This window comes from Streptomyces sp. CT34, from assembly GCF_000805335.1.
Lineage (GTDB): Bacteria > Actinomycetota > Actinomycetes > Streptomycetales > Streptomycetaceae > Streptomyces.
In genome coordinates, this window is the sequence record NZ_KN708638.1 from 4,007,652 (window position 1) to 4,063,132 (window position 55,481).

Sequence of the window (55,481 nt, forward strand, 5' to 3'; positions counted from 1 at the left end):
ACGGCCGGTACTCCGGTGAGCAGGGGTACTTGAGAGGGGCGGCCGCGGTCGCGATGGCGCCCGCTTCTCCCGGCGCACCGGCGGCGGCCAACCATGTGACGATCGCCGGCTTCGCGTTCTCGCCATCGACCTTGACCGTCAGCAAGGGCACCACGGTGACCTGGACCAACGAGGATCGGGCTCCGCACACGGTGACCGGCTCGGGTGGGCTGAACTCGCCGACGCTCGGCAGTGGCGGTTCCTACACCTTCACGTTCAAGACCGCCGGCACGTTCAGCTACTACTGCGCCATCCACCCGTCCATGCACGGCACGGTCGTAGTGAAGTGAAGTGAAGTGAAGTGGGGTGAGGTGAGACTCAGTTGCCGACTCCCTGCGAACAGGGTGCGTTGGCTGCCGGTGACGATGCTCCCGAGGTGTGACCATGTGGTTGCTACGGCTGCTCACGGCGGCTGGGCTGGTCGTCGACGCCTACGTGCATGCCGAACTGGCGAGTGCCTACGACCCGGTAGGCGCCGGCGTCAGCGAGGGGGCGCTGTTCCGCATCCAGGCAGCGGCGGCGGCGCTGGCCGCTGTCCTGGTGCTGGTGAGCGGCAGGAGCCGTTGGGTCTGGGCGTTTGCCTTTCTGGTGGCGGCATCGGCGGTCGGCGCGGTGCTCCTGTACCGGTACGTGGACGTGGGCTCCCTGGGGCCGCTGCCCAACATGCATGAGCCCGCGTGGTATCCGAAGAAGACGGTGTCCGCCGTGGCAGAGGCAGTGGCGACGCTGGGCGCGGCGGCGGGTTTCGTCACTGTCAGCCGTAACCGCACGCCCAGCCGTCAGGCGTGATCGAACGGGATGGAAGGTGCGTTTCCGGTCCGGCGAGGCATGAGCGGAGCCGGCGCCGTAGGCAACAACGGTCACTGTGCCGCGGAAGACATACGCTCACCTGCGCGGAGCCCGCGGACCTACCCTTCACACCGGCAACCCGCGTGCGTGCGGCTGTCTTCGCACAGCGGAGACAGCCGCACGCACGGCCTACAAGAAGCGGCACCGTTCCCCTCGCGAGCCGTCGTGCCCCTCGCGAGCCAGCCAGAGCGTAAACCGCGGTCAACGAGGGCAAAGTTTCACATCGACGCCCCCCCGAGTCGGGATGTTTTCGCAGGTCAGGCAGGTACCAGGCCCCCAAAGCCCCCCTGATTCCCAAGCCCAGAGCGCGGGTTCGATTACCGTCACCCGCTCCATGGCGAAGGCCCAGGTCAGAGACCGGGGCCTTGTTTGTAGTCCAGACCCATTGCGGGGTGGCGCGCCCCCCCCGCGTGCCCTATCTGCCTGACGGAAGGGCAGGTTTCGCCAACTCCCGTACCGACTCAGGCGCCTTGCGAGCCAAGCGCCTCGAATGGCGAGACGCATCTTCTGCGACTTGGGTCATCTGCGCCCGAGTTGTCGCGGGATTGCGGATGCAAAACGGGCCTGCGACAAGGGCACGCCCGCTGCCCTATGCCGACTTCCGCGCCGTGCGGGAGTTCGCCTCCGCAGCAACCCGCGACGGTCGGACCGTCACCGAAGAAGCGGTCTACGACGGCCTTGTCCGCGAGTACGGCATGGGGCGCATGTCCCAGAGCTCAAACCGCAGGGGCCGGACCCTGCTGCGCGGCTTCTGCAACAGCGGCTCCCTCGTCATCTTCGTCACTCTCAGCGAACCGCCGCTGCCTCCCTCAACGTGCCTACAGCCAAGGGCGATCGCCACCGTCGTCCGCGCCAAATGACCTTCCCCCGCGTCAGGACCAGGGTCAAGTGGTCCGAGCCGCCGACCGGCGGCGCAGTGCAGTGCAGTGCACGAACATCGAAAAGCACAGATGTTCGCTTCCTGATTTTTAGAGCTTGTCTCACGTGGCGTCAGGTCGGTGCGGCATGATGGTTCGTCATGCGTGTTGGTCTGTCACAGCGATTGGTTCCTGATGAGCTCTGGGCCATTGTGGCTCCGTTGCTTCCTCGTTCACGTCGCGTCCGCAAGGTGGAGGGACGGCCCCTTGTGATGAGCGGGCCGTGTTCACCGCCGTCGTGTACGTGCTGACCAGCGGCTGCGCGTGGCGACACCTTCCTGAGACGTTTGGTGTGTCTCCCGCAACCGCCCACCGCCGGTTCTCGGCGTGGACACGGGCAGGGCTGTGGAGGCGGCTGCACCAGGCCGTCCTGGACGAACTCGGTGCCCGTGGCGAGTTGGACTGGACTTCCGCGATCGTCGATGCGGCCTCGGTCCGTGCGAAAAAAGGGGATCGCTGACCGGACGCAATCCGGTCGACCGGGGCAAGAAGGGCAGCAAACTGCACGTCCTTTCCGATGCCCAGGGTCTACCTCTGGCGCTGGGGGTATCCGGCGCGAACGTGCACGACAGCCAGGCCCTGCTTCCGCTGATCCTGGGCATACCCGCCATCCGGTCACGGCGCGGTCCCCGCCGGCGCCGTCCCGGCAAGCTTCGCGCTGACAAGGCGTATTACTCCGCCGACCACCTGAGGTGGCTGCGCGAACGCGGCATCGTCCCGCGCATCGCACGTCCCGGCATCGAGACCAGCGAGCGCCTGGGCAAGCACCGCTGGAAGATCGAACGGTCGATCTCCTGGCTCTTCGGATACCGCCGCCTTACCGTCCGATACGAGCGGAAAGGCAGACACTTCCTGGCTTTCCTCGGACTTGCAGCGGCGCTCACCTGCTACAAGAGACTGTCCAAGATCGCCACGTGAGACAAGCTCTTAGTCAGCAAGGAAGGGGATTTCCAGAAGTCACCGCCCAGCAAAGTGTTTTGGAGCGCGTCCGAGCAACCAGAGCCGCCTAAGCCGCGTCTTCCACGGAAAGTCACGTGCCCCGATGATCGAAATCTTCCGGGCGCCACAGAACCGGCATAGGGGCACGCGATCTGAGTAGCATGCTGGGCTTTAGGAAATGAGAGCCATTCAGTAATCGCACACACGAACGGCGAACGGGGGCCAATTCATGATCACCAGGTGCGGCAGGCCAAGGATGAGGATCATCCTTGCGGTCGCCACGGCTTTGACAGCGGCAAGCGGGGTGGTGGGCACCATCGGAGCCGGAACGGCCGGCGCGCAGCCGTCGCCCGCATTCGGCTATACGTGCTCGGCGGGCATGATCGGCGATCAGCCTTTCACAGCGGAGATCCACTCGGACATCCCGAATTCGATCGCGGTCGGCGCGCCCAGCAAGCCCATCGCCGTCAACGCGGTGGCTACGGTGGGCCCGAGTTTCACCCAGTGGCTCAACAGGGCGGGCATGAAGACCCTCGGGGGCACGGTGGACGCGAGGGCCCATGTGGCCGCGCCACAGGATGACTTCGACGTCACGGTCCCCTTCCACATGGCCACGACCAGCGTCCCGGCATCCGGTCCCTTCAACGTCACGGCAACCGCCGGCGCGACCACGCGCACCTTCAGCCATCCAGGCCACGGGACGGTCACCGCCGGCAACCTCACCCTCCACCTCCTCGCGAAGAACGCGACCGGCACCATCACACTCGCGGGCGACGCACCGTGCACCCTGAACACCGGACAGAGCAATGTCGTGACGTCCTTCGACATCACGAAGCCGAGTTCGGCGCCCTCCGCCCCTCCGAGCCATTCGACCGGACCGGTGGCCACCGCCACTCCGCGGCCGACGACCGGATCGGTGGGCGCTGCCGTTCCCAAACCGACGATGTCGGCGGGCAACGGGCCCGCGAAGGACAGCGCGACCACGCCCGGCAATCCGAGCCCCAGGGCTTCCAGCCCCACACCGGTGACGAACTCCCCCCATCCGACTCCGAGGTCGACCACACCCACGATCGTCTCCAAGCCCTCGGCCGCCGGCCAGGACACTGGGGATCTCATCCTGCTGGCCGTGGGTGCGCTCGTCGCATGCGCCGCCGCCTTCCTCCTCGGCGCGCGGCTGAAGAACCACCGCCGTACCGGTGATGACGGAGGGGATCAGCGGTACATCAACCCGAAGCCTGACGGGCCTACCGCAGGCGTCAAGGCCGGGACGGACGACGTCAGTTGCCACCGGAAGGTCTTGATTGCTGCTGCCCCCCAGCGTCGAGGGTGTGACGGTGGGGCAACGTCGCACGGCAGCACGGGCCGGAAGGTTACGGACGGCCGGAATCGCCTGATGGCACGTCATCTTCCACACCAGGCCGGTCATCAGGGCATCAGCGCGCGGGCCAGCGGCGGCGCCGATCTGGACAGCCAACTCGCGGGCTTGCTCCAGGGTGGAGACGTCGATGTCGTGGCCGACGAGAAGCCCGGCAGCGAATACGTTCGACAGGCGTAGTGAACGACCACCGCGTGTGCAGCGGAGGCTCAAGGAGGGCGGCAGGCAGGCACGGGGCCTGCCTGCCGGGGCGAGGACGGCCACGGAAAGTTGACTATCCGCGTGAAGAGGGAGGTACCTCTGTTGACTGAGATCGACACTTTGCTTGGCGAGATCGTGCTGCAGTCGAAGCGGGGGCGGGTGCGTACGGCGTCGGCGTGCTGACCAGGGCCGAGGGCAAGGCGGCCGGAGCGACCGTGCGGCTGGGACAGCCGCACGGTCGCCCGGATCCCGCACCGTGGACCCGACTCCGCGTCGGTTGAGGCCACCGTCACCGGCCTGGCGGACGCGGGTGCGGACCAGGACATGCTCAAACACCGTGCGTTCGCGGCAAGTTGAGATCACCCACCGGTGCTGGCACCACTCATTTCCGAACCTCACAGTCGATGGGGAGTAGCCATGGCGACGATCGGGTTGGCCGCAGCCATCGAGGAACTGCGGCAAGAGCTCTACCAGGCCCAGGCTCAGGGCGCCCAGCAGCAGTTCGCCTTTCAGATCGAGGAAGCCGAGCTGGAGCTGCTGCTGGAACTACGCAATGACGTCAAGGGCGAAGGGAAGCTGCGGTTCGGGGTGGCGAGCGTAGGCGGGGGCGGATCACACTCCTCGGCCCGCGGGCACAAGCTGACACTGAAGCTGCAGGTCAAGGACCGGGCCACGGGCGGAGCCAGCCCTGAAATCGGCCGCCGGCAGCCCGGCTCCTGGGACGACGAGGGCTGAGGTGGACCATCGAAGACTGGCCCTTGTCCGTGGTGGTGACGCCGCGGGATTCCGCCGCCTCGGTACCGGCTATCTGATCGGGCCTCGCCTGGTACTGACGGCCCGGCACGTCGTCGAGGAGAGCAAGGGCATGCCATGGGCCCAGATCGACGTGCGTGTGGGGCACCCCCGGGACGCCGACGTGCATCGCTGCATGGCATCGGTGCGCTGGACTGCCCCGGAAGGGCGCGATGTTGCTCTGCTGCTGTTGGACGACGAGGTCGACGTGCCCGGGATGGTGCGCTGGGGCCGTCCTGTCGGCAACGCCCCGCTGCCCTATGAAGGTCTTGGGTACCCCTCGGCGGCCTTCAGGGGTGGGCAGCACAAGGTGGAGCACCTGAGAGGGAAGCTGCCTCCTCAGGCCGGCGGTGTCGGCACCCAGGATCTGTACGTCCTGGACCAGGAGTCTGCGCCGGACATGCGTACGGACGGCGAGCAGGCGTGGTCCGGGGCTTCCGGCAGCGCGGTCTTCTGCGAAGAACGTCTCGTTGGCGTCGTCATCCACGATGACCACGCCTTCGCGAACCGCCGCCTGCATGCCTGTCCGGCCCGTACCTTCACCCACGACCCCGCGTTCGCCATACTCCTGCAACGTTACGGTGATGGCCTCCCTGAGCTGGTCGACGTCCCAACCGCACCGATCAGCACCCAACGGGGCAGCGACGGGTCAGGCCGCCACCTGGACACGCTGGCCGAGAACCTCCATACCCTCAGACGAAGGGTCCTCTCCGAGCTGGGGAAGGACCAGGTCCAGGAGCAATTACGGAGCGGGCATCCACTGCCCGTGCGTTGTCGAGCGGCCCCCGAGAGGTTGACCGGTCAGAGGAACGGTGCCCGGGAGACCTCGGCGGCACTGGCGGACGCTTCCCCGCTGGACCTGGCAGGTCCGCTGGATAACATCGCAGCTGTCTACCTGAAGAAAAGGGACAGCCAACTGCTGGTGCTGGGCCGGCCCGGTTCGGGGAAGTCCGTCCTGATCCGGCGCTTCGCGCACGCTCGGTTGAAGGACGATGACTGGACCGGCAAGGGACCAGTGCCGGTGATCTTCAGTCTGGGATCATGGGACCCCACCGTCACGTTCCTGCAGGACTGGCTGATCGACCGCCTGGAGCGGGATCACGCCTTCCTGGCCAGGCGAAACCTCGACAAAGAGCCATGGGCCACTGAACTGATCGTGGGGGGCCACGTGCTGGCGGTCCTGGACGGGTTCGACGAGATGGCGGAGGAATTTTACGAACCCGCGCTGCGGCAGCTGGGGGCCTTGAACCTGCCGTTGCTGCTGACGAGCCGGCCCGAAGCGCTCAGCGGCGTCAGGCCAAGCGAAGGGCTCTTTCCGGGGATCGAACTGACGGACCTCACCCTCGCCGACTGCTCCGCCCGGCTCGCCGGCTCGACCACATGGGCGCGCGTCCTGGACCGGTTGGGCAGCCAATCCGGCGACCCGGCCGCCGCCCTGCTCGCCACCGTACTGAGCACTCCCCTGATGCTCACCATGGCGGAGGCCTTCCACAAGTCCGGCGGCGAGCCTGAATCCTTGCTGGAACTCGCAGAGTCCGGCTCCCGGGACGCGCTGGAGGCGCGTCTCCTGAACGCCTTCGTCCCCACGGCGTACAGCCGCAGGCTCAACCCGTCCGTTCCGAAACGCCGACGCTGGAGCGCCGAGCGTGCAGGACGCTGGCTCGGCTACCTCGCCACGCACCTGAAGAAACAGAAGACAGACGCACAGGACATCGAGTGGTGGCAGCTGGGCACGTCCATGAGCCTGCCCGCGCGCATGGTCGTCTCCGGGGCCCTGTGCGGGCTCATATCGGGGATGGCGGTCACACTCGTCAACGTCTTCATGAACGACCCCCCGGCCGTGCTCATGGACATGTTCCTGGACATGCTGGGAATCGGGCTGGCCTTCGGGCTCGTGCACGGATTCGTGTCGGAAAAAATCGAGGCCAGCGGCGCGTTCAAGCCGTCCCGCATGCAGATCGGGGTAGGCGGCGAGTCGATGGGGGTGAGGTCGAGGAGAGTGCTGGAGCGTTTCCTCCCCAGAGTCGGCGGCGGGCTGGCCGGCGGACTGGTCTTCGGGATCGTCTACGGCGGCGGAGCCGCGGCCTACGCGATGTTCCTGTCCTATCCCTGGCTGTCGGTCGCCCTGTTCTTCGGGAACTGGCTCGTGGCCGGGCCACTGCTCGGACTGGGGATCGGGATCGTCCTCGCGCTGGCGGCCTGGCTCGAGACAGACGCCAAGCCGAAGGAATCAGTCAGCGCGACGGACCTGTTGCGCAAGAACCGCACCATCGTGCTCGTTCAGGCAGCCGCGGTGGGGCTGGTCCTCGGGCTCGGATACGGAACCGCCATCACGTATTTCAACGGCTTCACCCTCGGCCTCCCGTCCGGGATCGGGGCCGGACTCGCGTCCGCGACCGGGGTCGGCACTCTGTCCGCGTGGGGCCGGTGGGTGGTGCTGGTCCGCTTCTGGCTGCCCCTGTCAGGACGCCTCCCCTGGAGTGTGAACGCCTTCCTGGACGACGCCCGCACTCGAGGCGTACTACGCCAGGCCGGCGCGGTCTACCAGTTCCGCCACGCGCGGCTCCGAGATCGCCTGGCCGAGGTCTACGAGCAACACGAACAGTCGCCAGAAGGAGGCACAGCGCGGTGAAGGCAGGACCGGTGTTGCTGACCGGTCCTGCCTTCACCACGCATGAAGCCGTCGCCTCAGCCGAAGTGCTTCCGCTTCCCCGCCTGGAACTGCCCGGCCGCGTCCCGGCGTTGCCGGCGCACCTCGGCGTCAATGCGCTTCGCGAGCTTGCGCTGGTGCTTCTCTTTGGAGTGCTGGTAGATCAGCTGAGCCTTCGGGCTGGACTGCCCCGCACGGCCGAAGCGCGCATGTAGTTTCGATTCGCCGACACGACCACGGCACGCTGTAAAAAGGGGGAATTTTGAAGCGCACAACAGGAATCTGTGTACTCGCTGGCGCCGTGTTGCTGAGCACCGTCGCAAGTGGCACCGCCAGCGCAGCTCCTCGGGAAGGGACCGGGAGCCAGCGAGCCGGGACCAACACTGCAATTGCTCCCGGCTTCGTCAAGCCCGGCGCTAACACAGTCGTCAAGCGCAATGTTCCACAGCAGGCTCCGACGGCTTTGAAGGCACAGCTGAAAGCTGCCGACGATGTCGATATCTCCCAACCTAAAGAGGTCTGCGGCACCGAAAGACTTCAGAAGGCTCCGTCACCGTGCAGAAGTGCCCGCGGGTAAGACCGGATCTATCGAGGCATACGCGCAATACGACCAGTACACCGTTACCGACGGAGATGAAACTGGATGGGTCCTGAAGCCCGTCGGGGTATGCTTTAACCAGTGGGCAAAGTGACCTGACGACCAGAGCGATAGGGGTTCACCGATGAGGCGTCTGACTCAACATACGGCCATCGGCTCTGCCCTGTTGCTTGCATGCGTGGCATGCGCATCCGGGGAGGGTGGAAGCAGTTCTTCCGCCCTCCCTTCGCCATCCTCCGCCGAGCCGTCACATCTACTTCAACTTCCAGTGGTCAACCTGGCGGACGACCCGCTTTCCGATCAGGATGGAATACACAGGGTAATTGGGGAAGTTCGCAACGGGCCCGACCGAATCATCATCTACACAACAGGGCAGAAATGCGGCCTAGCGACGACGCGCGAGGGCGATGAAAGAAACCTTTCCATCCACGTGCTCACAGCATGGCCGAAAGTCAGCCCCCAAGGGGGCACACGCCTCCCCTATGGCCCTTACTCGAATTCTTCCGCCAAGGGTTCACACGGCACTTGGGCATCTCTTTCCTGCGGAAAGGATGCAATGATCGTAAAATTCTTCTCCGCGAATGCGCCCAAGACCTCGAAATATCGGGGCTCGCTTGACGTGATCAAATCGTCGGGCCCTGGAGATCCCGTCTCCATTGTCGTAGGAACAAGAGCGGTCAGGGAAAAGGTCTCCGCTGCTCTTGAGGCTCACTCGTAAGTCGTAGGTTTCCTCGGCCGTGCGTACGGCAATGTGTGGGGTGACAGGTGATCCCTTGTGGCGGCAGGTTCGCCACCGTGCCGGGTGGTCATGGGATCGAGTGACAACACAGTGTGGGCCACCAAAGCAGCATGCGCGTCCGCTAGCCTCGATCTTTCATGACGGTCCGCCGACTCTGTCGGTAGACCGTTTCGCGTTCTGTGTCTGATGCTGGGCCGGCTGACCGCCCGTCTGTCGCGTCGGGTTGGCGCCGGGTTCCACCCTCCGGTCGGGGTGTTGCTGCTCGACCCGGCGTCGGCCGGTGGTGACGAGCTGGCCGGCTGGGGAGAACAGGCGGAGCCTGAGCCCAACCGGTGGAAAACGGGCGACGAAGCAGCAGCCATCGGGTTCGATTCCCGTCACCGCTCCATGACGAAGGCCCAGGTCGGCGACCTGGGCCTTGTTTGTTGTCCAGACCTCTCCTAGCTCCGCATGCCCGCCACGTGCCCCAACTCGCCTGAAACAACTGCACGGAGAACCCATCCGGGCGCCCACTGAACCCACCCCAGGCGAAGCATCTCGGATAGCGAGACGCAATTCACGTGATCCACATCGCCATTTGTAGCGGGTTAGGTGCAGTAGCATGAACAGCGTGAAGTAGCGCCTGTAAAAGGCCAGTTGGAGATGTGTTGCCGACTGCCGCGGCAGGACTTCCCGTAGTCCGTCCGCCCCTCTTCTCCTTTGAACTGCTCCTCGCCAGGGGCCATACGGGCAATTTCGGGGGCAGGTGTCTGCCCATGGCGCGCTTCGCGAACCGCCCTCGGTGGGCAGGCTTCTGGGCACGGAAGCCGCGCTATCGGGCGCCGTGAGCAGGCCCCGCTCCCCCGTCTCCGGAGGTCCGGGTGATCGTTATCTGTGGGAAGGCGATCGGTGCGAGGGGCCGGTGTGCCTGGACTTCCCAGGCCTGGCCGGTGGTGCCGGTGGCCAGAACGGCAGCGATCGCGTCGGCGACCAGGGCCGGTTGGGCCAGTGCGATTCCGTGCTCCGCCAGGTGGGCGTGGTAGGGGGCGAGCAGCGGGGTGTCGATGAAGCCGGGGCAGACGGCGTTGATCGTGACGTGGTCGGGTTGCAGGGCCGGGGCCAGTGAGCGGACCAGGCCGATCACCGCGTGTTTGGCCGCCGCGTAGCACACGTCGGCCGAGGGCGCGACGCCCGCGAGGCTTGCGGTGACGACGATCGCTCCGCCGCCTCGTCGGAGCCAGGGCAGTGCGGCCTGGGTGCCGAGGACCACGCCGTCGAGGTTGACCCGCATGCTGTGCCGGTAGCGTTCCAGGTCGAAGCCGGAGCCGATGGCGGTACCTCCGGGGATCCCCGCGTTCAGGCACAGCACGTCCAGCCGCCCGAAGCGCTCGGTGACCGCCGCGATCAGGGCCTGGTTGTCGGCCGGGGAGGCGACGTCGGTGTGGATGAACCGGCCGCCGACCTGGTCGGCGGCGGCCCGGCCGGCCTCGCTGTTCAGGTCGGCGATCACCACGCGGTGCCCGCCCGCTGCCAGCCGGTGGGCGATGGCCGAGCCGATCCCACCGGCGCCACCGGTGATCACCGCCACCGGGCGGTCCGCTCCTGCGGCACGAGGTTCAGCCATCGGTACGAACTCCGGCGCCATCGGTCCGGACCCCGGCGAAAGCGGCGGCCCGCCGGACATAGTGCACGCTGCCTCGCTGCACCAGGATCAAGAGTGCGACCAGCAGTACCGTGCCGGCGATCGGCACACTGTCCACGGGCATGGTGAACGCCATCACCACTCGGGCGACGGCGTCCACCAGGAACGCCCCGCCCCACACCGCGGTGACCATCCGCAGCCCGCGGCGGAACCGTACATCGTGGCGCCAGCCGTCCTCCCAGCGTCGAGCGGCGTGGGCCGGCATGAACTTCGCGGTGGCGTCCAGCAGGAACGGCCGACGCCCCAGCAGCGATCCGAGGATCCACAGCCCGAAAGCGCCGGTGCCCCAGCTCTCCCTGGCCAGCAGCACGCGGGGGCTTCCGGTGACGAGCGACATCGCGGTGGACAGCACCATCGCCACCAGTACGAAGGCGCTGATCGGGTCGACACGGCGGCTTCGCACGATGCTGTGGCCGGCGCGCAGCAGCGGGACGGTCCCGCCGACCGCCAGGGCCCACCACTGGTTCAGGCCGGCAGCCCGCAGCCCGTAGTAGGCCGCCAGCGGAATGCCCGCATCGACCACAACGGACACCACCAGCGCGGCCGTTGGCCGCCGTTCCTCAGAGATGTCTGTCTGCATGGCCACGACGCTAGGAATCGGCTGCCGGGCCCGGAATGCGGTTCTGTACCGGATGGGGGTGGAGTTTCCTCCACCCCGTTCCTGCGCCGAGCTGCCGTATCGCGCCGGTGCCGTGTCGTGCACCTGGGCCGTTCGGCAGACTGGCCGGCGTGTTGCGAAGCTGCGGAGACTCCCTGGGCCGTTGGCGGGCCGTGATGCGGGCAGGCGCCCGGGCCCAGCGGATCGGTTTCGAGTGGCTGGGCCTGTCCGTGGTGATGGGGTTGGGGTTGGGGCTGACCGCGGTCGCCCTGGCGGGCCTGCTGGTCGGCTTCACCAGTGCGCTGTCCGCGGTCGTCGAGGCCAACCGGCATGTGCTGAACCGTTATCGGGCCGCGCTCGGCGAACTGACCGGCACGCCGGTCGAAGTCCGCTACGCTCCCATGCCGCAGCCATCCGCCCAGCCGCCGGGCCGCGAGCGGCCTCGCCGTTTCACCACACCGGAGACGATCCGGCTGCGGGCACTGCTCAGGGATCCGGCCACCGCCCGGGATCACCTGTGGATGCTGCTCAACCCGCTCGTCGGCCTGGCACTGTCCGCCGCGCCGCTGGCGATCGCCTGCTACGGACTGGTCTACCTCACCATCGCCGGATTGCGGGACCTGGTCACCGGCAGCACCGGCCCGCAGCCCCGGAACTTCTGGCAGCTGGCCATGAACCCGACCGCAGCGCTGGGCTCCTGGGCCGGGCTGGCCGTCCCCGCCGGCCTGTTGCTGTGCGGTGCGGTCCTCGCCCTGGGCCCCGGCACGCTGCGCGCCTGGGCCGCCTTCAGCAGCCGGCTGCTCGGGCCGACCCAGGCCGCCCGCCTGGCCCAGCGGGTGCGCCGACTCGCCGAGACCCGCGCCGACGCCACCGACGCCCAGGCCGCCGAACTGCGCAGGATCGAACGGGATCTGCACGATGGCGCGCAGAGCCGGCTCGTCGCGACCGGCATGGCACTGCGGACCGTGGAACACCTGCTGGACAGCGACCCCGAAGCCGCCCGCGAACTCGTCCTGGAGGCCCGGCGCAGCTGCACGGCCGCCCTGTCCGACCTGCGCGGCCTGGTACGCGGTATCCACCCCCCGGTGCTGGCCGAACGGGGACTCGCCGACGCCCTGCGCGCGCTCGCCCTGGACACCGCGCTCCCCGTCACCACGCAGATCACACTGCCCGGCCGACCACCGGAACCGATCGAGGCAGCCGTCTACTTCGCCGTCTGCGAACTGCTCACCAATGCCGCCAAACACAGCCGTGCAGGCCGGCTTCGGCTGACCGTCAGCTCGATCGGCGACTTGCTGTCGGTGACCGTGACCGATGACGGCATCGGCGGCGCCGACCCGGCGCAGGGCGGCGGACTGCACGGGGTGCTGCGCCGACTGGCCGCCTTCGACGGCACCATGGAAATCCACAGCCCGCCCGGCGGACCGACCACGATCACGATGGAGATTCCGTGCGCATCGTCCTCGCCGAGGACCAGTACCTGCTCCGAACCGGCCTGACCCGGCTGCTCACCGCCTACGGCTTCGAGGTGGTCGCCGCCGTCTCCACCGGGCACGAACTGCTGCGGGCGATGACCGAACTCCGCCCCGAGGTATCCGTCGTGGACGTGCGCCTGCCGCCGACCTTCACCGACGAGGGACTGCGCGCCGCACTCGCCGCACGCTGCCGGATCCCCGGGCTGCCGGTCCTGGTGCTGTCCCAGCACGTCGAAACGCTCTACGCCAGGGAACTGCTGGCCGACGGCACCGGCGGCATCGGCTACCTGCTCAAGGACCGGGTCTTCAGCGACGACGAGTTCGTGGACGCGCTGCGCCGGATCGCCGGCGGCGGAACCGCCATGGACCCCGAGGTGATCTCCCGCCTGGTCACCGGCGGCTCCCGGGACCAGCCACTGGACCGTCTCACCCCGCGCGAAAGGGAGGTGTTGACGCTCATGGCCGAGGGCCGGTCCAACGCGGCGATCGGAACGGCACTGTTCCTGTCCACCAGCGCGGTCACCAAGCACATCGCCGGCATCTTCGACAAGCTCGGCCTGACCGCGGCGCAGGAGAACAACAGGCGTGTCCTGGCCGTGCTGACCCATCTCGCGGCCTGCGCGGGCGATACGAGTCGGTAGGGGAACCCGTCTGTTCGACGGTCCCGGTGTGCGCTCTCGACGAACTCGGTCGACTGTGGCCGAGGCGGCTGTCACTGGTACCCACCTCACCTGCCAACCGGCCAGTCGCTCGCCGGTCCCGTTCCTCGCCTTCCACACCCCGTACGAGCTGCGGAAGGCGTGGTCGAAGGTGACCGCCACCTCACCGAGACGTTCGCGACGGCCCGGGACCGTAGCCCGTAGGACCGCGGTTCTCACCCGCGTCAACAACCGCAGACCACACCGCGGATGGACTCGGGCTTCCCGTGCCCACTGTCGCCGGTCAGCCGTCTTGCGGCGCGCCGCGCGTACCGTGGCGTCGATACCCTCTGCGACCTCCTGCTGCCGCCCGTCGAGGTGGCCGAGGGAGCGACGAGCCGACCGTGCCGCCACCGGGCGCGAGGGCGCACGAGCGGGGACGAGGGGATGGGGGGATGGGGGGATGCGGGCTTCCGTGAGGGTCTCCACCCCTCGCCGTTTCGCCTGGCCAAGTGTCGGTTCAAGGGGAATGGCTCCGGTGGCGCACCTGACGGCGGCCGAATAACACCAGCTGATCCCGTCGACACCGGAGTTCACTCAAAGGTGCACCTGAGCCCCCAACGAACTCGACATATGCCACAGGCTTGTACATAATCACCCATGTTTGATGATCAAGCCTGGGCTCACGCGGGCTTCGAGCTTGCCCATCACACGCTTCGGCCGATTCGTCCCTCCGACGGAGTGATGAATGCAGCCAGCCAATGCCCAATTCCGTCGACGACTTACGGCCGCTCCGTTGAGCCACCGTTATGCGCCGCGTCCATGATGTGGATTCAGGCACACCCGCAAAGAGGCGACGGCGCTGCACCAGGAATTCCGATACCGCACCAGGTAATTCGAACCACAGGATGGTCGGCGATGCCGGAAACACCCACAGCCCCGGAAAACCGTCGCAGCGTGTTCCGCTTCACCATCGACGTCCCCGACACCATGCCGATCACCCTCGGTGACATCCGCACATGGTCTGCGGCCGGATAGCAACGAAATGCGTCCCGACCGCACCCCTCGTACGATGAACCATGGAGGCTGAAGCACATGGAGGACGGTCCATGATGGCGACATCTACCGACCGCTACCCTTACGCCTTCCACATCGCCCTCGACGGCAACGGTTTGAACGGTCTGGAGGGTGCGGCGGGTGTCTGCGTCTTCCGCTACAACCCGGACAGCGGCGAGTACGCCTACCGCGTGGAGTACTACGACGGTGTGGCCGGTGGCCATGCCCTCAGCATTACGCCCGACCGGAAATCCGGGTTTCTCGGCAATTCCGGGCAACAGCTCTTGTTCTATGACGTCCATTCGCTGGAGGAGCGCGAGCGGGTCTCCGCCCTGCGGTTCGAAACTCCCGATGCGTCCATCAAGAGCAGCACGCACATGGTGTGGCTGGACAACACCCAGGGCGTCACGGCCATCGGCGACGGCTTCTGGCTGGTGGACCTCGACCACCCGACCAAGGCCGAGCGCATCGGCGACCACCTGCTCAAACTTCCGCACGCCATGAAACGCACCGCCTCCGGCCGCTATCTCGTCTATGGAGGGATGGATCATCCGAGCCAGGGAGAAGCCGCCGAGGTCGGCATCTTCGATCTCGAAAAACGCCTCGCCCGGCGGATCCCGCTGCCGACGACCTGCTGGCACGTCGCCTGCCATCCACATGACGACGTCTTCTACGCACTGTCCTTCCGGGTCCATCCTCAGGACGGCCGGGACTGGCACGAATGGGCCATGGCCTACTTCAAGGAATATGTGTACGAGATCGACGCCGGCAGCGGGCAGATCCTGCGGCACTGGGCCTGCGGTCAGAACGTGCCCGCGCACATCAACTCGGACGTGTGCATCTCCGACCGCGAGCTGATCTACTGCAACGGCGGCAGCGGCACCATCGTCATGATCGACCTCGCCGACTTCACCTCGTACCGAGTCATCGACGAACGACCGAGACTGTCTACGCAGATGCGCTCCGCCCGGCAGGCCGCCCGGCAGGTGACCGACGCGTTCACCCGGGGGTCCCTCATCCCGAGCAGCAGGCATTTCGTCGGCGCGCTGCGCGTCACGCGCGGCACGCTGATCGACTCGGTCTACGCCTGCCAGCTCTCCGCCGACCAGAAGCTGCTGTTCACCGCCAACCGCGGGCTCAACACGATCACCGTCTACGACTATCCGGCCAATGCCGTGCGGCTCCGGGTCGAGATGCCGGAGCTGCGCGCGTACCTTCCCGATCTGCCTGTCTGGACCGATCCCCGGCTGGGGTTCCACCACAGCACCCTGCTGAGCCCGGTCCCGGCCCCTGCCGGGGCCCCACTTGAGGAGTGTTCATGAGCACCGAGACGACCGAAGAGCTGACCGCCGAACTCCGGCGAAGCTGGGAGCACTTCCGGACCGCAGCCGTCCGGATCGCCGAACTCCAGACCGCGATGTGGGGTGACTATGCGGAGTTGATGACCGGGCTGCTCAACGGCAAACCCACCTGGGGCGACGTCAACAGGGCGTACTGGCAGTTCGTCGGCGACGAGGGCGTGAAGTTCGCCTCGGCGCTGGGCGGACTCGGCATCGACTATGCCCGGAATGTTGCGGAGCTGACCCGGGAGCACGAACGGCGCCTCTGCGAGCAGTTGCGCGCGTCCGCACCGGAAGCGGTGCCGGACGACAGGGCCGGCGGAGGCGGGGGCGCCAAGGCCGGTCCCCCGCCCCGCTCCAGGGGTACGAAGCGCTGACGGCGATTTCCGGGGCAGCCTGCGTACGGTGACGGGCACCGGCGCCCCACCGCGCCGCCGCCCCCCTCACCGGGCACTTCGGTCAGCTCAGCGCTCCGGCATCCTCGTCCAGCTGCCGGGGAACCAGTTCCCGCGTACCCACCACCTCCGGATGCGGCCGCAGCCCGGACCTGATCCGGTCCGGCACATGCGGGCTGGTCACCAGCCAGCCGAGCGCCTCGGCCAGCGCCTGGCGCGCGGGCCTCGGCGTGTACCCCAGAGCAGCGGCCTTGCCATGCCGGTACCAGTAGTACCGGCCCATCGTCCGGGCCTCGGAGCGGGTGGTCGCAGGGGTCCGGGCGCTGAGCACCGCCCGGATCTCCGCCAGCGTCGCCGACACATACGCGCCGGTGTGCGTGGCGGTGGCCCACGGCCCGTGAGTCCCGCACAGCTCCGAGACGGTCTGGTGGATGGTCCGCCACGCCCAGTTCTCACCGCCCAGCAGATAGCGTTCCCCGGCGGTTCCGCGCTCCGCGAGCAGTACGTGGCCTTCGGCGACGTCCCGGACGGAGACGATGTTGCAGCCGCCCGGGTAGGTGGTGCGCAGTGGATCGGCCAGATACCGGGTGAGCAGTGCGTTGCTGGGGACCAGCCGCCGGTCGGGCCCGCCCACCACGATGGTCGGGCAGGCGGCCACCACCTCCAGCCCCAGTTCGGTGCCCAGCGCGAGCGCCGTCCGCTCCTGCTCCAGCTTGGTGAGGAAGTAGTCCGGCAGATACTCCTCGCCGGGCATCCCGTTCTCGTCGAGCGAGGCCGGACCATCGGACGAGCCGCAGGTGACCGACGACGACGTCACCACCACCCGCCGGACCCCCGCCGCCGCTGCCGCCTGCAGCACCTCACGGGTGCCCGCCACGTTGGCCCGGGTCAGTTCCTCCCGCGTGACGTCCCAGTACGCGAAGACGGCGGCGCAGTGGAACACCGTGTCGCAGCCCTCGAACGCGGACCGCAAGGTGGCGGGGGCACGGAGGTCCGCGTGGACCACGGGGACGCCCAGCGCGTGCAGTTGCCGCGTGTCGCCGCTTTGACGGACCAGCGCCCGCACCTCATGTCCGGCGCCCGACAGGGCACGCACCACCTGGCCACCGACAAGTCCGGAAGCTCCGGTCACACTCGCTTTCACAGTGGCTACCTCAATCGCCTGTCCCGGGCCACGGCTTCGCGCAGCCCCTGCCAGAAACCGGTGACCGCGGGCCGCAGCTCTTCCCGGAGTTCCTCCAGCAGCCCGAAACGGGACGGGACGTCACCGGGCGCAACATGCCAGAAGCCGTCCGGCCCCAGCCGTCCCGGCAGTCTCGACACGGCCAAGGCCTGCGAGGCGACGTTGCGTACAAACCGGGCGGCCTCGGTCAGGCGCTGGGTCGGCAACTCGGCGGCCAGCATGTCGTCAACCTCCTCCCAGGCGCGGCCGATCCGGAAAGGCCGCCCCTCGTACTCCGCCTCGAAGTTGTCGAGCGTGCGGGTGAAGAACCGCCGGTAGGAGTCCTGCACCAGCGGATCCCTGAGCTTCGGCCGGGTTTCGGGACGGAACACCTGCCAGGTCAGCGGCAGCGTGAACCGCTGGCGCACCCGGACCACGATCCGGGTCCGGTTTCCGCCGTCGGCGGGGAGGAAACCCACCGAACCGTCGTCGTACTCGGCGGAGCCGTTCGGACTGTGCACCGTGCGCCAGGCGATCCGCTGCGATCGCTCCGCGTAGCTGATCGACTCAAGCTTGCAGACATCGATGGGCGGGCCGCCGTAGAACGCCACGTAGTTCGGCTGTGCCAGATACAGGTTGCGTTCGATCTGGCGGGTGGGCCGCCCCTGCGTATCGCGGGACACCACATGGAGCCGTCCGCCCAGGTAGTCGGTCATGTAGCTGATGGACTGGCTGATATCCACCCGGCGCACGAACTCCACGTACGGCGCGTTGATGGTGCGTTCGCATCCGAAGAGGACCGAGTTGCCCAGGTGATGCCACCGCATCAGCCAGGCGTCCGCGGGCAGCGCGTCGATCACTTCCTCCAACGGCTGGAGGAGACCGTTGATCCGGTCGAAGTCACCGTGGCTGTAGGCCTCCGGGTCGATGGCGAGGGAGACGTCCCGGCGCCGGATCTTCTCCTTGCCGTACCCGGTACGCCACGCGCGTACGGTGGAGGACGCGGATGCGGCTGCCCCGATCACCGTGCAGAGGGCGGCGGACGCCGCCGGGTTCTCGTCCGCGACGCGGATCAGCGCGGTGAGCAGGCGCGACAGCCGTGCCAGCGCTGGATCGGTGACCTCCGCGGTGCCCGGGGTCACCTGCCAGGAGGCAATGCTGAACAGCCGGTGCACCCGGCCGTCCGGGGCGAGTCGGCGCACCGCCTCGACCAGGGCTCTCGGCGGGTTGCGCCACCCTTGGTACGGCGTCAGGTCTCCGTCGAGGTGATAGCCGTCCGGCAGCCCGCGGTCGCGGAGTACCCGCGCGTTGAGCGGCGACGAGATGGGGTCGACGTGCATCAGCAGTGCGCCGACCATGTCCGCCAGCGCCCCGTCCGGTGCGGCGATGACCGTCCCCGTTCCCAGCGGCTTGCCCACGTACGATCCGGCACACCCGTGACTGCTCACCACCGCGTCGATGATGTGGAAGTCCGGTGCGTAGGTACGCAGCAGATCCACGATGACCTCGCCGCCGTCGCGCCGTGCCCGGTAGTGGTGGTGCTTGTCGACGTGCGGCAGCACGCCCAACAGATTGGCCAGGCAGAGGGCGTACCCGAACTCCGGGTGGGTGCTGTTCTTCGCGATGTTGATGCGGAAGTCCGCCGCCAGCCAGGTACGCGCCATTCCGCTGCCGTGCAGCACACTGGAAGCGGGAAACCCGGCCGGCTCGATGTCCTCGGACAGGTCCACGATCCGGTAGGCGTTGCCCCGTTGGGTACGTCCGCGGTAGCCGAGCCGGCGACAGGTCTGAAGGAGCCCGGGGCCCTCAAGCCACACGTCCGGACCGCAGCGGGAAGCGCCGACGGTGATGTTCCGGTAGCCCCTGTCACACAGCAGGTCGATCAGCTGCTCCACGAGCACGGCACTGACTGCGGTCGTCGGATCGCCGTACGCGGATGCCCCCGGCGTCAGCATCACCGCCAACCCGCCCGGATCACCGGCCGCGCGCTCGGCGAGCCGCTGCCAGAGCCCGGCCCGGGTGACCGCGTCTGCCAGCAAGCGCGCAGGCGCAAGCGGCCGGGTCCGGGTGGACCGCACCACGGCGGCGACGGGGGTCACGTCATCCTTGGCGCTGGTGGAGGAGACCGCATGCGACAGTCCTGCTGCGGCCTCGTCGTGGGAGATCATCTTCATGGCCTCCGCCCAGGGGCACGTCGTTCAATGGTGCGCCCGGTCGGCCCAGCGCCACTTTCACAAAACGACCAAATAGGTACAAACGCGATGTTACTGCGCGAAAGGCGGATGCACGGCAGGACGCGCTCGCGCCAAACCCAAGTCATCGTCAGGCGCACTCAATGCTCCCGTCCTTATGCTCCCGTCCTTGGCAGGAGCGGCGCTGGTCGGAGGCACTGGAAGCGTGGGCGGACGGTCCGGCACCGGGTGTCACGAGCCGGATCGAGCACGAAGCCGCCCGGCGCTGGTCAGGCAGAACGGCACCACGCGGCAGCGTCGGGCACCGCCCGGCAAGGATTCGATCCCACCCCTGAAGCGGGGGCTACGGCCCTACATGTCATGCCTACGCCCGGTAGGGAGAGTCCTTCACGCAGGCAGTCCGCATCCCGTCGGCCGCGGTGTCCATGGCGGGAAACGCTCCTTCGTCTGCGGAAATGCTCCAGCCCAGGGGCCCCTCGCCCGCCGTGCCCGGTGTCGTGGTCGTGCCAGAGGGACCGGCAGGCAACGGTCACCAAGGGGCAGGGATTCCGGTGGGTGCCGCTACGCCAGACGCGGCGTCTTCGCGGTTCAGGGCGGCGCCAGGCATCCGGAAGCCCCCTGACCTCCAAGCTCGGAGCGCGGGTTCGATTCCCGTCACCCGCTCCATGGCGAAGGCCCAGGTCGGCGACCTGGGCCCTGGTTGTCGTCCAGGCCGTTCTCGGGCCACCGGGCCCTCCACCAGCCCCAGCTGCCGGCCGAGGCGTAATTCTCGCGAACCCCCGTACCGAGCCAGGCAGTTTGGGAGTCAGTCCTCTCGAACAGCGAGACGTAATTTCTGCGACGTGGGTCACCTGCGCCTGAGGTGTCGTGAGATTACGGATGCAAAACGGGCTCCTGGCAAGGGAGTTCATCTGGTCGCGGTCCGCGCTGCGGACCGCGAACGCACTCCGTCGCAGACACCGCGCATCGTTGGCCGGGTAATAATCGACGTGCTCCCCGAACGTCCGTCGGCAGGACCCGCGCTCGCCGACCGCTTGCGAGGGGAACCTACGTCACCCCTTGCTCTTCTTCACTTTGTACAGTTCGAGATCTCTGTTCACGAACAGGTGCACATAGCCGCAGCTCCAGCAGATCAGCCCGGTCGCCGACTCGTTCGCCCAGCCGAAGTTCATGAACTCCATGCCGGAGCTGTTGAGTTTCACCTCACGGTCCCGAAACAGATCGCCCTGACAGAACGTGCATGTGACCCACACATTCCCAACAGCCGCACGTACAGGCTTGGCCACGCCCTCACCCTCTCCCATGAACAACCGGAGTGGCGCAACTGTCTCGCACACACCGCGCGGTGGCCAGCATAGTCAGGGCACCGAACCGGGCCGGGAAGTCGGTGGGACCGCGGACCGCCCCTGTCCGGCCCACTCCTCGGTCTCCCGCACAACGACGTCCCAGCGCGGCGGCGATCGCACCGCAGCGGCGCGCGCCGAAGCGGTCACCGAGCGAACCCCAACTCGCGCCCAGCAGCAGGCCGGTCAGGCCGAAGCCCAGCAGCGCGACCCCGGTGAGGTCGGGGCGGATGCCGAGGTGCTCCTCGGCGTGCAGGGAGACGAGGAACGGCAGCCCGGCCGCGCCGAAGTAGCTGACGAACGCGGCCACCGACAGCAGGCCCATGCGCATGTTCACCAGCGGGCGCAGGCGCGGGGCCTGCGCCCGGCCGGGCACCGCCGGGTGGGGGTGCCAGCACGAGCAGCTCGGCCGCTGCGGCGACACCGACGAACGCCCAGCGCCAGTTCGCCGCCGCGGCCGCCCCACCGAGCAGCGGCGAGAGCGACTGCCCGGCGGCCTGGCAACTGGCCAGCAGCCCCAGGGACCGGCTCAGCCGCTGCGGGGGAACCATGTCGGCCAGCCCGGACAGCAGGAGCGGCGAGATGAACGCGTTGGCGGTGCCCATCACCGCTCGTATCACCAGCAGCAGCGCGATGTCGGGTGCTGACCTGTTCGCCCAACGCGTTCATCGCCCGGTCCAGCTCGTTGAGCACCCGTTCCACCTGCGCGAGAAAGGAGTGGCCCACGTTGGTCAGTTCCACGTGCCGGGAGCTCCGGTTGAACAACCGCACCCGCAGCGCGGTCTCCAACTGCTTGATGGCGCGGGTCAACGCCGGCTGGGTGATGGTCAGTTTCTCGGCGGCACGGGTGAACGACTGCTGTCGAGCCACCTCGACGAACGCGCGCAGATGACGCAGCTCGACATCGATGACTCAGGAGCATGGCCAGGGCACACCAGGCATTTCTCAAATTCGAACGGTCTGACTACGTTCGTCTTGCCGCGAGGGGGAGGCACACCGATGAACGCAGCACCGCACACCCGGTCGCCGTCGAACAGCACACTCGGCATCGGGCGCGGTGCCTGTGCGCCGGCGGTGAGTCCGGGGGTGGGCCGGTTCGTCCACACCCCCATTCTGCCGACGATGCAGGCCCGGGCCGAACTCTCCGCGCGTGCCGGTGCGTTGGTGGCCACGGCGAACTACGTCGGCTACTTCCTCGGCGCACTGCTGACCGCGCTCGCTCCGGTGGCCTTCCGGTCCCGGACGATGCCGCGTGCCTGCCTGGTCGCGCTGGTGGTCACCTGGGCGGGTATGCCGCTCACCACGGATCTCGGTGGGTGGTTCCTGCTGCGCGCGCTGTCCGGGGTGGCCGGCGCGGTGGTGTTCGTCATCGCGGTCAACTCGCTGCTGACGATGCCGGGTGCGACCGCCGAGGGATGGACGTTCGCGGGCGCGGGCGCCGGCATCGCGCTGTCCGGTCTGCTGGTCGCCCGGTCGCCGTTCGGCCATTCCGGGACGGCGGCGTGGTGGAGTACCGCGGCGCCGACCGCGGTGCTCGCGGGGTCATCATGGATCACCCGGCGGTCCGCGAGGCCGCCGTGATCGCGATCCCGGACGAGCGAGGGGGCGAGACCCCGGCGGCATACGGCACCTGCACAAGGGGGCGATCGCCACGGGGGAGGACATCATCGAGCACGTTCGCGGGCGGCTCGCCCACTTCAAGGCACCGAAGACGGTGTTTTTCGGGGAACCGCGTTTTTCGGGGAACTGCCGAAAAACACCACCGACAAGGTGCGGAAACAGCTGTTGCGGGAGCGGGTTCGGGGTCTGGCGGCCCCTTCCTGACCGCGACGAAAGGTGTCCGGCTCGGGGGGAATTCCCTGAGGGACAAAGAGATCGAGAAAGAGATCGAGGAGAAATCGGAATGGCAAAGGGATATCTGGTCGGGACGTACCGGTCGGTGAGCGACCCGGACAAGCTCGCCGCGTACGGGAAGCTGGCGAAGCCCGCGCTGGAGGCGGCCGGCGGCCGGATTCTGGCCCGGGGCGGCCGGGTGACCGCGTTCGAGGCGGGGGTGCCCGAACGCACGGTCCTGGTCGAGTTCCCCAGCTACGACGCCGCGATCGCGGCCTACGAGAGCGAGGACTACCAGCGGGCCGTCGCAGTGCTGGGCGGCGGCGCCGTGCGGGACGTCCGGGTCGTGGAGGGGCTCGACTGAGCACCCGGACACCCGCGTGGTCCCCGCCGGCAACGGCGGGGACACCTGCGCGGGGCCGGCGTGGACGGCAACTCACCTGCCGGGTATGCCCGATGGGTGGCCGACGGGTGAACGCCGTTGCGGTCGGGCCGACTTGTCAGCCCGAGACCGAACTCCAGCCCCCGATAGGGCCGTTGTTGTGCTCGGCGTCGAGGAGGGCCTGGATCTTCTCGTCGATGGCGTGGGCCTGGGCGCGGTCCCGGTCGGCACCCGCGTGGTCACCCGCGCCGTCGAGGCGGTCGGCCTCGGCCTTCAGCCGCTCGGACTGCTGGCGCAGCCGGCCGATGGCCACCTGGGTGCTGCCGGAGTCCATGGCGTGCACGCCGGTGACGGGGACCGCCTGGGCGGGCAGTGCGGTGAGCAGGACGCCACCGGCCATGGCGGCGGTGAGGGCGAGTGCGGATATGCGTCGGCGCATGGGTTCCCCCTGATGGAGCGCGGTCATGACGAATTACGGCCAAGTGATCCTACGTGAACCGATCTTGTGCGGCGGGCCGTTGGGCGGCCGGGGGGCGTGGCGGGGGCCTGGCGGTCTGCGCGGTGCTGCGGGTGCGGTACGGGCACCGGCCGGGTACTGCGTCCGCGGCAGACGAAGTGTCTGCGGGTGGGCGACGACGGCGGACCGGGCGGACGGCACGGTGGAAAGGGCCGGGGGCCGGAGCGGACGGCGTCCGCCGGGAAAGGGCCCCGAGCGCCGAGATCTTCCGTATCTCCCGTGTCTTCCGTATCTCCCATGTCTTTCGTATCTCCTGTGTCTTCCGTATCTCCCGTGTCTTCAGTCGTTCGTCGCGAAAGGACCGCTGCGTGAGCCAGATGCCCCACGTCACCGAGAGGCAGCCGGTGACACGGACCTGCCCGTTCGACCCGCCGGCGGAGTACCGCACGCTGCGGGACGAGGCCCCGGTCGCCGAGGTGACCCTGCCCGACGGCGCGACCGGCTGGCTGGGCAGCCGGTACGCGGACGTACGGGCGGTGCTCGCCGACCCGCGGTTCAGCGCCCGCCGGCGGCAGTTGCGGACCGGCGGGCCCCCGGCGGACGCGCCGGCGCCGCCGCCCGCGCCGGGCATGTTCATCATGATGGACGCGCCGGAGCACACCCGGTTCCGCCGGCTGCTGACCGGGCAGTTCACGGTGCGCCGGATGCGGCAGCTGGCCCCCGCCGTGGAGCGGATCGTGGCCGAGCACCTGGACGCGATGGCCGCAGCCGGAGGCCCGGTCGACCTGGTACAGACCTTTGCGCTGCCGATCCCGTCCCTGGTGATCTGCGAGCTGCTCGGGGTGCCGTACGCCGACCGGGAGGAGTTCCAGCGGAACTCGGCCACGCTGGTCCGGCTCGACGCGGGCCCCGAGGAGGTGCGGCAGGCGCAGGCGGCGATGAACGCGTACTTCCATCGGCTGGCGGCCGACAAGCGGGCCGAGCCCGGTGACGACATCCTCAGCGGGCTGGTGCGGTCGGGCGAGCTGACGGATGACGAACTGGCCGGTGTCGGCGGGCTGTTGCTGATCGCCGGACACGAGACGACCGCCAACATGATCGCGCTGGGCACCCTGTGCCTGCTGCGCAACCCCGGGCAGCTGGCCGCGCTGCGCGCCGACCCGTCGCTGATGGACGGCGCCGTCGAGGAGCTGCTGCGCTACCTCACCGTCGTGCAGTACGGCGTGCGGCGCACGGCGCTGGAGGATGTGGAGCTGGGCGGCCGGCGGATCCCGGCGGGCAGCCTGGTGGTCGCCGTGCTGTCGTCCGGCAACCGCGATGCGGACCAATTCCCGGACGAGCCCGAGCAGTTGGACGTCGGCCGGACGAGCCGTTCGCACCTCGCCTTCGGGCACGGCGTCCACCAGTGCCTGGGGCAGCAGCTGGCGCGGGTGGAGATGAAGGCCGCGCTGTCCGCCCTGTTCGCACGGTTCCCGGACCTGCGGCCGGCGGTGCCGGTGGAGGACGTGCCGATGCGCGACGACATGCTCGTCTACGGCGTCCACGAGCTGCCGGTGACCTGGTGAGCGCGACAACGGCGCGGCAGCACACCACACCCCCGGAACATCCCACCATCCCGTACGGAGGATCCCTGTGAAGGTCACCATCGACGAGGACCGGTGCGTCGGCGCCGGGCAGTGCGTGCTGGCGGCGGACGATGTCTTCGACCAGCGCGACGAGGACGGCGTCGTCGTCCTGCTCGACCCCGACCCGTCCGACGCGCGGCTGGTCGAGGTCGAGGAGGCCGCCGCCAGCTGCCCGGCGCTCGCGATCACCGTGGAGAGGTAGCCGGCCGCAACGGCTGCGCCGCAGGTCCACAGCGGGATGCGTACGGTGAGGGAGTGCGGTGAGGAGTGCGGTTGAGCGATCGGACCGGGCGGGCGGGGGCCCGGCCCTGGATGACGGACTTGGTGGGCGCGGGGCTCTGCTTCGGCCTGTCCAGTCCGGTGGCGGTGGTCACCGCGTACTACCACCGGTCGCCGGCCGCCTGGTACCTCGGCGGCCTGGCGCTGGCCTGCCTGCCGCTGCTCGTCCGCAGCCGGTGGCCGTTCCCCGTGGTCGCGGCGACCCTGGCCGCCGACGTCGCCCAGCTCGCCCTCCTCGCCTTCCCGGGGCCGTCGCCCGCCGCCACCGGGGTCGCGCTCTACACGGTGGCGGTGCGCACCGAGCGGCGTACGGCGTGGCGCATCGGCGCCGGCGCCACCGCGGTGCTGCTCGCCGTATCGGTGATCCGGCGCCCGGGCCCGGACAACCTCTGGCAGTACCTGGCGGTGCTCGCCGGCATGGGCCTGGCGGTGGCCAGCGGCGACGCGGTGCGCTCCGGCCGCCGGCTGCTCGCCGCCGCCGTGGAGCGCGCCGACCGCGCCGAGCGCACGCGGGAGGCGGAGGCCTGCCGCCGGGTCACCGAGGAGCGGCTGCGCATCGCCCGGGAGCTGCACGACGTCGTCGCCCACCACATCACCCTGGTCAACGCCCAGGCGGGCGTGGCCCACCACCTGATGCGGTCCGACCCCGACCACGCCTACCAGGCACTGGAACGGATCCGGGACACCAGCCGGACGGCCCTGGACGAACTGCGCACCACCGTGGGGCTGCTGCGGCACGGCGAGTCCCCGGACGCGCCCCGCGAGCCGGCACCCGGCCTCGCCGGTCTCGACGCGCTGCTGGCCTCGTTCCGGCACAGCGGGCTCGACGTCACCCTGGAGCGCACCGGCGACCCCGCCGAGCCGGCGTCGATCACCGGCCTGGCGGCCTACCGGATCGTCCAGGAGGCCCTCACCAACACCCGCAAGCACGCCGGCCCGGTGGCGGCGCGGGTCCGCCTGGACTACCGCACCGGCGTCCTGCATCTCACCGTCGAGGACGACGGCCGTGCCGGTGGCGGTGCGCAGCCCGGTCCCGGCGCCGGGACCGGGCACGGGATGATCGGCATGGCCGAGCGCGCCAAGGCCGCCGGCGGCACCCTCACCGCGGGGCCGCGCCCCGGCGGGGGCTTCCGCCTGCACGCCGAACTGCCGCTGCACACCGGCCGAAAGGGCTGACCATGACGATCCGCGTGCTGCTCGCCGACGACCAGGCGCTGCTGCGCGGCACCTTCCGGATGCTGATCGACTCCACCCCCGGCATGGAGGTCGTCGCCGAGGCGGCCACCGGGCGCGAGGCCGTCGCGCTCGCCCGCAGCCGGCGCGCCGACCTCGTGCTGATGGACATCCGGATGCCCGACCTCGACGGGATCGCCGCGACCGGGCTGATCACCGCGGACGAGGACCTCGCGGGCGTGAAGGTCCTGATCCTGACCACCTTCGAGAACGAGGAGTACGTCGCCGAGGCGCTCCGCGCCGGTGCCAGCGGCTTCCTCGGCAAGGGCATCGATCCCGAGGAACTCCTGGACGCCATCCGGGTCGTCGCGGCCGGCGACGCCCTGCTGTCGCCGCACGCCACCAAGGCCCTGATCGCCCGCTTCCTCGCCCAGCCGGCGCCGCGCGGCCGTACCGCGCCGCCGGGGCTCGCCGCGCTCACACCGCGGGAGGAAGAGGTCGTCGCCCTGGTCGCCGCGGGCCTGTCCAACGACGAGATCGCCGAGCTGCTCTTCGTCACGCCGCTCACCGCCAAGACCCATGTCAACCGTGCCATGGCCAAGCTCGGCGCCCGCGACCGGGCGCAGCTCGTGGTCCTCGCCTACCGGACCGGGCTGGCCCACCCGGACGACCCGGACCCGCGGACGGGGCGGCCCGGACTTCGTCGGCCTAGCTCGGGTTGAGGACGACGCTGGCGAAGCGCTTGCCGGAGGGGGCCGACGCGCCCGGGGCGAGACGGGTCGCCGCTCCCTTGCAGTGCTTGCCGGCGTAGACGCTCAGCGGCTGCTTCGTCCCGTTGCGGGCGCCGCGGGACACCTGGCGCATGTCGAGGCACTTCTTGTCCGGCAGGTTCCGGACGTAGTACGGCTTGCCTCCGGGCCCCACCCAGCCGAACTCCCCGCCGGCGGCGTGCGCCGCGCTCGCGGGGAGGGTCACGGCAAGTGCGAACCCGGTGAGACCGAGGGTGATCGGGCGGAACAGACGCATCATGGTCCCTTCGTGAGGAGAGCGAACATTTCGTACCGGGGCCAACGGCCGAGTCCGGGGAAGGAAACGGGCCCGTGGGCCGATGGATGGAGGGCACCCGCAACCGGGGCCGGAACGGGGAGAGATGAGCGATCCGGAGATCAGGGCCGCCCGGCCCGACGAGCGCGCGGCGGTGGAGGAGTTGTTCACGGAGGCCGCAACGTGGCTTGCCGCACGGGGAATCGACCAGTGGCGGTATCCGCCGCGCCGCGACCTGATCACCGCGGCGGTGCGGCGCGGCGAGGTGTTCCTCGCGCTGCGGCGGCAGCGCCCCGTGGGGACGTTCCAGCTCGACGGTTTCGCCGATCCGGAGTTCTGGGGCGCCGCCGACCGGCCGGACGCGGCGCTCTACGTCCACCGGATGACGGTGAGCCGGCGGGCCGCGGGCGAAGGGCTCGGGGCCGCGCTGCTGGACTGGGCCGCGGACCGGGCGGCGGCGGCCGGGAAGGGGTATCTGCGGCTGGACGCCTGGAAGGACAACCCCGGGCTGCACCGCTACTACCGCTCGGTGGGCTTCGAGCCGGTGCGCATCGTGGACCTGCCGCACCGGCGGTCCGGGGCGCTGTTCCAGCGGCCGGTGTGCGCGGGGCGGCGCCGCGGCGACCGGGGCTCTCGCACTGCGTGATCAAGGGCACACGTACTGCCCGGTAATATCGGGCGGTCGCGGACCTAGAGTGACCCCGGCGGTCGCCGTCGCGGATGGCGGGTGGGGGCGGCCGGGATGCCGATCCGAGTTGGGAGATGTGGATGCGCTCTCCGAAGGACTTCTTTCGCCCGTTGGCGGTCGGGGCACCGGAACCGGTGCGGGATGTGCCGTTCCGGCCGTCGCGGATGATCCATTTCTTTGATCCGGGGAACCCGAAGATGGCGGCCAAGGTGCCGGCCATCGCACCGACGGTCGATGTGCTGCTGGGCAATCTGGAGGACGCGGTCGCCGCGGACCGCAAGGAGGCGGCACGGGCGGGGCTGGTGGAGGTCGCCCGGAGTGTCGACTTCGGCGAGACGCAGCTGTGGACGCGGATCAACAGCCTTGATTCGCCATGGGCGTTGGACGATCTGCTGACGCTGGTCACCGAGATCGGGGACCGGCTCGACGTGATCATGGTGCCGAAGGTGGAGAGCGCCGCGGACATCCACTACGTGGACCGGCTGGTCGCCCAGCTGGAGGCGCGGGCCGGGATCCGGCGGCCGATCCTGGTGCACGCCATTCTGGAGACGTCCGCCGGTGTCGCCAACGTCGAGGAGATCGCCGGGGCCAGCCCCCGGATGCAGGGGATGTCGCTGGGGCCGGCCGATCTGGCGGCGAGCCGGCGGATGAAGACCACCCGGGTCGGCGGCGGGCATCCGGGATACCTGGTGCGCCAGGACCCGGACCGGGAGCGCCCGGACGCGCCGCGCGCCGTGTTCCAGCAGGACCTCTGGCACTACACGATCGCGCGGATGGTGGACGCCTGCGCGGCGCACGGGATCCTGCCGTATTACGGGCCGTTCGGGGACATCAAGGACACCGTCGGGTGCGAGGACCAGTTCCGCAACGCGTTCCTGCTCGGGTGCGTCGGGGCGTGGAGCCTGCATCCGGTGCAGATCGGGATCGCGAAGCAGGTGTTCTCGCCGGCCCCGGACGAGGTCGCCTGGGCGCGCAGGGTGATCGCGGCGATGGGCGACGGCACCGGTGCGGTGATGATCGACGGCAAGATGCAGGACGACGCCACGTTCAAGCAGTGCCAGGTGGTGGCGGAGCTGGCGCAGGCGCTCGCGGCGCGGGACCCGGAGCTGCGGGCAGCGTACGACGCGGCAGGCACGGCGAGTACAGCAGGTGAGGAGCGGTGAGCGACGTGACGCGGAGCGCGGTGGCGCACGGTGGTGTGCGGGCCCGGCGGTCGGTGCTGTACATGCCGGGGGCCAACGAGCGGGCGCTGGAGAAGGCCCGGTCGCTGCCGGCCGACGCGCTGATCCTCGACCTGGAGGACGCGGTCGCCCCGGACGCCAAGGCCGAGGCCCGGCAGCGGGTCGCGGCGGCCGCCGCCTCGGGCGCGTACGGGCACCGGGAGGTGACGATCCGGGTCAACGGGCCCGGGACCGAGTGGCACGCCGATGATCTGCGGGCGGCGGCCGAGGCCGGTCCGGACGCGGTGGTGGTGCCGAAGGTGGAGTCCGCACGGACCGTACTGGAGGTCGAGCGGGCGCTGGAGGCGGCCGGTGCGCCGGACCGCACGGCGATCTGGGCGATGGTGGAGACGCCGCGGGCGATGCTGGACGCCCGCGCGGTGGCCGCGGCGAGCGAGCGGCTCACGGTGCTGGTGATGGGCACCAACGACCTGGCGAAGGAGCTGCACGCGGAACACGTGCCGGGCCGGGCGCCGCTGCTGACCGGGCTGTCGCTGGCGCTGCTGGCGGCCCGCGAGTCCGGGAAGGCGATCCTGGACGGGGTCTACAACGACGTGCGGGACCCCGAGGGGTTCGAGGCGGAGTGCGTCCAGGGACGGCAGTTCGGCTTCGACGGGAAGACGCTGATCCATCCGTCCCAAGTCGAGCCGTGCAACCGGGTGTTCGCGCCGACAGAGGAGGACATCGCCCACGCGCGCAAGGTCATCGAGGCGTTCGAGCTCGCCGGGCGGGAGGGGCGGGGCGTGGTCACCGTCGACGGGCGGATGATCGAGAACCTGCATGTGGAGGACGCCCGGCGGGTGCTGGCGCTGGCCGCCGCGGTGGCCGGACGGTAGCGGCGTACGGCAGGGGGCCGGTGGCCGGAGGCCGGAGGCCGTGGACCGGCGGCCGTCACAGCGCCTCCGGTGCCGGACGGAGGGTCAGGGCGGCCTCCGCGGTACGGACGGCGCAGGGCCGGAAGCCGTTGCCGATCCGGTCGAGGAGGGCCGCCAGCCACCGGCAGTCGTCCGGCCCGGCGTACCGCAGGCGCATCCGGTGGGCCTGGAAGAGAACGATCCGCAGCTCGTGGAGGCGGCCGGTGTCGGGCTCCAGGGAGACGAGGTAGAGCGGGCGCAGGTCGTCGCGGTAGCGCTCGAAGCCGGTGATGCCCTCGTAGTCGTCGACGAAGTCGCCGCACCCGTGGAGGACGAGCTTTCCCCGGTAGACCTCCAGGGGGCGGGGGTGGTGCGCGGAGTGGCCGTGGACGATGTCCACACCGCCGTCGACGAGCGTGTGGGCGAAGGCGATCTGCTCGCGGGAGACCTCGTAGCCCCAGTTGGAACCCCAGTGGACCGAGGCCACCGCCAGGTCGCCGGGGCGCCGCTCCGCGCCCAGCCGGGCCACCAGCTCGGTGGCGGCGGCGGGCGTCGGGCGGGCGACGAAGTGCACCCCGCCGTGCCGCGCGGTCGCGGCCCAGGTGCGGGGGATGCCGCTGGACGGCATCCCGAAGGAGAGGGTCAGCAGCCGGCGGCGGCCGTCGAGGGGGACCGCGGCCGGGTGCCGCGCCGCCGCCGCGTTCGCCCCCGCGCCCGCGGCGCGCAGGCCCGCGCCGGCCAGGCTCTCCAGGGTCTCCGCCAGCCCGGCACGGCCGAAGTCCAGGACGTGGTTGTTGGCCAGCACACAGACGTCGGGGCGGGCGGCGGCCAGACAGGGGAGGTTGGCGGGGTTCATCCGGTAGTGGATCTGCCGGCCGGGGGCGAAGGTGTCGCTCCGGGTGACGCTGGTCTCCAGGTTGATCACGCGGGCGGCGGGGGCGGCCCCGTCGAGGACCGCCAGCGCGTCGCCCCAGGGCCAGGGGAAGGCGACCGGGCGGGGGATCGGGCCGTTCGCCGCCTCGGCCAGCCCGATGTAGGAGCGGGCGTCCGCCACGTACGGCTCCCGGAGCTCGGGATCGCCGGGATGCGGCAGGATCTGGTCGACGCCGCGGCCGAGCATCACATCGCCGCAGAGACTGACTGTGACCAGATCACCGGCCATTTTCCCAGGTTAAGGCGGGTGGCGGGGGTTGTCATGCGGCGGGCCCCGGCACCGCGGGCGGACCGAAGCGGCGCCGGTACGCGGACGGTGTCAGTCCGGTCTCGCGGCGCATCAGGGCGCGCAGATGGGCCGCCGTGCCCAGGCCGCACTTCCGGGCGACGACGTCGAGGCGGGACTCGCCGCGTTCGATCAACCGGCAGGCGAGGGCGAGCCGTTCACCGGTCAGCCAGGCCAGCGGGGTGGTGCCCAGCTGGGCACGGAAGCGGCGGTGGAGGGTGGCCGGGCTGACGGTGGCGCGGGCGGCCAGGCCAGGGACGGTGAGCGGGGCGTCCAGGTGTTCCCGGGCCCAGGCCAGGAGCGGGGCCAGGGAGGCGTCGGCGACGCGCGGCACCGGGCGCTCCACGAACTGCCGCTGGCCGCCGTCCCGGTGGCCGGCGAAGACCAGCCGGCGGCCGACCGCGTTGGCGATCTCCGCGCCGTGATCGCGGCGGACCACGTACAGCCCCAGGTCGAGCGCCGCGGCGCTGCCCGCCGCGGTGAGGATGTCGCCGTCGTCCACGAAGAGCACATCGGACTCCAGCCGGACGGCGGGGAAGCGGGCCCGGAAGACGTCCGCCCACTGCCAGTGGGCGGTGGCCCGGCGGCCGTCCAGCACGCCCGCCTCGGCGAGGGTGAACGCGCCGCTGCAGAAGCCGACCAGGCGCGCACCGCGATCCCGCGCCCGGCGGACGGCAGCGAGCACGGCGGGGCGGCGGGGCACCTCGACGTCCGGCCGGTTCGGGACGATCAGGGTGTCCGCGTCGTCGGCCGCGGCCAGGTCCGCGACGCCGGTGAGGGTGAAGAACCCGTCGCGCATCAGGGTCCGCGGCTCGGGGGAGCAGAGCCGGAAATCGTAGAGCTCCCGGCCGATTTCGGGCCGACGCAGGCCGAACACCTCGGTGGCGCAGCCGAGTTCGAAGGGGTTGGAGTTGTCGTCGACGATCACCACGACGCGGTGCGGGCGGGCGGCGGCCGGTTGCGAGGATCCTTGCGGCATATGCGATTCCTAGCACTCGCGGCGGCTGCGCGGCCGGGACAGGATCGGGCCATGAACGATCACGCAGATGACCGGGCGACCGAGCCGCTCGCCCTCGCCGCCGCACTGGCCTCCTTCGACGCCCTGTGGAGCCCCCGGATCGTCGCCCGGGTCAACGACTACGACGTACGGGTCGCCAAGGTGCGGGGCGAGCACCTCTGGCATGTGCACACCGACACCGACGAGTTCTTCCTGGTGGTGGCGGGGGAGCTGTTCATCTCGCTGCGCGAGGCCGCCGGGGAGCGGACGGTCCGCCTCCCCCAGGGCTCGGTCTTCACCGTCCCCCGGGGCATCGAGCACAAGCCGCACTCCCCGTCCGGCGCCTCGATCCTGGTCTTCGAGCCCACCGGCACGATGACGGTCGGCGACCGGCACGAGGAGATCCCGGACCATGTGGACGCGACCACCGGGCATGCGCTCGGAACGGCGGCCCGCTGAGCCGACGACCGGGCCGGACAGCGCGACCGCGGCCATACCGGACAGCAGCGCCCGCCGGTCGTGGATCCCCGTGTAAGTCGTCATGGTCCAAGGGTCGTTGGCCCCACCGGAGTCGACCCTGAGGACGGCCGCAGACTTCGGGTGGGGTCAGCCCCCGCGCTCCGCGCCCTCCGGGGCGGTTGGGCCACCCGACTGATTTATGGCCCGCGAGCGTTTGGCTCCCTGCGGGTTATCGGCGACACGGGCCGACAACGGCAGCACGATACGTCCGGACAGCAGGCTGACGAGGCAAGGAGCGTCGTGAAAAGACTAGTGCAGGCGGGAACGGTCGCCGGGGTGTGCGGTCTGGTGCTGTTCGGCACCGGAGTCGCGAGCGCGCAGAACCCTCCGAACGGATCGCTGCTGTCCGCGGTGACGGGTTCGAACGGATCGCTGCTGTCCGCGGTGGCCGGCGCCGATCTCGCCTCGGTGACCGGAATGATGTCCGGAGTGCTCTGCGACAACCACCTCGTCGACTTCAACTACCGATCCCCCAAGGTGAAATCGCCGCACCCGTGCGTCAACGGGCCGGTGCACAGCGGAAACAGCAAGAACAGCAACAACTACCTCAACCGCGGGAACCCGGTGAACAGCGGCAACATCGAGACCGCGGCCGGCTCCACCAACAGCCTCAACTCGGCCACCGGTTCCGAGCGGAACAGCCGCAACGACATCTCCAAGATCCTCAAGGTCCTTCCCCGAGGTCACTGACCGACCGGGCTCCGGCCCACCGAAAGCCGGCCCCGGATCGCTCCGGGGCCGGCTTTCGGTCAGGTCTGCGGCCCGGCGCCGCCCTCACCTATGTGCTGCTCTTGTTGCCGCTGCCCGCCTGGGAGCCCGTGGCGCTGGAACCGCTGTTGTTGGAACCGCTGTTGGACACCGGGCTGCCGGTGCTGCCGGGATTGCCGGTGGTGCTGACATTCTGCGCGTTCCTCACGTTCCCACTGTTCACCGGGCCGTTGATACAGATCTTGCTGGTGCGGCCCTCGCAGCTGAATCCGGCGTCGAAACTGATGTAGGTGTCGCCGTCGGCGTCGCCCGGTCCGTCCCCCCAGGCCATGGCGGGTGACGCCGCGCTCCCGGCCAGCAGCAGGCCGACGACCCCTGCGAGCAGAATGTTGATGCGTGCCATTTTCTTCACGGTGCGGTCCTGCCCCTCGCGGTTGGTAAACCCCTTGGTAAACCCCGCAGTCTTGCTACCGGCCGACCTCATGCCCGCCAAGCCTGGCCGGCGGCCGGTCTTCCGCGTTCACCCTGTCCGACCACCGAATTCACCGTGACGGCCCTTTGAGCGCGCCGGCCGGGTCGCGGTGGCGCATGCCCGCCCGGTCAGAGACGCAGCCGCAGCGGCCGTCCTAGAAGGCCACGGTCCGCCGCGTCGCGGTCGCGGGTGAGGGACTGCGGGGCGCAGTTGGGCCAGGCGCCCAGGCCGCGGTCCTGGACGATGCGCTCGGCTACGGCGATCTGCTCCTCGCGGCTGGCCAGGTCGGCGCGCGGCGCGAACCGTTCGCCGCCGTAGGCCCGCCAGGTCGACCGGGAGATCTGCAGGCCGCCGTGGTAGCCGTTGCCGGTGTTGATGTGCCAGTCGCCGCTGCTCTCGCAGGCGGCGACCTTCTCCCAGTCGGTACCGGACGTGGGGGGCGGGTCCGCCGCTGCCGCGCTGCCGGCGGTGGCTAACAGGGCGAGCAGGGTCAGCAGGGCGGACGGGAGTGCGACGGCGGTGCGTACGGCGAGAGGCGACGGCATGGCGGTACTTCCTCCTGCGTGCTCCGGCGGCGTCGCGGCATCCTGCCGGCCACGACTTGGGGGCAGGCACCAGGTAACCCGTCAATATGCTTTTCGGCAGGATTGCGTAGGCCGGACGGAGGAATTTTCACCCGGGTGGGCCTCCTGTCGGGCGGGTTACGGCAATTCGGCCGCGGCGACGGAAGTCGCCCGCGGATCGGCCCGTTTCCCATTCCCCGGACCGCCGGGGTGGAAACGGGCGGTCTCCGCGGGAATTTACCTGACGGAATAGGCGAACGCCGGGGTGACACAGTGCGGTTCCGGAGTGGCCACCGCGAACTCGTACGCCGGGCAGAAGGTGAAGTTGCGTACGCTGACCGGGATTTCGCTGCCGCACGGACCCGGGACGGTGACCGTTCCGGAATCGGCGGGGAAACCGGCTTCGATGCGCTCGGGGGCGAGGGAGAGGCCGCGGCCGACGGCCTGGAGGGCGGCGTCCTTGCGCACCCAGAAGCGGGTGATGAGGCGTTCGCGTTCCGCGGCCGGGCGGCCGGCGGCGGCGCGCGACTCCCGCGCGGTGAGGATCTCGTACGGGGTGTGCAGCGGGGAGGTCTCCTGGCGTACGCGGCGCACGGATTCGACGGAGAAGCCCATCTGGCGGGCGCCGTCGCCGCAGGCCACGACCAGCAGGCCGCGGGTGCCGTACAGCTCCCAGTGGCCGGCGGCGGTCATCGTGGCGCGGACCCGGGCGGGGAGCCGGGCGAGCAGCCAGCCGCGGGACGCGGCGTCGAGGGTGGCCCGGGTGTGGCCGTTGAGGGCCGGACAGCAGTCGGCGGTCAACTCGCTGCCGGACCCGGTGGGCGGGTCGGTTCCTTCGGGGTCGTCGCCCACGGGGACCACGAAGACGGGGACTTGATCGGGGACGTCCTGGCCGGGGAGTTCCTCGTCGACGAGTTCCTGGTCAAGATCGAGAAGAGCGGCGTTCGTTTCCACGTACTTTCCGTCCTCCACAGTTGAGCGGTGGCTCGGCCGCACCGGTGAGTGGCAGCCTGCAATCGGTGGGCGACTCCTGCTCCCCCTTTTTCGCCTACATCGATCGGTACAGTCAGCCCAAGGTTTGCATGCCCTCCGGAGCCTTCGACTCATCCCTCTTGCTGATGTCCGGCTACATACTTCGATGTACGGAGCAGCGATCCAATTCGGCAGCCAGGCCAAGGGAACGGGCCGTACGCGGAAGTAGTGTCCTGGTGTGTGGTTACGCCATTTCGCAAGCAAGCAACCGATCCGCGCACCCATACCGCTCCGTGATCTCAGAATGGCGGTGGGTTTCTTCGCCGGCTGCCTGATTCTGTACGTCCTGGGCGGGCCGCGGGTGATGGGGGGCGAGATTCCCGTATGGCAGGCCGTCCTCCCGGTGCTGGTGCTGTGCGCGGCGACCGCCTTCCGCAGTGTGCTGCCGGTGGTCGCGGTGCTCGTGGGCACCGTCACCGTCAGCCTCGAAGCGGCGGCCAGCGGCGGGCTGGGGCCGGTGCTGATCTACACCGATCTGCTGTACGCGGCGGCGCTGTACGGGGCGCCCTGGCTGTGCCGGGCGCTCCAGTTCGGCACCGTCGCGGCGACCATGGCCGCCACCGTCGTCTTCCTCTTCATCGGCGACCGGTCCGAGGGCGTGACCACCGGGCTGATCGTGGCGCTGCTGCTCATCTCCCCGGTGTGGACCGGGGTGTTGATACGGAACCACAAGGAGCAGGCGGACGCCGAGCGGCAGCGGGCGGCGCAGATCAACCGGCTGGCGGAGCTGGACCGCAAGACCGTACTGCAGACCGAACGCACGCGAATGGCACGGGAGTTGCACGATCTGGTCGCCAACCACCTCAGCGCCATCGCCATCCACTCCAGCGCGGTGCTGTCCCTCCAGGAGGCCCGCAGCGGCCGGCCGGACCAAGGCGGCGGGGCGGAGCCCGGGGCGGACGAGGCGGATCCGGTGCTGCGGGCGCTGGCGGTGATCCGCGAGAACAGCGTGCAGGGGCTGGCCGAAATGCGGCGCATGGTGGTGCTGCTGCGCTCCGACCGGGCGGTGGACGACGACTGGGACCGGCCGCAGCTGAACGCGCTGGGTGCGCTGGTCGAACAGGCCCGGCCGGCCGCCGCGGCGGCCGAGCTGACGCTGCACACCGAATTCCCCGAGAGCTTCCCCGAGGTGTCGTCGGTGATCGAGGTGACCGCGTACCGCATCGTGCAGGAGGCGCTGACCAACTGCCTCAAGCACGCCGCGGCCGGGCGGGTGCGGATCCGCTGCGAGGCCGGGACCGAGCAGCTGACCATCTCCGTCGAGAGCCCGCTGGCCCGCCCGGACGTGCCCGCCCGGCAGCGGCGCCCCGGGGATCCGGCGACCGCCGGGGCGGGCGCCGGGCTCGCCGGGATGTCCGAGCGCGCCACGCTCGTCGGCGGCGTCTTCGACGCGGGCCCCGACCGGTCGGCCCCCGGGCGCTGGCGGGTCCGCGCGGTGCTGCCGCTGGGCCAGAACTCCTGATGGGCGGGCGGGAGTCGGGCGGGCGGCGGGGGCCGCTGTATGCCGACGGGGGGCGGGGCTCGCGTCCTGGGCGGGGCCGGCGTCCTGGGCGGGCATGTCCTGCGGGCATGTCCTGCGGGAGCGCGCCTGCGGGAGCGCGACCCGAAGCCCTGTGTGCCCGAGTCGTGTGTGCCCGAGTCGTGTGTATCCGAGCCCTGTGTGTCCGAGTCGCGTGTGCCCGAGCCCTGTGTGTCCGAGTTCCGAGTTCCGAGTTTCCTGGACGGTGAGCAGAAGTGGAGTATGCGGTGGAGAAGCCGGTGGCGGAGCGTGCGGTGGCCCCTGAGGAGAGCCGCCCGGACATCCGGGTGCTGGTCGCCGACGACCAGGCGGCGGTGCGCTCCGGTCTGGTCCTCGTCCTCCAGACCGACCCGGGCATCACGGTCGTCGGAGAGGCCGGCGACGGTGAGGCGGCGGTGCGGATGGCCGCCGAACTGCGGCCCGACGTCGTGCTGATGGACGTGCAGATGCCGCTGCTCAACGGTGTCGCCGCCACCCGCAGGATCGTCGAGCGCGGGCTGGCGGAGGTCCTGGTGCTGACCACCTTCGACCTCAACGAGTACATCTTCGGGGCGCTGCGGGCCGGGGCCGGCGGCTTCATCCTCAAGAACGCGGAACCGGCCGTCCTGGTCGGCGCCGTACGGGAGGTGGCACACGGGGAGGGCTTCCTCACCCCGGCGATCGCCCGGCGGCTGATCTCCGAGTTCGCGCTCCAGGCGCCGTCGTCGGGGCCCTCGGTGCCGGACGGTGCCGCGCAGTCCCTGGACACCCTCACCAAGCGGGAGTTGGAGGTGCTGGCCTGCATCGGGCGGGGGCTGGCCAACAGCGCCATCGCCCAGACGCTGAATCTGGCCGAGGGCACCGTCAAGACGCATACCAGCCGGATCCTGTCCAAGCTGAATCTGCGCAGCCGGGTGCAGGCGGCGATCCTGGCGCAGCAGCACGGGATCACCCTGCGGGGGTGACGGCCGGGGCCCGGGGCCCGTCCGGCGGGTCAGGGCCGGACGCGCCCCAGCAGCCGCCGGGCGATGGCGTCGTTCTGGCGGAAGGCCACGGCGTTGGCCCGCGGGCGGGGGAACTGGGCCGGGCCGGCCACGATCCGGTCGCGGTGCACGGTGCCGTCCGCGGCGACCGGGTGCAGCTCCGCACCGGACAGCCGTGGCTGCCCGCCGCCCTCCCCGGCGGGGTCCGGTGCCAGCTCGCCGCGGGCCGCCAGGGCGCGCAGCAGCGGGTCGGCGACCCGGTCCACAGCGGCGGGCGCCAGCCGGGCGTCCAGGAGGACGGCCGCCTCGTGGACGGCGCCGGGGACGGCGGGGCTCAGCGCCCGGAAGCCGGCCGGCCCGGTCTCCACGCGCATGCCGGGGCCCACGAACGTCACCACGCCCGCCTCGGCCAGCGCCAGCAGTTGCCGGGCGCGCAGCGGCGGCGGGCCCGAGCTCAGGTATGTACCGAGGGCGAAGCGGCGCAGTGCGTCGGTGACCGAGGCGTCGTCCAGGTCGCCGGACCGCCAGAGCTCCTCGACGACCTCGCCGGTCCGGCGGAGGCCGTCCACCAGGGCGAGTTCGGGGCCGGCCGCAGGTCCCGTGCGGCGGCGCAGGGTCTCGGCCAGGTGGGCGCGCAGCTGCCGCTGGAGGTCGTCGCCGCCGGTGAAGCGGCGACCGGCCAGCGGGTCGGCCAGCCGGTCGAGGTCGAGGCGGTCGGCGGGGTCGGGGACCGCCGCACGGGCCAGTTTGGCCAGCCGGCCGGCGTCGGTGCACAGCAGGGCGTACTGGGCGTCGAAGTCCTGCCAGGTCATGCGGGTGCGGTCGGGCGCGGCGGCGAACAGGGCGCGGTAGTGACGCCAGGCCAGTTCGGCCAGCACCAGCGGCCACACGTCGCGGCCGAAGGAGGCGCCGGGGCGGGCCAGCGCGGCGCGGCAGGCGCCGGGGGTGGCGAAGCGGAGGCCGCCGTCCGGCGCCGCGGGCGCGGTGGCCGACGGCTTCGGGGGCAGCGGTACGCCGCGCCGGGAGCCCGCGTACAGGCGGGGCTCGCGGCCGGACGGCAGATAGCGCAGCGAGCCGCCGGGCGGCCCGGAGAAGCGCCCGCCGCGGCCCTCCGTCAGCAGCGCCAGGCAGTCGATGAAGACCAGGCCGAGGCCCCGGACGACGACGGGCGCGCCGGCGGGTATGCGGTCCAGCGCCTCCGGGTCGGCGGGGCCGGGGCCGATCCGGGTCAGGCCGGGCGGGGCGGGGGCGGCGTGGGTATCCGGATGGCCCTGGGCGAGGACCACCCGGTCGGCGAGGACGGTCCGGCCGGAGTCGAGGACCACCCGCTGGCGCCCCGGGCGGCCGTACGGGGCGGTCCGCAGCAGGTCGACGGCGCGCGCCCGGTGGACGTGCAGCCGTACCGACGCGGGCCGCGCGCCGGTCACCTCGGCGAAGAACCGGCGCAGATAGCGGCCCTGGTCGCGGCGGGCGGCATAGGCGCCGTCGTGCAGCGGGGCGTCGAGCCAGCCGGCGGTGGTGGGGCCGGGCCGCGGCGGTCCGGCGCAGGCGACGCTCTCGTCGGGGTACATGGTGACCTGGTCGGCGGCGGAGTTCATCCACAGCAGTCCGGGCTGGTCGGTGCGCCAGGTGCGGCCGGCGCCCGGCGGGTACGGGTCGACGACGTGCAGGTCCAGCGGCCGGTCGCCGTACAGGGCGGGCACGTTGGCGAGGATGCGCTCGACGATCGAGGCGCCGCGCGGGCCGCAGCCGATGACGCAGAGGGAGAGCGGTGCGCCGGTGTTCCCGCCGTGGTGCGGGTCCTTGCCCATCGCCGTCCTCCCCGTCGTGCCGTGCCTCTCGTGAACGCGCCCCGGGAGCCGCCCGGAAACCGCAGGAGCCCGGTGGTCCCGCACCGTGGCGCGGGACCACCGGGCGCCGTGTCAGCAGCCCGTGCTGACGGTGGAGCCGAGAGCCTGGGCCGCACGCTCGGCCGGCACCTCGATGCCCTGAAGGTCCATGATGGTCATTTACGACACCTCCCTTCCGCGATGCGGTGGTGCTGTGTACGGTGAGGGGTCCGGTGCTCTGCGGGCACCGGACGGGGCGTCAGCAGCCGGTGCTGACGGTGGAGCCCAGCGCCTGGGCCGCACGCTCGGCCGGCACCTCGATGCCCTGAAGGTCCATGATCGACATATCGGAAACCTCCCTTCGATGTGTCGCAGTGGTGGTTGGCCACGGTGGTGACGTGCCGTATCAGGTACCGATGCGGGGTACCTGGCGGCGCGTCAGCAGCCGGTGCTGACGGTGGAGCCGAGAGCCTGAGCCGCACGCTCGGCCGGCACCTCGATGCCCTGAAGGTCCATGATGGTCATTTACGACACCTCCCTTCCGTTGTCCGCAGTGCCCTCCGGCCCGGACGGGACGGTGGGGGTCGCGGCGCCGTGGGCGCCGCGGGCGCGCTCCGGGACGGCCGGGTGAACGGCCGCGGCGGACCGCGAGTCGGTGAGGAACGGGAGCAGCCGGCTGCCCCGTTCGGCAGCGGCGAGGGCGAGCATGACGCCGGCCCCGCCGGTGGCCACGTCCATGGAGATCCGGGCCCGGCCGTCGCAGGGGAAGACCGTGGCGCCGTTCAGCCGCATGGCGTGCTGCTGGAGATTGGCCAGATGGCGGTGCAGCTGGCGCTCGGCGTCATCCGCGGGCAGCGGGAACCGCTCGCGCAGGGTGGCGAGGGTGCCGATCAGTCCGGCGCGTCCGCCCCACAGCCCCGATTCGATGACGAAGTCGGAGCAGCAGGCCCGCAGCAGACCGGGCAGGGCCGCACGGATCCGGTGGTCGTCGCGGTGGCGGAGGAGTTCGGCCGCCACCAGGGCGATGCCGGCGCTGCCGTTGTCCAGGTAGGGCAGGAGCCGGAACCCCTCGTCGACCTGGAGCGTGTCCTGCGGTCCTGACGCACAGCGGTCGAGGTCGCGGTGGACGGCCCGGACCGCCTGGTCCAGCAGGCCGGGGTCGCCGGTGGCCTGGTGGGCGCGGAGCAGGAACAGCGCCGGTCCCGACCAGCCGTACATCAGTCCGCCGGCGTGCCGGGAACCGCTCCGCCGCCGGCGTTCGACCGGCTCCCGGAGGGCGGCGGCCAGCCGGTCGGTGACCCGGTCGGCCAGCCGCAGGGCCGTCGCGCGTGCCGTGGTGTCCGCCCAACGGTCCGCGAAGTGCAGCAGGTTGAGGCCGGCACCGGACAGGCCGCGGTAGAGGCTGGGGCAGTGCCGTACGGCGAGCTGCCCGCCGGCCCGGTCCAGGGCGTGCCGTGCCCCTTCCTCGTCGCCGAGCTCCGCGAGGACGTACGCGATGCCGTGCAGCCCGTCGTAGAAGCCGATCCGCTCGGCCGGTACCCGGTCGGCGGCGGCCCGCAGCCAGGCGACGTGGTGCGCGTCGCGTTCCCCGAGCACGGTGTGCCGGGCCCACAGAACGCCGGCCGCGCCGTGCGCGAACCCCGCGCCGCCCTCGGCGAATTGGGCGAAGTCCCCGGGGTGCAGCCGGTCCGTGCGGTGCGGGGTGGCGCTGTCGCGCAGCCCGCGCCCGATGGAGGCGATCAGGTCCGGGCCGGGGAACGGGCCGGGGACGCTGACCAGGGCGCACGGCGGGGCGGCTGGGGACGGAGATGCCGGGGTGGCCGGGGCGAGTCGCCCGGCCAGCCGGGCCACCAGGTCCTCCGGGAGGCCGAACCGGCGGGCCGCGGTGTCGAGCAGCGCGGGCGCCTTGTCGGGGGACAGGCCGCCGAGCGCGGCGAGCGGCAGGAACAGCCACAGGGCGATGGCGGCGAGTGCGTAGCGGTCGCCGTCCGCGCCGGTGGCGTCGGCCCGGTGGAAGCCCGGCGCACCGAGGCTGCTGGGGGTGGCCCGGTCGATCGCGTCGGCCACCTCGAAGTCCAGGAGGACCGGGATGTCGCCGGGTTGGATGATGAAGTTGCCCGGGTGCAGGTCGCCGATGCGGATGCCGCGCCCGTGCACCGAGGCGACCAGCGCCTCGATCCGGGCGAACAGGGCCAGTGCGCGGTCCCGGTGGACGGCCACCGCCGCCTCGTCGGGCTCGGGCACGGTCAGCGGGTAGACGCCGGCCAGCCAGGACTGGAAGTCCTGCCCCTCGATGTCCTCCAGGACCAGGAACAGGTGGTCACGGACCTCGAAGGTGCCGAAGGTGCGGGGGATGCCGGGCAGCCCGGCGAGCCTGGTCAGCATCCGGTGCTCGTGGGCGAGCCGGGCGACCGCGTCCCGGCCGACCCCGTCCGTACCGGAGTACGGCCGGCCCTCCTTGAGGACGAGGCTGCGCGCCCCCGCGCCGAGGGCGTGCTCCCCGGCCGGCTCGGCGCGGTAGACGCCGCCACCGTGCGAGAAGTGCAGCGCTCCGGTGATCCGGTAGGGGAAGTCGTCCACGGCCTGGCGGGCGGCCAGCGAGTCCTTGAGGACGTCCGGGAGCGGGACCCAGTCGGGGGTGTGGAAGACCGGGGTGCGGCGGTCGGGTTCCAGGGTGCCGTCGGGGCGCCGGACGGCGGTGACGAGATCACCGCCATCCTCGACGTCTTCCATGTAGCGGGCGCGGAAGCCGCCGTAGCGGACGTACAGCGGGCCCTCGCGAAAGCGCAGGTCGGTCAGGACGTACGGGCCGGGACGGCCGCCGACGACGGCGTCCAGCCCTTCGAGGGTGCGGGCCAGGTCCGCCTCGTCCACGGGGTAGACGGTCAGCAGCTTGCCGGCGGAGGAGCGCTGGGCGTACTTGCGGCTCAGCGCGCGCAGGACGTTGGCGCTCTTGAGGTACTTGAAGAGCAGGCCGTGCCGGACGCAGTAGGCGGCGACGTCGGCGAGGGTGCGCTCGGCGTCCTCGGGGGCCGCGCTGACGTGGATCTTCCAGCCCTGGTCGGGGAGTTGGCGCTCCTCGTCCACGGGCGGGCGGCAGACGGACCAGGTTTCGTTCTCGTCGTACGTCCAGCCTTCGGGCAGCGGCGGGGCCGGGAAGCGGGTGGCCTCCAGGTCCCAGTTGCCGGGCCAGTCGAAGAAGGTGCGGTCGGCCAGGGCGAAGCTCTCGGCGCCGTCTCTCATGCGGCACCCCGCGCGTTCCCGGCGGGCGCGGCCGTGTCGAGGAAGGCCGCGACCGCGCTGCGGCCGGTCGCCGCCAGGTGCCCGGCGAGGATCTCGCGGGCCTGGACCTTGTCGTCCTCGGGCACGAAGTCCGCCAGCCCGACGGCCAGTACGCGGTTGGTGGCGCTGGGCTTGAGCGAGGCGTAGTGCTCGTCGCGCAGGATCCCCCACACGATCGCGTCGTGGTAGGCGCCGTCGAGGTAGCAGTGGTCCCGCAGGATGCCCTCGACCACGAACTGGGTCCTGGTCATCAGCCGGATGATGCTCTTGTTGTAGGCGGCGGTGGTGACCTGGACGCGGTGCGCGTCGAGCTGGTGGAAGAGGTAGTCGACGAGGAGGACCACCGCCTCCGCGCCGTAGCCGCGGCGCCAGAGTTCCGGGGTGCCGATCGCGCCGCCCACGGAGTAGCCGCCGATCCGGCCGGTGCGCTGGTAGCTGACGGTGCCGATGCGTTCGCCGTCGTGCGTACGGATCACCATGTGGCTGACCCGCCCGGAGCGGTTGGCCTGCTCCACGTCGGCGGCGCCCAGCAGCTCCCAGTCGCCGCTCATCACGGCCGCCGGCGAGCCGGGCCGCAGCCAGGAGGCGATCGCCGCCCAGTCGTCGTCGCCGGGCCATTCCAGGGTCACCAGTCGTCCCTGCACGGTGTGTTCCCTCCTCAGCCGGTGTAGCGGGCCAGTACGAGTACGGCGTTGTGGCCGCCGAAGCCGAACGAATTGCTGAGCACCACGTCTCCGTCCCAGTCGCGGGCACCCTTGGTGACCAGGTCGAGATCCGGTTCCCCGGGGTGGTCGCAGTTGCGGATCGGGGGGATCACCCGGTCCCGCAGCGAGAGCACCGCGGCGGCGGCCTCGGCCGCCCCGGAGGCGCCGAGCATGTGCCCGGTCATGCTCTTGACCGCGGTGACCGGGGTGCGCCGCAGGGTGTCGGGGCCCAGCACCTCGCGCAGCGCGGCGGCCTCGATGCGGTCGTTGAGGACGGTGCCGGTGCCGTGTGCGCTGATCTGCCCGACGTCCTCGGGGTCCCGGCCGGCATCGGCGAGCGCGGCCCGCATCGCGCGGACGGCGCCGGCGCCGGTGGGGTCGGGCGCGGTGGCGTGGTGGGCGTCGGTGGTCGCGGCGTAGCCGGCCACCTCGGCGAGGATCGGGGCGCCGCGCCGCTCGGCGTGCCCGGCCTCCTCCAGCGTCAGTACGGTGGCGCCGACCGCCATCACGAAGCCGTCCCGGTCCCGGTCGAAGGGCCGGCTGGCGCCTTCGGGGTCGTCGTTGCGGCGGGAGAGCGCCTTGGCGTTGGCGGTGCCGGCCAGGTCGACGGCGGTCAGCGAGTCGTCCGTGCCGCCGGCCAGCGCGATGTCGGCGCGGCCGTGCCGGATCAGCTCGGCCGCCTCCCCGATGGCCACCGCGCCGGTGGCGCAGGCCGCGGAGACCGCGTTGCTGGGGCCGGCGATGCCGTACTTGATGGACAGCAGGCTCGCCGGGTGGTCGATCGCGGTGAGCACCGAGTGGTACGGGGAGACCCGGCGCGGACCCTGCTCCTTGAGGACGTCGTACTGCTGCTGGATCGCGGGGGCGGCCCCGTAGCCGGAGCCGATCACCGCGGCGAAGCGGTACGGGTCGATGCCGTCCGGGGGTGTGAGGCCGGCGGCGCGCAGCGCCTGGGCGGCGGCGGCCACCGCGTACTGGGTGAAGCGGTCGCTGCGGCGGGCCTCTTGGGGCGTGAGGGATCCGTCCGCGGCCGGGTCGAAGTCCTTGACGTCACCCGCGATGCGCACCGGCAGACCGGAGGCGTCGAAGCGGGTCACGGCGCCGACGCCGCTGCGGCCGGCGAGGAGAGCGGCCCAGAAGTCCGCGGTGGTGTTGCCCACGGGGGACACCACGCCGCAGCCGGTGACGACGACCCGCCGCCGATCCGCTGCCGGTAACTCCATGAAACCCGCCTCCTACTTTTCTGCCCCGTTGTCACGCCTGGGGGCGTCCTCATGACCAGAAAGATGACAGCTGAGTCAGAGAGTTGTCAACACCTACGCCATGACGGAGTCAGTCGACTGGGCAGGTCAACGGGTGCGAGAACCTCGCCCATCAGCGGAAACACTGGAGTCCGCATGACCATCAGAGTCATGAAATTTGACTGATGGGGCGCCAGGCGAGGACGGTGCGCCGGCCGCCGACACCGTCGCGCCCCGTGTACGCACCCGTGCGCCGGGCGGTGGTAGGGCCCGGCGTACATAGAAGCGGTGGTAGGGCCCGGCGTACATAGAAAGTGACAGGAGGTGCCGGGGAAAGTGCCTACCTGCGGATGATCCGGATCGCCCGGGCCGGGCGGGACGCTGGAGCGGTCAACCAGCTCCGGCACCACCAACGAGGGACGAGGGAACTCATGAAGGGTATCGCCGTAGGCATTTTCCTGGCGATCGTCGGCGTCATCCTGTGGCTCACCACAAAGGAAGTCGAGACGCCGGTCATCTCACTTCACAAGGCGGGGCTCGTCCTGGCCATCGTCGGCGGCGCGGAGGCGCTGTTCGCACTCCTGGGGCTGGGAAAGAAGTCGAATAAATAGCGCCGAAATTACGGCATTTGTGGCGCAGCCGGCGCTTTTGGCAGTTTCTGCTCCGGCGCCCGCACGGGGGGACCGCGCGTCTCCCCGGCGGGCGTCAGTTCCGCTTTTCGAGGAGTTCGGTGAGCCGTTCCCGGGCCCGGTCGGCGTGCCGGTACGCCTGGGCGCGCCGGAACAGCTCGGCGGAATACCGGAAGTATCCGGCGGCCCTTTCCCGGTCCCCCAGCCGCTCATGTGCCGCCGCGATCTCCAGGAGCGCGGCGGCTTTCTCGTGGCTGCGGCCGGTATCGGGCAGCGCGGCCAGCTGCTCGCCGAGCGCCCGCACCCGCGCCGGGTCGCCGGCGGCCTCCGCGCAGACCGCCTCCGCGGTCGTCAGCCAGAGCGGGAAGTCCGGTTCCTGCGCCACGGAGGCGACCACCAGCCCGCGCTCCACGATGCTGCGCGCGGCGCTCCGCTCGCCGCGGCCGAGCAGCAGCAGCGCATAGCGGCCGTTGATCTTCTCCCAGAGCCGGAATCCGGCGGCCGGGGTGACCCGGCGCACGGTGTCGGCCAGCAGCTCCGTCGCCCGGTCCGCCTCGCCGCGGTCCCACAGGTCCAGCGCCCGGTGCAGTTCGATGCCGGCACGCGGCCCGGGCAGCACCCCGTCCGCCGGCGGCCGGCCGCGGTCGGTGGCCGGCGCCCAGTGGGCGCAGCCGCTCCAGTAGGCGCAGCGGGTCAGCACGTCGAGGACCAGCAGCGTGTGGAAGCCGGTGCCGGGGGCCAGGTCGGACTCCAGCCAGCCGGTCAGCGCGTGGCGCAGCCCGTCCTGGACGCGGCCCGCCGACTCCAGCAGGTCGGCGAGCGCGATCAGCGCGCGCAGCCGGGCCTCGGCGTACGGGGCGGCGGCCAGCGCGTCCAGCATCCGCAGCAGCACGGCCGCGCCTTCGTCGGCGCGGCCCAGTGACCCCAGTATTTCGGCAATGGCGAGCTGCGCCTCGGTATATACGTCGTCCTGCCGGCCGGCCGATTCGGTTTCGGCCAGCGCCCGGAATTCCCGGAGCGCGCCCTCGGCATCGCCGCCCTCCCATTGGCGGCGGGCCGCGACCAATCGGCCGACCAGGTCCAGCCGGCGGACCCGGCCGGTGGATTCAGCCGGGTCGGTGCCGCCGGATATTTCCGTCACGCCGACCCCGAGGCGTTCGGCCAGGATCTTGAGGGCCCGGCCGCTGGGAATGCGCTTCCCACGTTCGACAAGGGAGATGTAGCTGGAGGACATGTCGGCCCCGGCGAGATCGTGCTGGGTCATTCCCGCGCCGACCCGGAGCTCTTTGATTCGCCTCCCGGTGTCCGCCAGCTCAGGCATTCGACAAATCCTCCGGATTCGAACGGTTTGATGACTGTGGCCGGCTAGACAAACCCCGAGTCACAATGAGCGCGGGCTACTTTACCAAGCAGTCAACAAGAAGTCGACAGGCTTTTTATTTTCTTCACCCGGCTTCACGCAGGGCTTCACCAAGCCATGACGAGATCATTTCGAAGGGTCCGGATCGGGGGGCCGGATCATTCGTGCCCGGATCAATACGGGGAGCCACGGGAAGCGGCGGGGAGCCACGGGAAGCGGCCGGCGGACCCGGCGAAGCGCCCACCGCTCCCCGCACGGAACGGGACGGAGGCCAGGCCGAACCGGGCACCCGCAACCACCGCCTGCACCTTTCGATGTAGTACCGCACGCCGATGCCCGCACCCCCTGTGACGTGGTCGGATAAGACCGCGCGGGGGCATTGCGGCGCCCGCACCACTACCGCCCGACCAGCGGAGGCCCCTCCCATGACGCAGCCCCAACGACCCGATCTGCACAAGGAATCGGCACCGGTGCCGACCGCGCCCCGGCAGTCCTCGGTGCTCGCCTCGGACGCCGAGCGCGAGGAGATGATCGAGCGGCTGCGGGAGGCCACCGCGGAAGGCCGGCTGACGCTGGAGGAGCTGGCCGAGCGCTACGAGGCGGCCTATCTGGCCCGTACCCGCGAGGAGTTGGCGTCGGTCGGCGAGGATCTGCCCGCCACCGCACCGCAGCCCTCGCCGGGTTCCGCCGGACAGCGGGTGTTCAAGGCGGTGTTCGGCGATCTGACGCTGAGCAGCCCCGCTCTGGAGAACGGCATCGAGGCCACCGCCGTCTTCGGCGATCTGACCCTCGACCTGTGCTCCTCCCCGGCCCCGCCGACCGGCGAACTGACCATCTCGGCCCGCGCGGTGCTCGGCGATGTGCACCTGCTCCTCCCCGAGGGCGTCCGGGTCGAGCTGAACTGCAGCAAGCTCTTCGGCGATCTGCGCGATCTGACCCGGGCGCACTCCGGCCCGGAGTCCGTCACCCCGCTGGTGCGCATCACCGGCTCCGCGGTCTTCGGCGACATCGTCGTCGCCCACCCCGGCAGCGACCGGCGCACGTACTGGCAGAAGTGGCTCGACGAGCGCCGGCGCGGGGCCTGAGCCACCGGCCGCCGGATCCGAGGGAGGAGCAGCGATGACGTCGTACGAGGCCCCGCCGCACCCCGCACCCGCCGCCCCGCGGCGCGACGAGGGGCGGATCACGGTGCGGTCCCATCTGCGGCACACCGGCGCGCTGGTCCGCCGCGGCCTCCTGCAGATCCGGCGGAACCCGGAGTCGATGACCGACGCGCTGCTGATGCCGGTCGTGCTGACGCTGCTGTTCGTCTTCGTCTTCGGCGGCGTGCTCGGCGCCGGCGGCGACCGCACCCGGTACCTGGGGTTCCTGGTGCCGGGCCTGATGGTGATCCTCGGGATGACCGTCGCGATGGCGGTCGGCACGGGCGTCAACGACGACTTCCGCACCGGCCTGATGGATCGTTTCCGCACCCTGCCCATCGCCCGCTCCTCGGTGCTGGTCGCCAAGGTCGTGGTGGAGACCGGCCGGATGCTGGTCGCCATCACGGTCCTGCTGGCCGTCGCCGCGCTGCTCGGCTTCGACTTCACCGGGCGCTGGCCCGGCCTGCTGGCCGCGATCGGGCTGACCGCCCTGTTCGGCACGTCCCTGGTGTGGGTCTTCATGCTCCTGGGGCTGACGCTGCGCAGCGCCCAGGCCGTCCAGGGGCTGTCGGTGGTGTTCCTGACGCCGCTTCAGTTCGGTTCGTCGATCTTCGTGTCGCCGGCCACGATGCCGCACTGGCTGGAAAGCCTCACCCGCCTCAACCCGCTGACGCACATGGCCGACGCGGCCCGCGGACTGGCCCTGGGCGAGGGCCCGGTGGCCGGTCCGGTGACCTGGACGGTGCTGTGGTCGGTGGGCCTCACGGCGGTCACCGCCCCGATCGCCCTCGCCAAGTTCACCAGGAAGACCTGACCCGGACCCGTACGGAGCGGCGGCACCCGCCCCTGGCACGCCGCGGCGTGGCCCCCTCCGTACGAAGAAGACGTGCCCCGCCCCCACCCGGCTTCCCCCGTGGCCGGCAAGGGCGGGGCACGCACAGGGCCCGGCGGTGTACGACGTGGACGACGTACACCGCCGGGCCGCAGCACGGCGTTCGCGGCGGGCGCGCGCTTCCGGCGCCGCCCGCCGCCGCGCTCAACCGCTGTGCGGTTCCTCCTCGGCGCCCTCCCGCTCCGGGAAGTCGCCCGCCGAACCGGCCATCCCCGGCGGGGTGTCGGCCAGCGAGACCGCCACCTCCACCACCGAGGAGGTGCCGCCGGCGACGTCCTGCCAGGCGGCGGCCAGCGCCGCGTCCAGCGCACCGGCCTCGGTCACCCGCCGGTGGCCCAGCCCGTACGCGGCGGCCAGGCCCTCGGTACCCGTGGAGCGCGCCGCGGTGAACGCGAACCGCGAGCCCGCGCCGGAGACCCGGTCCAGGTTGGACTGGAGCCAGCCGTAGCCCCCGTTGTCGAGCACGACGTAGAGGACCGCGGCCCGCGCGTCGGCGACGGAGGGCAGCTCGGCCCGGAAGAGGTGGAACGCGCCGTCGCCGACCAGCGCCACCACGGGGCGGCCGGCGGGCCCGGCCAGCCGGACGCCGACCGCGGCGGCGGCGCCGAAGCCCAGCGGCGTCTGCTCGCTGGGCACCACCGACCCACCGCCCGCACCGAGCGTCCAGTGGGGGAAGTAGTAGGACCACATGTCCTGGAGGCCGTTCTCCTGGACGAGCACCCGGTCCGCGGGGACCGCGCGGTCCAGGGAGGACAGCACCCGCGCCACCGGCACGGTGCCCTCGGGCGCCGCCCGCTCCGCCTCGGCGGCGCGGTCCGCGGCCCGCCGGGCCAGTCCGGCCCGTACTTCCCGGACCCGGTCCGGCCACCCGGTGCCCGCCCGGTGGCCGGCGAGCAGCCCCGTCCAGCCGTCGACGATCCGCCCGGCGTCCCCGAGGACATACGCCCCGGGCCGCTCCATGGACAGCCCGTCCTCGCCCAACATGGCCTGGACGACGGGGAGTTCGCCCTCCTCCGGGCCCGGCCAGCCGAACGTCGCGGTCTCCTCCAGCCGGCTGCCCAGCGCGACGACCAGATCCGCCTCGCGCCACAGCGCGTCCGCGGGCGCGACCGTGTACAGGCCGCTGACGCCGCAGTACAGCGGATGGTCCTCGGCGACCGCGCCGCGGCCCGAGGCGGTGCAGAAGACGCCCGCGCCCAGCCGCTCGGCCAGGCGCTCGATCCGGCGGCCGGTGTTGCGGTGCCGGGCGCCGCCGCCGACCAGCAGCAGCGGGCGCCGGGCCGCGGCGATCCGGCGCGCGGTGGCGGCCAGCGCGTCCGGGTCGGGCGCCGGCCGCTGCGGCGCGGCGTCGCGCCAGGGCCCGGTACGGGTCACCGGCCGGTCCGCCAGCTGTTCGGCGAGCTCGATGTAGACCGGGCCGGGGGTGCCGTTGACGGCGAGCGCGACCGCCTTCTCCAGGGTGCCGGGCAGCCGGTCGGGCTCGTCGACGCGGGCCGCCCACTTGACGTACGGGCGGACCGCGGTGAGCTGGTCCAGTTCCTGGAACGCGCCGGTGCCGAGCCGGTCGAGCCGGGTGCCGTCGGCGATCAGGAGCAGTGGTGCGGCGGCCGAGCGCGCCTCCAGGACGCCGGTGAGCGCATTGGTCAGCGCCGGGCCCTTGCCGATCACGCACACCCCGGGGCGGCCGGCGGCGAGCGCGTAACCGGTCGCCATGAAGACGGCGTTGCGTTGATCCCGGCAGAGGACGACCGAGGTGTCGGCGCGCTCCAGTTCGGCCAGCGGCGCCATGTCGTCCCCGGGCAGCCCGAACACCGCGCCGGTGCCCAGGTGGCGCAGGTGGTCGGCGACGGCCGCCCAGGGGCCGGGGTAGGTCCGCGGGGTCACCGGGCGGCTCCCGGGCGGTGCGCGGCGACGGCGCGCGAGACCAGCACCGGCTCGGCACGCACCTCCTGGCCGTCGGAGATGTAGTTGGCCATCCGGCCGTAGCCGCCGAAGGGCGCGTTGCCGTTGTCGATGGACAGCAGCGTGGTGTCGACGGTGACGGTGGTGCGCCGGCGCAGCGCCGCGACCAGTTCGGGGGCGTCGCCGTAGACGCTGGAGCCCAGGGCGCGTTCGGTGAACATGCCGGTGGTCAGGGTCGTGGCCAGGGCGTCCTGGTCGCGGTAGCCGGCGACGTTGAAGATCGGCGCGAAGAACTCCGGTACGTGCGTGCGCGGGCCGACCTCCTCGCCGACGACGACCGTGGGGTCCAGCCGCCGGGTGCGGAAGTCGACATGCCCGCCGTGCACGATGCCGGCCCGGTTGCGGGCGAGGAACTGGGCCGCCTCCGCCAGCGCGTCCTCGTAGAAGATCGGCCCGAAGTCGGCCTCCGGGTCGGAGTACGGACCGTAGCGCAGCCGCTTCAACTCGCCGACGAGGGCGTCGACGAACGGGCCGAGCAGCGACTCGTGGACCGTGAACAGGTCGGGGCCCAGGCAGTCCTGACCGGAGTTCAGCACCCGGATGGCGATGGCGTCCCGGGCGGCCTGCACGACATCGGCCCCGGGGGCGACGACGAACGGGTTGACGCCCGACCCGAGGAAGAGGAAGAGCTGCCCGGGGGAGAGCCGGCCGCGGATCTGCTCGGCGTTGCGGTAGGCACCGGTGAACACCACGACGTCGGCGGGCAGCACCTCCTCTTGGAGGAACTCCCGCTGGCTGGCGGCGCTGAGGGCGATCGGCAGCCGGTGCCGCTCGGCGAGCAGCGCGTGCAGCCGCCGCATCTGGTCCTTGACCCGGCTGGAGGGGCGGAAGACCAGCTCGTCGGTGTAGAGCGCGGGGACGAGGAGGTAGAGGGCGTAGGAGTAGAGGATGACGTTCGACGGCATGAACGCGGCGAGCCGCGGCACCCGGCCGGGCCGGTGGGCGGCCACCTCGTCCAGGGCCCCGTCGAGGGTGGCGATGGTCGACTCGATCTCGTAGCGCGCGGCGCGGTGGGTGGAGATCTCGCACAGCAGCTCGTGCACGGTGCCGCCGTCCGCCACCAGGAAGTCCCGGACCCGGCGTAACGCCGCCGCCCGCGGGCGCCCGTCGCTGCCTTCGACACCGCCCTCCCCACGGCCTTCGGTGCGGTCGGCCTCCTCCGGCGCGGCGGCCACGGTCGGCCATGCGGGAGCGGAGCTCATGTGTCCCTCCTCGGGGCGTAGTCCATGGAGGGTCAGCGTCAGCCAATTGTCATTTCTTGTCAAGTAGAGTCATTGCGGGCACCCGGAGAACATGACAAGAGGTGCTGCGACAGAACTCCCATGACAGGGGCCGCGTTCCGCCACTCGCGCGCCGAACAGGGAGACCGCCGCCAGCACACCTCCGTGACAAAAAATGACTCACCGGTGGCCAGGGATGCCACGGCCGGGCGCACCACCCGTCCACGCCCGGCGGTCCACGGGCCGCACCGCGCCGCGGCCCGGTGAGTAGACTCACCGTCACCACACTGCGTGACGCCGTCCACCGACCGTCACCGTCCGTCCCCCCAACTCAACTGCGAGCGATTTTCTTGACGATTGAGCAGCCTGCTTTCGGGAAGCGTGTGCGGGAGGCCCGGCGCGCTCAGGGTCTGTCCCAGGGGGATCTCGCCGGCGACGACCTCTCCCCCAGCTATGTCTCACTGGTCGAGAACGGCCGCAGGATCCCCGGCGCCAAGATCGCGCGGTCCATCGCGGAACGGCTCGGCACCACTGTCGAGGCGCTGAGCGCCACCGAGCAGCCCGCCGACCGGCTCGCCCAACGCCTGGGCCTGGTGGGACAGTTGGTCGCCGCCCGGGCCAGCCAGCTGGCCGGCGACTGGTCCGCGGCGCTGCGCCAGCTGGAGTCCGTGGTGGAGCAGGCCGACGGCGCCGACCAGGACGAGGTCCGCTGGGAGGCCCGCTGGGAACTGGCCACGGTCCTCGGCCGGCTCGACGACCCCGCGCGCCACGAGGCGGCGCTGCGTCGGCTGCTCGACGACCCGCTCACCCGCTCCGCGCCCGTCCTGCACGCCCGGGTCGCCATCGAGCTGGCCCAGCTGCTGCGCGCCGCCGGCCGGCTCTCCGACGGCGTCCGCTTCGCCGAGGAGGCCGTACGGGTCACCGGCGAGCTGGAGCCGGGCCGCCCGGAGCGGGCCCAGGCGCAGGTCGCGCTGCTCTCCGCCTCCGTGGACAGCGGCGAGTGGAGCCGCGCCGAAGAGCTCGCGGCACCACTGCGGGCGGAGGTCGCGCCGCTGCCCGCGGGCGAACTGCGGGCGAGCGCCCTGTGGGCGGCGGCCGGTGCGCAGTATCTGGCCGGCCACCCCGACCGGGCGCTGGCGCTGCTCGCCCAGGCGGACGAGCTGATCGCCGAGACGGACGGCGTACGGCTCCGGCTCCGGCTGGCCCGCTCCCGTACGCTGCTGGCGCTCACCGCGGGCCCCGAGGACGCCGCGGACGCCCTCATGGAGCGCGCCCGGCAGGCGGCGTCGCTGGTCGCCACGCCCGGCGCGCGGAGCTGGCTCGCCGTCCTGGAGACCGCCGCCGCGCTGCGCCACGGCGACCCCGCGGCGGCGGCCGGGCACGCCGCCGCGATCGACCTCGAAGCCGGTGAGCTGTCCCCGCTGGACCGCGCCCGGTGCACGCTCTACCGGGCCCGCGCGCACCGCGCCGCCGGCGCCGCGGCAGCCGCCGAGGACGGCTTCAAGGCCGCCGCGGCGGGCTACGAGAAGGCCGGCGCGTTCCGGCTGGCGCTGGAGACCTGGCGCGAACTGAGCGCCGGCGAACGTGCCGGCGAGGGGCCGGACCCGCATGCGGTGATCATGCCGTAGGGCCGCCGCGCCGCCCCGTGCCGGCGGCTCAACTGCCAGAAACGGGCGGCGAGTCCAGGACTGCTGGCCCCCAGAGCCGCACACCGGGCACCGGGGCGGCGGTGGCCGCGCAGGCCACCCGGCCCGGCCCGGCCGGCAGCTCCCGTACGTAGGCGAGACCACCGTGCGCGGTGCCTGCGGAGGCGCCACCGCCGTACCCGGGCCCCGCTGGCCGGGCCACGGAGGCCGGCAGGGGGACGGTGCCGTCCGCCTCCCGCGCCCCGCCCAGCGCGTCGATCTCGTCCGCGGTGGCCAGCCCGCCCCGGCCGGTGAGCCGGAGGGCGGCCTCCTTGCGGGTCCACAGCCGGGCCAGCCGCCGCGCCCGCCGCTCGGCCGGGGCCCGGCGGGCGAACTCGCGCTCCAACGCGGTGAAGGGGAGCAGCAGTTCGCTGACCGGGCCGCGGGGCACGGTATGGACGCTGAGGGCCACCGGGAGATCGCGGGCCAGGGCCAGCAGCCGGCGGCCGGGATCGTCGCCGAGGGCGAGGCAGAGGCGGGCACCGGGGGGCCAGCCGGTGTACCCGGGCGGCGTGGCGGAGACCGGGCGCCCGAAGTCGTCGCGGGTCAGCGAAATATCGTCCGCGGAGCATTGCAGCAATCGCGCCAGAAAATCCGCCAAAGCGGCCGGCCGGTGAATATCTACGGCGTCCGGCGAGAATATGTGCAGGCAGCCGTCGGCTAATTCATGCTGCCGCTCCGGCATCCAACTGCCCTCCCACCAGGGGGAGTCGGTGCGTCCGTTCGCACGGTCGAGCGTATGCGCGCCACAGAAGGGCTCGTCCCCCCGCATAGATCCCCTCGCACCTTGTCTCCTTTCTCCGGTCTGGTCACGTCCGGGAAAGCAGGGCACAGAATCGATATCAATTACTCTCGGGCGATCTTCAAGGTAACCCTGGTCCATTCCTGAGTCAACAAGTACCGACTGAGAATCAACTTCGGTTTACTGACTGGGATTACCAGATTTCGCCAACTTGAACCCGGGGCACGAAACGGCGTGTCATGCCTTGACGACCGGCCGGGCACCGTCC

53 protein-coding genes and 1 pseudogene are annotated in these 55,481 nt (G+C 71.2%); 32 read left to right on the forward strand and 22 right to left on the reverse strand.

Annotated features, from left to right (window positions below; genetic code table 11):
• From RZ84_RS17505 to RZ84_RS39045, 9 genes and pseudogenes are all read left to right on the forward strand, one after another.
• The coding region (locus RZ84_RS17505) for a cupredoxin domain-containing protein (RefSeq protein WP_241777745.1) at positions 1-329 on the forward strand (329 nt) is incomplete at its 5' end.
• 94 nt (positions 330-423) lie between these two features.
• On the forward strand, positions 424-828 hold the full coding sequence (locus RZ84_RS17510) for a hypothetical protein (RefSeq protein ID WP_052230501.1): 405 nt from the start codon (positions 424-426) through the stop codon (positions 826-828).
• A gap of 611 nt (positions 829-1,439) precedes the next feature.
• Positions 1,440-1,748 carry a hypothetical protein gene (locus RZ84_RS17515; protein ID WP_043265093.1) on the forward strand — a complete coding sequence of 103 codons (309 nt, stop codon included), beginning with the start codon at positions 1,440-1,442 and terminating at the stop codon, positions 1,746-1,748.
• Positions 1,749-1,918: 170 nt separating this feature from the next.
• Positions 1,919-2,723 (forward strand): annotated as a pseudogene (locus RZ84_RS17520) (IS5 family transposase).
• Positions 2,724-3,000: 277 nt separating this feature from the next.
• Entirely contained in the window at positions 3,001-4,299 is a 1,299-nt protein-coding gene (locus tag RZ84_RS39030) for a DUF6801 domain-containing protein (protein WP_157878848.1), read from the forward strand.
• 438 nt (positions 4,300-4,737) lie between these two features.
• Positions 4,738-5,055, forward strand: coding sequence for a trypco2 family protein (locus RZ84_RS17530; protein ID WP_043265095.1), 318 nt, complete (start codon positions 4,738-4,740; stop codon positions 5,053-5,055).
• Between the two features lies 1 nt (position 5,056).
• The gene (locus RZ84_RS39785) at positions 5,057-7,744 is read left to right on the forward strand and encodes a S1 family peptidase (protein ID WP_043265096.1); all 2,688 of its coding nucleotides are present in this window, start codon (positions 5,057-5,059) and stop codon (positions 7,742-7,744) included.
• Entirely contained in the window at positions 7,741-7,977 is a 237-nt protein-coding gene (locus tag RZ84_RS42500; protein WP_157878849.1) for a hypothetical protein, read from the forward strand. The genes RZ84_RS39785 and RZ84_RS42500 overlap by 4 nt, the downstream gene beginning before the upstream one ends.
• Positions 7,978-9,285: 1,308 nt before the next feature.
• The gene (locus tag RZ84_RS39045) at positions 9,286-9,543 is read left to right on the forward strand and encodes a hypothetical protein (RefSeq protein ID WP_157878850.1); all 258 of its coding nucleotides are present in this window, start codon (positions 9,286-9,288) and stop codon (positions 9,541-9,543) included.
• Positions 9,544-9,910: 367 nt separating this feature from the next.
• Here RZ84_RS39045 and RZ84_RS17545 read toward each other — a convergent pair whose 3' ends face one another.
• Complete coding sequence (locus RZ84_RS17545; protein ID WP_052229987.1) at positions 9,911-10,702, reverse strand: SDR family NAD(P)-dependent oxidoreductase; 792 nt, start codon at positions 10,700-10,702, stop codon at positions 9,911-9,913.
• Positions 10,695-11,360, reverse strand: a complete 666-nt coding sequence (locus RZ84_RS17550) for a VC0807 family protein (RefSeq protein ID WP_063772757.1) — start codon at positions 11,358-11,360, stop codon at positions 10,695-10,697. The genes RZ84_RS17545 and RZ84_RS17550 overlap by 8 nt, the downstream gene beginning before the upstream one ends.
• 149 nt (positions 11,361-11,509) lie before the next feature.
• Here RZ84_RS17550 and RZ84_RS17555 point away from each other — a divergent pair, with 149 nt between their 5' ends.
• The 5 genes from RZ84_RS17555 (at position 11,510) to RZ84_RS17570 (ending at position 16,264) form a co-directional block, all read left to right on the forward strand.
• On the forward strand, positions 11,510-12,877 hold the full coding sequence (locus RZ84_RS17555; protein ID WP_043265098.1) for a sensor histidine kinase: 1,368 nt from the start codon (positions 11,510-11,512) through the stop codon (positions 12,875-12,877).
• A complete protein-coding gene (locus RZ84_RS17560) occupies positions 12,829-13,494 on the forward strand; it encodes a LuxR C-terminal-related transcriptional regulator (RefSeq protein WP_043265099.1) in 666 nt (221 codons plus the stop codon). Before RZ84_RS17555 ends, RZ84_RS17560 begins: the two co-directional genes overlap by 49 nt.
• Positions 13,495-14,151: 657 nt before the next feature.
• Entirely contained in the window at positions 14,152-14,529 is a 378-nt protein-coding gene (locus RZ84_RS39050; protein ID WP_157878851.1) for a hypothetical protein, read from the forward strand.
• A gap of 71 nt (positions 14,530-14,600) precedes the next feature.
• Entirely contained in the window at positions 14,601-15,869 is a 1,269-nt protein-coding gene (locus RZ84_RS17565) for a hypothetical protein (protein ID WP_198540000.1), read from the forward strand.
• Positions 15,866-16,264, forward strand: a complete 399-nt coding sequence (locus tag RZ84_RS17570) for a hypothetical protein (RefSeq protein ID WP_043265100.1) — start codon at positions 15,866-15,868, stop codon at positions 16,262-16,264. Before RZ84_RS17565 ends, RZ84_RS17570 begins: the two co-directional genes overlap by 4 nt.
• Before the next feature lie 82 nt (positions 16,265-16,346).
• Here the strand turns inward: RZ84_RS17570 and RZ84_RS17575 are convergent, their stop codons facing one another.
• The 5 genes from RZ84_RS17575 to RZ84_RS41290 form a co-directional block, all read right to left on the reverse strand.
• Positions 16,347-17,426 carry an NAD-dependent epimerase/dehydratase family protein gene (locus RZ84_RS17575; protein ID WP_198540001.1) on the reverse strand — a complete coding sequence of 360 codons (1,080 nt, stop codon included), beginning with the start codon at positions 17,424-17,426 and terminating at the stop codon, positions 16,347-16,349.
• Between the two features lie 5 nt (positions 17,427-17,431).
• Positions 17,432-19,618, reverse strand: a complete 2,187-nt coding sequence (locus RZ84_RS17580) for a DUF362 domain-containing protein (protein WP_043265102.1) — start codon at positions 19,616-19,618, stop codon at positions 17,432-17,434.
• A gap of 1,070 nt (positions 19,619-20,688) precedes the next feature.
• Positions 20,689-20,838 carry a hypothetical protein gene (locus RZ84_RS41280; protein ID WP_241777746.1) on the reverse strand — a complete coding sequence of 50 codons (150 nt, stop codon included), beginning with the start codon at positions 20,836-20,838 and terminating at the stop codon, positions 20,689-20,691.
• Positions 20,839-20,926: 88 nt separating this feature from the next.
• On the reverse strand, positions 20,927-21,403 hold the full coding sequence (locus tag RZ84_RS41285) for an MFS transporter (RefSeq protein ID WP_241778124.1): 477 nt from the start codon (positions 21,401-21,403) through the stop codon (positions 20,927-20,929).
• Entirely contained in the window at positions 21,313-21,888 is a 576-nt protein-coding gene (locus tag RZ84_RS41290; RefSeq protein WP_347232808.1) for a LysR family transcriptional regulator, read from the reverse strand. The genes RZ84_RS41285 and RZ84_RS41290 overlap by 91 nt, the downstream gene beginning before the upstream one ends.
• 90 nt (positions 21,889-21,978) lie before the next feature.
• On the opposite strand from RZ84_RS41290, the gene RZ84_RS39790 reads away from it, so the two are divergent.
• The 3 genes from RZ84_RS39790 to RZ84_RS17600 are packed head-to-tail and all read left to right on the forward strand — an operon-like array spanning position 21,979 to position 23,176.
• Complete coding sequence (locus RZ84_RS39790) at positions 21,979-22,560, forward strand: YbfB/YjiJ family MFS transporter (RefSeq protein WP_198540002.1); 582 nt, start codon at positions 21,979-21,981, stop codon at positions 22,558-22,560.
• Complete coding sequence (locus RZ84_RS39795) at positions 22,527-22,922, forward strand: AMP-binding enzyme (protein WP_198540003.1); 396 nt, start codon at positions 22,527-22,529, stop codon at positions 22,920-22,922. Before RZ84_RS39790 ends, RZ84_RS39795 begins: the two co-directional genes overlap by 34 nt.
• Complete coding sequence (locus RZ84_RS17600; protein ID WP_043265104.1) at positions 22,883-23,176, forward strand: DUF1330 domain-containing protein; 294 nt, start codon at positions 22,883-22,885, stop codon at positions 23,174-23,176. Before RZ84_RS39795 ends, RZ84_RS17600 begins: the two co-directional genes overlap by 40 nt.
• 136 nt (positions 23,177-23,312) lie before the next feature.
• Here the strand turns inward: RZ84_RS17600 and RZ84_RS17605 are convergent, their stop codons facing one another.
• Positions 23,313-23,633 (reverse strand): hypothetical protein, encoded by a 321-nt coding sequence (locus RZ84_RS17605; RefSeq protein ID WP_157878853.1) that lies wholly within the window; start codon positions 23,631-23,633, stop codon positions 23,313-23,315.
• A gap of 395 nt (positions 23,634-24,028) precedes the next feature.
• Between RZ84_RS17605 and RZ84_RS17610 the strand changes: the two genes are divergently transcribed.
• The 4 genes from RZ84_RS17610 to RZ84_RS17625 all read left to right on the forward strand — a co-directional run bounded on the left by RZ84_RS17610 (position 24,029) and on the right by RZ84_RS17625 (position 27,450).
• Positions 24,029-25,216, forward strand: a complete 1,188-nt coding sequence (locus RZ84_RS17610; RefSeq protein ID WP_043265106.1) for a cytochrome P450 — start codon at positions 24,029-24,031, stop codon at positions 25,214-25,216.
• Positions 25,217-25,283: 67 nt separating this feature from the next.
• The gene (locus RZ84_RS17615; protein ID WP_043265107.1) at positions 25,284-25,478 is read left to right on the forward strand and encodes a ferredoxin; all 195 of its coding nucleotides are present in this window, start codon (positions 25,284-25,286) and stop codon (positions 25,476-25,478) included.
• Positions 25,479-25,549: 71 nt separating this feature from the next.
• Entirely contained in the window at positions 25,550-26,731 is a 1,182-nt protein-coding gene (locus RZ84_RS17620; RefSeq protein ID WP_241777748.1) for a sensor histidine kinase, read from the forward strand.
• 2 nt (positions 26,732-26,733) lie between these two features.
• Positions 26,734-27,450: a response regulator transcription factor gene (locus RZ84_RS17625; RefSeq protein ID WP_052229993.1), complete on the forward strand. Its 717-nt coding sequence runs from the start codon at positions 26,734-26,736 to the stop codon at positions 27,448-27,450.
• Here RZ84_RS17625 and RZ84_RS17630 read toward each other — a convergent pair.
• Positions 27,437-27,757 (reverse strand): hypothetical protein, encoded by a 321-nt coding sequence (locus tag RZ84_RS17630; protein WP_052229994.1) that lies wholly within the window; start codon positions 27,755-27,757, stop codon positions 27,437-27,439. The two genes, RZ84_RS17625 and RZ84_RS17630, sit on opposite strands and share 14 nt — an antisense overlap.
• Before the next feature lie 121 nt (positions 27,758-27,878).
• Between RZ84_RS17630 and RZ84_RS17635 the strand changes: the two genes are divergently transcribed.
• From RZ84_RS17635 to RZ84_RS17645, 3 genes are all read left to right on the forward strand, one after another.
• Positions 27,879-28,418, forward strand: coding sequence for a GNAT family N-acetyltransferase (locus tag RZ84_RS17635; protein ID WP_052229995.1), 540 nt, complete (start codon positions 27,879-27,881; stop codon positions 28,416-28,418).
• Between the two features lie 122 nt (positions 28,419-28,540).
• Positions 28,541-29,623 carry an HpcH/HpaI aldolase/citrate lyase family protein gene (locus RZ84_RS17640; RefSeq protein WP_043270157.1) on the forward strand — a complete coding sequence of 361 codons (1,083 nt, stop codon included), beginning with the start codon at positions 28,541-28,543 and terminating at the stop codon, positions 29,621-29,623.
• A gap of 20 nt (positions 29,624-29,643) precedes the next feature.
• Entirely contained in the window at positions 29,644-30,516 is an 873-nt protein-coding gene (locus RZ84_RS17645) for an HpcH/HpaI aldolase/citrate lyase family protein (RefSeq protein WP_277816907.1), read from the forward strand.
• 55 nt (positions 30,517-30,571) lie between these two features.
• On the opposite strand, the gene RZ84_RS17650 is transcribed toward RZ84_RS17645, so the two are convergent.
• Both RZ84_RS17650 and RZ84_RS17655 read right to left on the reverse strand, forming a co-directional pair.
• On the reverse strand, positions 30,572-31,696 hold the full coding sequence (locus RZ84_RS17650) for a CapA family protein (RefSeq protein WP_043265109.1): 1,125 nt from the start codon (positions 31,694-31,696) through the stop codon (positions 30,572-30,574).
• A gap of 31 nt (positions 31,697-31,727) precedes the next feature.
• Entirely contained in the window at positions 31,728-32,732 is a 1,005-nt protein-coding gene (locus tag RZ84_RS17655; protein ID WP_043265110.1) for a GlxA family transcriptional regulator, read from the reverse strand.
• A 51-nt stretch (positions 32,733-32,783) separates the two neighbouring features.
• On the opposite strand from RZ84_RS17655, the gene RZ84_RS17660 reads away from it, so the two are divergent.
• Both RZ84_RS17660 and RZ84_RS17665 read left to right on the forward strand, forming a co-directional pair.
• Positions 32,784-33,209: a cupin domain-containing protein gene (locus tag RZ84_RS17660; RefSeq protein WP_043265111.1), complete on the forward strand. Its 426-nt coding sequence runs from the start codon at positions 32,784-32,786 to the stop codon at positions 33,207-33,209.
• Positions 33,210-33,509: 300 nt separating this feature from the next.
• The gene (locus RZ84_RS17665; RefSeq protein WP_241777749.1) at positions 33,510-33,959 is read left to right on the forward strand and encodes a hypothetical protein; all 450 of its coding nucleotides are present in this window, start codon (positions 33,510-33,512) and stop codon (positions 33,957-33,959) included.
• An 88-nt stretch (positions 33,960-34,047) separates the two neighbouring features.
• Here RZ84_RS17665 and RZ84_RS17670 read toward each other — a convergent pair whose 3' ends face one another.
• The 3 genes from RZ84_RS17670 to RZ84_RS35085 all read right to left on the reverse strand — a co-directional run bounded on the left by RZ84_RS17670 (position 34,048) and on the right by RZ84_RS35085 (position 35,966).
• Positions 34,048-34,380, reverse strand: coding sequence for a hypothetical protein (locus RZ84_RS17670; protein ID WP_241777750.1), 333 nt, complete (start codon positions 34,378-34,380; stop codon positions 34,048-34,050).
• Between the two features lie 197 nt (positions 34,381-34,577).
• The gene (locus RZ84_RS42325) at positions 34,578-34,994 is read right to left on the reverse strand and encodes a transglycosylase family protein (RefSeq protein ID WP_078893881.1); all 417 of its coding nucleotides are present in this window, start codon (positions 34,992-34,994) and stop codon (positions 34,578-34,580) included.
• A gap of 255 nt (positions 34,995-35,249) precedes the next feature.
• Positions 35,250-35,966 (reverse strand): 4'-phosphopantetheinyl transferase family protein, encoded by a 717-nt coding sequence (locus RZ84_RS35085; RefSeq protein WP_157878854.1) that lies wholly within the window; start codon positions 35,964-35,966, stop codon positions 35,250-35,252.
• A gap of 322 nt (positions 35,967-36,288) precedes the next feature.
• On the opposite strand from RZ84_RS35085, the gene RZ84_RS42330 reads away from it, so the two are divergent.
• Both RZ84_RS42330 and RZ84_RS17690 read left to right on the forward strand, forming a co-directional pair.
• On the forward strand, positions 36,289-37,506 hold the full coding sequence (locus RZ84_RS42330) for a sensor histidine kinase (RefSeq protein ID WP_052229997.1): 1,218 nt from the start codon (positions 36,289-36,291) through the stop codon (positions 37,504-37,506).
• Between the two features lie 311 nt (positions 37,507-37,817).
• Complete coding sequence (locus RZ84_RS17690) at positions 37,818-38,507, forward strand: response regulator (protein ID WP_043270167.1); 690 nt, start codon at positions 37,818-37,820, stop codon at positions 38,505-38,507.
• Positions 38,508-38,536: 29 nt separating this feature from the next.
• Here the strand turns inward: RZ84_RS17690 and RZ84_RS17695 are convergent, their stop codons facing one another.
• From RZ84_RS17695 to RZ84_RS17710, 4 genes are all read right to left on the reverse strand, one after another.
• Complete coding sequence (locus RZ84_RS17695; RefSeq protein ID WP_052229998.1) at positions 38,537-40,336, reverse strand: FAD/NAD(P)-binding protein; 1,800 nt, start codon at positions 40,334-40,336, stop codon at positions 38,537-38,539.
• 543 nt (positions 40,337-40,879) lie between these two features.
• The gene (gene lanKC / locus RZ84_RS17700) at positions 40,880-43,597 is read right to left on the reverse strand and encodes a class III lanthionine synthetase LanKC (RefSeq protein WP_052229999.1); all 2,718 of its coding nucleotides are present in this window, start codon (positions 43,595-43,597) and stop codon (positions 40,880-40,882) included.
• Positions 43,594-44,280 carry a GNAT family N-acetyltransferase gene (locus RZ84_RS35090; RefSeq protein ID WP_052230000.1) on the reverse strand — a complete coding sequence of 229 codons (687 nt, stop codon included), beginning with the start codon at positions 44,278-44,280 and terminating at the stop codon, positions 43,594-43,596. The genes lanKC and RZ84_RS35090 overlap by 4 nt, the downstream gene beginning before the upstream one ends.
• A 14-nt stretch (positions 44,281-44,294) precedes the next feature.
• Complete coding sequence (locus tag RZ84_RS17710; RefSeq protein ID WP_043265113.1) at positions 44,295-45,563, reverse strand: beta-ketoacyl-[acyl-carrier-protein] synthase family protein; 1,269 nt, start codon at positions 45,561-45,563, stop codon at positions 44,295-44,297.
• Between the two features lie 449 nt (positions 45,564-46,012).
• Between RZ84_RS17710 and RZ84_RS17715 the strand changes: the two genes are divergently transcribed.
• Positions 46,013-46,192, forward strand: coding sequence for a DUF5708 family protein (locus RZ84_RS17715; protein ID WP_043270175.1), 180 nt, complete (start codon positions 46,013-46,015; stop codon positions 46,190-46,192).
• Between the two features lie 94 nt (positions 46,193-46,286).
• Here the strand turns inward: RZ84_RS17715 and RZ84_RS17720 are convergent, their stop codons facing one another.
• A complete protein-coding gene (locus RZ84_RS17720) occupies positions 46,287-47,531 on the reverse strand; it encodes a helix-turn-helix domain-containing protein (protein WP_078893885.1) in 1,245 nt (414 codons plus the stop codon).
• A gap of 464 nt (positions 47,532-47,995) precedes the next feature.
• Between RZ84_RS17720 and RZ84_RS17725 the strand changes: the two genes are divergently transcribed.
• Together RZ84_RS17725 and RZ84_RS17730 are read left to right on the forward strand one after the other, a co-directional pair.
• Positions 47,996-48,655: a DUF1707 SHOCT-like domain-containing protein gene (locus RZ84_RS17725; protein ID WP_052230001.1), complete on the forward strand. Its 660-nt coding sequence runs from the start codon at positions 47,996-47,998 to the stop codon at positions 48,653-48,655.
• Between the two features lie 34 nt (positions 48,656-48,689).
• Complete coding sequence (locus RZ84_RS17730) at positions 48,690-49,526, forward strand: ABC transporter permease (protein ID WP_043265114.1); 837 nt, start codon at positions 48,690-48,692, stop codon at positions 49,524-49,526.
• A gap of 222 nt (positions 49,527-49,748) precedes the next feature.
• On the opposite strand, the gene RZ84_RS17735 is transcribed toward RZ84_RS17730, so the two are convergent.
• Both RZ84_RS17735 and RZ84_RS17740 read right to left on the reverse strand, forming a co-directional pair.
• Positions 49,749-51,488, reverse strand: coding sequence for a thiamine pyrophosphate-binding protein (locus tag RZ84_RS17735; protein ID WP_043265115.1), 1,740 nt, complete (start codon positions 51,486-51,488; stop codon positions 49,749-49,751).
• Positions 51,485-52,768, reverse strand: a complete 1,284-nt coding sequence (locus RZ84_RS17740; protein WP_078893887.1) for an aldehyde dehydrogenase family protein — start codon at positions 52,766-52,768, stop codon at positions 51,485-51,487. Before RZ84_RS17740 ends, RZ84_RS17735 begins: the two co-directional genes overlap by 4 nt.
• Before the next feature lie 368 nt (positions 52,769-53,136).
• On the opposite strand from RZ84_RS17740, the gene RZ84_RS17745 reads away from it, so the two are divergent.
• Entirely contained in the window at positions 53,137-54,414 is a 1,278-nt protein-coding gene (locus RZ84_RS17745; RefSeq protein ID WP_043265116.1) for a helix-turn-helix domain-containing protein, read from the forward strand.
• Between the two features lie 28 nt (positions 54,415-54,442).
• Here the strand turns inward: RZ84_RS17745 and RZ84_RS17750 are convergent, their stop codons facing one another.
• Positions 54,443-55,051, reverse strand: coding sequence for a 4'-phosphopantetheinyl transferase family protein (locus RZ84_RS17750; protein ID WP_043265117.1), 609 nt, complete (start codon positions 55,049-55,051; stop codon positions 54,443-54,445).
• Positions 55,052-55,481 lie beyond the last annotated feature (430 nt).

Bases quoted from the DNA above. Each gene is read 5' to 3' on its own strand.
- RZ84_RS17510 (WP_052230501.1), top strand. From the start codon at position 424: ATGTGGTTGCTACGGCTGCTCACGGCGGCTGGGCTGGTCGTCGACGCC.
- RZ84_RS17515 (WP_043265093.1), top strand. From the start codon at position 1,440: ATGCAAAACGGGCCTGCGACAAGGGCACGCCCGCTGCCCTATGCCGAC.
- RZ84_RS39030 (WP_157878848.1), top strand. From the start codon at position 3,001: ATGAGGATCATCCTTGCGGTCGCCACGGCTTTGACAGCGGCAAGCGGG.
- RZ84_RS17530 (WP_043265095.1), top strand. From the start codon at position 4,738: ATGGCGACGATCGGGTTGGCCGCAGCCATCGAGGAACTGCGGCAAGAG.
- RZ84_RS39045 (WP_157878850.1), top strand. From the start codon at position 9,286: ATGCTGGGCCGGCTGACCGCCCGTCTGTCGCGTCGGGTTGGCGCCGGG.
- RZ84_RS17545 (WP_052229987.1), bottom strand. From the start codon at position 10,702: ATGGCTGAACCTCGTGCCGCAGGAGCGGACCGCCCGGTGGCGGTGATC.
- RZ84_RS17550 (WP_063772757.1), bottom strand. From the start codon at position 11,360: ATGCAGACAGACATCTCTGAGGAACGGCGGCCAACGGCCGCGCTGGTG.
- RZ84_RS39050 (WP_157878851.1), top strand. From the start codon at position 14,152: ATGTTTGATGATCAAGCCTGGGCTCACGCGGGCTTCGAGCTTGCCCAT.
- RZ84_RS17565 (WP_198540000.1), top strand. From the start codon at position 14,601: ATGATGGCGACATCTACCGACCGCTACCCTTACGCCTTCCACATCGCC.
- RZ84_RS17570 (WP_043265100.1), top strand. From the start codon at position 15,866: ATGAGCACCGAGACGACCGAAGAGCTGACCGCCGAACTCCGGCGAAGC.
- RZ84_RS17580 (WP_043265102.1), bottom strand. From the start codon at position 19,618: ATGAAGATGATCTCCCACGACGAGGCCGCAGCAGGACTGTCGCATGCG.
- RZ84_RS39790 (WP_198540002.1), top strand. From the start codon at position 21,979: ATGAACGCAGCACCGCACACCCGGTCGCCGTCGAACAGCACACTCGGC.
- RZ84_RS39795 (WP_198540003.1), top strand. From the start codon at position 22,527: ATGGATCACCCGGCGGTCCGCGAGGCCGCCGTGATCGCGATCCCGGAC.
- RZ84_RS17600 (WP_043265104.1), top strand. From the start codon at position 22,883: ATGGCAAAGGGATATCTGGTCGGGACGTACCGGTCGGTGAGCGACCCG.
- RZ84_RS17605 (WP_157878853.1), bottom strand. From the start codon at position 23,633: ATGCGCCGACGCATATCCGCACTCGCCCTCACCGCCGCCATGGCCGGT.
- RZ84_RS17610 (WP_043265106.1), top strand. From the start codon at position 24,029: ATGCCCCACGTCACCGAGAGGCAGCCGGTGACACGGACCTGCCCGTTC.
- RZ84_RS17625 (WP_052229993.1), top strand. From the start codon at position 26,734: ATGACGATCCGCGTGCTGCTCGCCGACGACCAGGCGCTGCTGCGCGGC.
- RZ84_RS17630 (WP_052229994.1), bottom strand. From the start codon at position 27,757: ATGATGCGTCTGTTCCGCCCGATCACCCTCGGTCTCACCGGGTTCGCA.
- RZ84_RS17635 (WP_052229995.1), top strand. From the start codon at position 27,879: ATGAGCGATCCGGAGATCAGGGCCGCCCGGCCCGACGAGCGCGCGGCG.
- RZ84_RS17640 (WP_043270157.1), top strand. From the start codon at position 28,541: ATGCGCTCTCCGAAGGACTTCTTTCGCCCGTTGGCGGTCGGGGCACCG.
- RZ84_RS17650 (WP_043265109.1), bottom strand. From the start codon at position 31,696: ATGGCCGGTGATCTGGTCACAGTCAGTCTCTGCGGCGATGTGATGCTC.
- RZ84_RS17655 (WP_043265110.1), bottom strand. From the start codon at position 32,732: ATGCCGCAAGGATCCTCGCAACCGGCCGCCGCCCGCCCGCACCGCGTC.
- RZ84_RS17660 (WP_043265111.1), top strand. From the start codon at position 32,784: ATGAACGATCACGCAGATGACCGGGCGACCGAGCCGCTCGCCCTCGCC.
- RZ84_RS17670 (WP_241777750.1), bottom strand. From the start codon at position 34,380: ATGGCACGCATCAACATTCTGCTCGCAGGGGTCGTCGGCCTGCTGCTG.
- RZ84_RS42325 (WP_078893881.1), bottom strand. From the start codon at position 34,994: ATGCCGTCGCCTCTCGCCGTACGCACCGCCGTCGCACTCCCGTCCGCC.
- RZ84_RS42330 (WP_052229997.1), top strand. From the start codon at position 36,289: ATGGCGGTGGGTTTCTTCGCCGGCTGCCTGATTCTGTACGTCCTGGGC.
- RZ84_RS17695 (WP_052229998.1), bottom strand. From the start codon at position 40,336: ATGGGCAAGGACCCGCACCACGGCGGGAACACCGGCGCACCGCTCTCC.
- lanKC (WP_052229999.1), bottom strand. From the start codon at position 43,597: ATGAGAGACGGCGCCGAGAGCTTCGCCCTGGCCGACCGCACCTTCTTC.
- RZ84_RS17710 (WP_043265113.1), bottom strand. From the start codon at position 45,563: ATGGAGTTACCGGCAGCGGATCGGCGGCGGGTCGTCGTCACCGGCTGC.
- RZ84_RS17715 (WP_043270175.1), top strand. From the start codon at position 46,013: ATGAAGGGTATCGCCGTAGGCATTTTCCTGGCGATCGTCGGCGTCATC.
- RZ84_RS17720 (WP_078893885.1), bottom strand. From the start codon at position 47,531: ATGCCTGAGCTGGCGGACACCGGGAGGCGAATCAAAGAGCTCCGGGTC.
- RZ84_RS17725 (WP_052230001.1), top strand. From the start codon at position 47,996: ATGACGCAGCCCCAACGACCCGATCTGCACAAGGAATCGGCACCGGTG.
- RZ84_RS17730 (WP_043265114.1), top strand. From the start codon at position 48,690: ATGACGTCGTACGAGGCCCCGCCGCACCCCGCACCCGCCGCCCCGCGG.
- RZ84_RS17740 (WP_078893887.1), bottom strand. From the start codon at position 52,768: ATGAGCTCCGCTCCCGCATGGCCGACCGTGGCCGCCGCGCCGGAGGAG.